Origin of the sequence: Pseudomonas sp. H1h (genome assembly GCF_000633255.1) — a bacterium.
In the GTDB taxonomy this organism is placed as follows: Bacteria; Pseudomonadota; Gammaproteobacteria; order Pseudomonadales; family Pseudomonadaceae; genus Aquipseudomonas.
In genome coordinates this window covers 56990-113558 of the sequence record NZ_AYMJ01000026.1, presented here as the reverse complement: position 1 = coordinate 113558, position 56569 = coordinate 56990, and the positions used below count along the sequence as shown (strand labels likewise).

At 61.2% G+C, this 56569-nt stretch carries 54 protein-coding genes (2 of these 54 cut by a window edge); 30 read left to right on the top strand and 24 right to left on the bottom strand.

What is annotated here, in order from left to right; translation table 11 throughout:
- The 3 genes in view from U862_RS0121665 to U862_RS0121655 are tightly spaced (at most 12 nt apart) and all read left to right on the top strand, a layout consistent with a single transcriptional unit that may run on beyond the window.
- Positions 1-198, top strand: the 3' end of a protein-coding gene (locus tag U862_RS0121665) for a gluconate 2-dehydrogenase subunit 3 family protein (RefSeq protein WP_025112332.1). The gene continues 549 nt to the left of window position 1, outside the view; the window shows 198 of its 747 coding nt (coding positions 550-747); its start codon lies beyond the left edge, outside the window; the stop codon is at positions 196-198.
- Positions 199-200: 2 nt separating this feature from the next.
- Positions 201-1985 carry a GMC family oxidoreductase gene (locus U862_RS0121660; protein ID WP_025112331.1) on the top strand — a complete coding sequence of 595 codons (1785 nt, stop codon included), beginning with the start codon at positions 201-203 and terminating at the stop codon, positions 1983-1985.
- A gap of 12 nt (positions 1986-1997) precedes the next feature.
- Positions 1998-3299, top strand: a complete 1302-nt coding sequence (locus U862_RS0121655) for a cytochrome c (protein ID WP_025112330.1) — start codon at positions 1998-2000, stop codon at positions 3297-3299.
- 77 nt (positions 3300-3376) lie between these two features.
- On the opposite strand, the gene U862_RS0121650 is transcribed toward U862_RS0121655, so the two are convergent.
- Positions 3377-3679: a hypothetical protein gene (locus U862_RS0121650; protein WP_025112329.1), complete on the bottom strand. Its 303-nt coding sequence runs from the start codon at positions 3677-3679 to the stop codon at positions 3377-3379.
- A gap of 224 nt (positions 3680-3903) precedes the next feature.
- Between U862_RS0121650 and U862_RS0121645 the strand changes: the two genes are divergently transcribed.
- The 3 genes from U862_RS0121645 (at position 3904) to U862_RS0121635 (ending at position 7549) form a co-directional block, all read left to right on the top strand.
- On the top strand, positions 3904-4962 hold the full coding sequence (locus U862_RS0121645; protein WP_025112328.1) for a PA0069 family radical SAM protein: 1059 nt from the start codon (positions 3904-3906) through the stop codon (positions 4960-4962).
- Between the two features lie 238 nt (positions 4963-5200).
- Entirely contained in the window at positions 5201-5932 is a 732-nt protein-coding gene (locus tag U862_RS0121640; protein WP_025112327.1) for a carbonic anhydrase, read from the top strand.
- Positions 5933-6022: 90 nt separating this feature from the next.
- Positions 6023-7549: a SulP family inorganic anion transporter gene (locus tag U862_RS0121635; protein WP_025112326.1), complete on the top strand. Its 1527-nt coding sequence runs from the start codon at positions 6023-6025 to the stop codon at positions 7547-7549.
- Between the two features lie 132 nt (positions 7550-7681).
- Here the strand turns inward: U862_RS0121635 and U862_RS0121630 are convergent, their stop codons facing one another.
- A complete protein-coding gene (locus U862_RS0121630; protein ID WP_025112325.1) occupies positions 7682-8314 on the bottom strand; it encodes a hypothetical protein in 633 nt (210 codons plus the stop codon).
- A 369-nt stretch (positions 8315-8683) separates the two neighbouring features.
- Between U862_RS0121630 and coxB the strand changes: the two genes are divergently transcribed.
- The 4 genes from coxB (at position 8684) to U862_RS0121610 (ending at position 13008) form a co-directional block, all read left to right on the top strand.
- Positions 8684-9811, top strand: coding sequence for a cytochrome c oxidase subunit II (gene coxB / locus U862_RS0121625; RefSeq protein ID WP_025112324.1), 1128 nt, complete (start codon positions 8684-8686; stop codon positions 9809-9811).
- Positions 9812-9893: 82 nt separating this feature from the next.
- The gene (ctaD, locus tag U862_RS0121620; protein ID WP_025112323.1) at positions 9894-11480 is read left to right on the top strand and encodes a cytochrome c oxidase subunit I; all 1587 of its coding nucleotides are present in this window, start codon (positions 9894-9896) and stop codon (positions 11478-11480) included.
- 63 nt (positions 11481-11543) lie between these two features.
- Entirely contained in the window at positions 11544-12095 is a 552-nt protein-coding gene (locus U862_RS0121615; RefSeq protein ID WP_025112322.1) for a cytochrome c oxidase assembly protein, read from the top strand.
- Positions 12096-12120: 25 nt separating this feature from the next.
- Positions 12121-13008, top strand: a complete 888-nt coding sequence (locus tag U862_RS0121610; protein ID WP_025112321.1) for a cytochrome c oxidase subunit 3 — start codon at positions 12121-12123, stop codon at positions 13006-13008.
- A 13-nt stretch (positions 13009-13021) separates the two neighbouring features.
- On the opposite strand, the gene U862_RS0121605 is transcribed toward U862_RS0121610, so the two are convergent.
- Positions 13022-13225 (bottom strand): twin transmembrane helix small protein, encoded by a 204-nt coding sequence (locus tag U862_RS0121605; protein WP_025112320.1) that lies wholly within the window; start codon positions 13223-13225, stop codon positions 13022-13024.
- 71 nt (positions 13226-13296) lie between these two features.
- Here U862_RS0121605 and U862_RS0121600 point away from each other — a divergent pair, with 71 nt between their 5' ends.
- Genes U862_RS0121600 through U862_RS0121580 form a run of 5 tightly spaced genes read left to right on the top strand, consistent with a single transcriptional unit; the run spans position 13297 to position 17205 of the window.
- Entirely contained in the window at positions 13297-14037 is a 741-nt protein-coding gene (locus tag U862_RS0121600) for an SURF1 family protein (protein WP_025112319.1), read from the top strand.
- The gene (locus U862_RS0121595; RefSeq protein ID WP_025112318.1) at positions 14003-14596 is read left to right on the top strand and encodes a hypothetical protein; all 594 of its coding nucleotides are present in this window, start codon (positions 14003-14005) and stop codon (positions 14594-14596) included. The genes U862_RS0121600 and U862_RS0121595 overlap by 35 nt, the downstream gene beginning before the upstream one ends.
- Positions 14597-14606: 10 nt before the next feature.
- On the top strand, positions 14607-15686 hold the full coding sequence (locus U862_RS0121590; RefSeq protein ID WP_025112317.1) for a heme A synthase: 1080 nt from the start codon (positions 14607-14609) through the stop codon (positions 15684-15686).
- Positions 15674-16573, top strand: a complete 900-nt coding sequence (gene cyoE / locus U862_RS0121585; protein ID WP_007962774.1) for a heme o synthase — start codon at positions 15674-15676, stop codon at positions 16571-16573. Before U862_RS0121590 ends, cyoE begins: the two co-directional genes overlap by 13 nt.
- A complete protein-coding gene (locus tag U862_RS0121580) occupies positions 16570-17205 on the top strand; it encodes an SCO family protein (RefSeq protein ID WP_025112316.1) in 636 nt (211 codons plus the stop codon). The genes cyoE and U862_RS0121580 overlap by 4 nt, the downstream gene beginning before the upstream one ends.
- Before the next feature lie 83 nt (positions 17206-17288).
- Here the strand turns inward: U862_RS0121580 and U862_RS0121575 are convergent, their stop codons facing one another.
- From U862_RS0121575 to U862_RS0121565, 3 genes are all read right to left on the bottom strand, one after another.
- A complete protein-coding gene (locus U862_RS0121575; protein WP_025112315.1) occupies positions 17289-18059 on the bottom strand; it encodes a MetQ/NlpA family ABC transporter substrate-binding protein in 771 nt (256 codons plus the stop codon).
- A 78-nt stretch (positions 18060-18137) separates the two neighbouring features.
- Positions 18138-18812: a methionine ABC transporter permease gene (locus U862_RS0121570; protein WP_025112314.1), complete on the bottom strand. Its 675-nt coding sequence runs from the start codon at positions 18810-18812 to the stop codon at positions 18138-18140.
- Positions 18812-19819, bottom strand: a complete 1008-nt coding sequence (locus tag U862_RS0121565; protein WP_025112313.1) for a methionine ABC transporter ATP-binding protein — start codon at positions 19817-19819, stop codon at positions 18812-18814. The genes U862_RS0121570 and U862_RS0121565 overlap by 1 nt, the downstream gene beginning before the upstream one ends.
- Positions 19820-20082: 263 nt before the next feature.
- Here U862_RS0121565 and katE point away from each other — a divergent pair, with 263 nt between their 5' ends.
- The gene (gene katE / locus U862_RS0121560) at positions 20083-22224 is read left to right on the top strand and encodes a catalase HPII (protein ID WP_025112312.1); all 2142 of its coding nucleotides are present in this window, start codon (positions 20083-20085) and stop codon (positions 22222-22224) included.
- Between the two features lie 105 nt (positions 22225-22329).
- Here the strand turns inward: katE and U862_RS0121555 are convergent, their stop codons facing one another.
- The 4 genes from U862_RS0121555 to U862_RS0121540 are packed head-to-tail and all read right to left on the bottom strand — an operon-like array spanning position 22330 to position 25129.
- On the bottom strand, positions 22330-23043 hold the full coding sequence (locus tag U862_RS0121555; protein ID WP_025112311.1) for a PA5502 family lipoprotein: 714 nt from the start codon (positions 23041-23043) through the stop codon (positions 22330-22332).
- Between the two features lie 37 nt (positions 23044-23080).
- Positions 23081-23869: a zinc ABC transporter permease subunit ZnuB gene (gene znuB, locus U862_RS0121550; RefSeq protein ID WP_025112310.1), complete on the bottom strand. Its 789-nt coding sequence runs from the start codon at positions 23867-23869 to the stop codon at positions 23081-23083.
- Positions 23862-24647, bottom strand: coding sequence for a zinc ABC transporter ATP-binding protein ZnuC (znuC, locus tag U862_RS0121545; protein ID WP_025112309.1), 786 nt, complete (start codon positions 24645-24647; stop codon positions 23862-23864). The genes znuB and znuC overlap by 8 nt, the downstream gene beginning before the upstream one ends.
- Positions 24647-25129: a Fur family transcriptional regulator gene (locus U862_RS0121540; RefSeq protein WP_025112308.1), complete on the bottom strand. Its 483-nt coding sequence runs from the start codon at positions 25127-25129 to the stop codon at positions 24647-24649. Before U862_RS0121540 ends, znuC begins: the two co-directional genes overlap by 1 nt.
- A 66-nt stretch (positions 25130-25195) precedes the next feature.
- Between U862_RS0121540 and U862_RS0121535 the strand changes: the two genes are divergently transcribed.
- Positions 25196-26116, top strand: coding sequence for a zinc ABC transporter substrate-binding protein ZnuA (locus tag U862_RS0121535; protein ID WP_025112307.1), 921 nt, complete (start codon positions 25196-25198; stop codon positions 26114-26116).
- A gap of 126 nt (positions 26117-26242) precedes the next feature.
- Here U862_RS0121535 and U862_RS0121530 read toward each other — a convergent pair whose 3' ends face one another.
- Both U862_RS0121530 and U862_RS0121525 read right to left on the bottom strand, forming a co-directional pair.
- Positions 26243-27196, bottom strand: coding sequence for a homoserine kinase (locus U862_RS0121530; protein ID WP_025112306.1), 954 nt, complete (start codon positions 27194-27196; stop codon positions 26243-26245).
- A gap of 60 nt (positions 27197-27256) precedes the next feature.
- Positions 27257-27547 carry a DUF2782 domain-containing protein gene (locus tag U862_RS0121525; protein WP_025112305.1) on the bottom strand — a complete coding sequence of 97 codons (291 nt, stop codon included), beginning with the start codon at positions 27545-27547 and terminating at the stop codon, positions 27257-27259.
- A 74-nt stretch (positions 27548-27621) separates the two neighbouring features.
- Between U862_RS0121525 and polA the strand changes: the two genes are divergently transcribed.
- Positions 27622-30426: a DNA polymerase I gene (polA, locus tag U862_RS0121520; RefSeq protein WP_025112304.1), complete on the top strand. Its 2805-nt coding sequence runs from the start codon at positions 27622-27624 to the stop codon at positions 30424-30426.
- A 412-nt stretch (positions 30427-30838) separates the two neighbouring features.
- Here the strand turns inward: polA and yihA are convergent, their stop codons facing one another.
- Positions 30839-31489, bottom strand: coding sequence for a ribosome biogenesis GTP-binding protein YihA/YsxC (gene yihA / locus U862_RS0121515; RefSeq protein ID WP_025112303.1), 651 nt, complete (start codon positions 31487-31489; stop codon positions 30839-30841).
- Positions 31490-31680: 191 nt separating this feature from the next.
- On the opposite strand from yihA, the gene U862_RS0121510 reads away from it, so the two are divergent.
- The 7 genes from U862_RS0121510 to U862_RS0121480 all read left to right on the top strand — a co-directional run bounded on the left by U862_RS0121510 (position 31681) and on the right by U862_RS0121480 (position 39031).
- Positions 31681-31986: a cytochrome c5 family protein gene (locus tag U862_RS0121510; protein WP_025112302.1), complete on the top strand. Its 306-nt coding sequence runs from the start codon at positions 31681-31683 to the stop codon at positions 31984-31986.
- A gap of 32 nt (positions 31987-32018) precedes the next feature.
- Complete coding sequence (locus tag U862_RS0121505) at positions 32019-32630, top strand: cytochrome c (protein WP_025112301.1); 612 nt, start codon at positions 32019-32021, stop codon at positions 32628-32630.
- Between the two features lie 200 nt (positions 32631-32830).
- Positions 32831-33472: a thiol:disulfide interchange protein DsbA gene (dsbA, locus tag U862_RS0121500; RefSeq protein WP_025112300.1), complete on the top strand. Its 642-nt coding sequence runs from the start codon at positions 32831-32833 to the stop codon at positions 33470-33472.
- A 14-nt stretch (positions 33473-33486) separates the two neighbouring features.
- A complete protein-coding gene (locus U862_RS0121495; RefSeq protein ID WP_025112299.1) occupies positions 33487-34365 on the top strand; it encodes an endonuclease/exonuclease/phosphatase family protein in 879 nt (292 codons plus the stop codon).
- Entirely contained in the window at positions 34362-36461 is a 2100-nt protein-coding gene (locus U862_RS0121490) for a GGDEF domain-containing protein (protein WP_025112298.1), read from the top strand. The genes U862_RS0121495 and U862_RS0121490 overlap by 4 nt, the downstream gene beginning before the upstream one ends.
- A gap of 100 nt (positions 36462-36561) precedes the next feature.
- Entirely contained in the window at positions 36562-37341 is a 780-nt protein-coding gene (locus U862_RS0121485; RefSeq protein WP_025112297.1) for an N-acetylmuramoyl-L-alanine amidase, read from the top strand.
- Positions 37342-37417: 76 nt separating this feature from the next.
- Complete coding sequence (locus U862_RS0121480; RefSeq protein ID WP_025112296.1) at positions 37418-39031, top strand: EAL domain-containing protein; 1614 nt, start codon at positions 37418-37420, stop codon at positions 39029-39031.
- Here U862_RS0121480 and U862_RS0121475 read toward each other — a convergent pair.
- Both U862_RS0121475 and algB read right to left on the bottom strand, forming a co-directional pair.
- Entirely contained in the window at positions 39028-40818 is a 1791-nt protein-coding gene (locus U862_RS0121475) for a KinB sensor domain-containing domain (protein WP_025112295.1), read from the bottom strand. The genes U862_RS0121480 and U862_RS0121475 overlap by 4 nt on opposite strands.
- A 10-nt stretch (positions 40819-40828) precedes the next feature.
- Entirely contained in the window at positions 40829-42175 is a 1347-nt protein-coding gene (gene algB / locus U862_RS0121470; RefSeq protein ID WP_025112294.1) for a sigma-54-dependent response regulator transcription factor AlgB, read from the bottom strand.
- A gap of 427 nt (positions 42176-42602) precedes the next feature.
- Between algB and U862_RS0121465 the strand changes: the two genes are divergently transcribed.
- The 5 genes from U862_RS0121465 (at position 42603) to U862_RS0121445 (ending at position 47054) form a co-directional block, all read left to right on the top strand.
- Positions 42603-42884 carry a hypothetical protein gene (locus U862_RS0121465; protein ID WP_025112293.1) on the top strand — a complete coding sequence of 94 codons (282 nt, stop codon included), beginning with the start codon at positions 42603-42605 and terminating at the stop codon, positions 42882-42884.
- A gap of 72 nt (positions 42885-42956) precedes the next feature.
- Positions 42957-43121, top strand: a complete 165-nt coding sequence (locus U862_RS29780; protein WP_003177151.1) for a DUF1328 domain-containing protein — start codon at positions 42957-42959, stop codon at positions 43119-43121.
- Positions 43122-43123: 2 nt separating this feature from the next.
- Positions 43124-43588, top strand: coding sequence for an inhibitor of vertebrate lysozyme family protein (locus U862_RS0121455; protein WP_025112292.1), 465 nt, complete (start codon positions 43124-43126; stop codon positions 43586-43588).
- Between the two features lie 700 nt (positions 43589-44288).
- Entirely contained in the window at positions 44289-45620 is a 1332-nt protein-coding gene (gltP, locus tag U862_RS0121450; protein WP_025112291.1) for a glutamate/aspartate:proton symporter GltP, read from the top strand.
- A 204-nt stretch (positions 45621-45824) separates the two neighbouring features.
- Positions 45825-47054 carry a nucleoside recognition domain-containing protein gene (locus U862_RS0121445; protein WP_025112290.1) on the top strand — a complete coding sequence of 410 codons (1230 nt, stop codon included), beginning with the start codon at positions 45825-45827 and terminating at the stop codon, positions 47052-47054.
- 120 nt (positions 47055-47174) lie between these two features.
- On the opposite strand, the gene U862_RS0121440 is transcribed toward U862_RS0121445, so the two are convergent.
- The 9 genes from U862_RS0121440 to U862_RS0121400 all read right to left on the bottom strand — a co-directional run.
- A complete protein-coding gene (locus U862_RS0121440; protein WP_025112289.1) occupies positions 47175-47804 on the bottom strand; it encodes an ABC-type transport auxiliary lipoprotein family protein in 630 nt (209 codons plus the stop codon).
- The gene (locus U862_RS0121435; RefSeq protein WP_025112288.1) at positions 47801-48739 is read right to left on the bottom strand and encodes an MlaD family protein; all 939 of its coding nucleotides are present in this window, start codon (positions 48737-48739) and stop codon (positions 47801-47803) included. Before U862_RS0121435 ends, U862_RS0121440 begins: the two co-directional genes overlap by 4 nt.
- A gap of 1 nt (position 48740) precedes the next feature.
- Complete coding sequence (locus U862_RS0121430) at positions 48741-49544, bottom strand: ABC transporter ATP-binding protein (RefSeq protein WP_007962720.1); 804 nt, start codon at positions 49542-49544, stop codon at positions 48741-48743.
- Positions 49541-50689: an ABC transporter permease gene (locus U862_RS0121425; protein WP_025112287.1), complete on the bottom strand. Its 1149-nt coding sequence runs from the start codon at positions 50687-50689 to the stop codon at positions 49541-49543. The genes U862_RS0121430 and U862_RS0121425 overlap by 4 nt, the downstream gene beginning before the upstream one ends.
- Before the next feature lie 55 nt (positions 50690-50744).
- Positions 50745-51773 (bottom strand): DUF5924 family protein, encoded by a 1029-nt coding sequence (locus U862_RS0121420; RefSeq protein ID WP_025112286.1) that lies wholly within the window; start codon positions 51771-51773, stop codon positions 50745-50747.
- Positions 51774-51876: 103 nt separating this feature from the next.
- Entirely contained in the window at positions 51877-53265 is a 1389-nt protein-coding gene (locus tag U862_RS0121415; protein ID WP_025112285.1) for a pitrilysin family protein, read from the bottom strand.
- Positions 53266-53428: 163 nt separating this feature from the next.
- Entirely contained in the window at positions 53429-55087 is a 1659-nt protein-coding gene (locus tag U862_RS0121410; protein ID WP_025112284.1) for a Na/Pi cotransporter family protein, read from the bottom strand.
- Between the two features lie 316 nt (positions 55088-55403).
- Entirely contained in the window at positions 55404-56171 is a 768-nt protein-coding gene (locus tag U862_RS0121405) for a TerC family protein (protein WP_025112283.1), read from the bottom strand.
- A gap of 70 nt (positions 56172-56241) precedes the next feature.
- Positions 56242-56569 carry the 3' portion of a CitMHS family transporter gene (locus U862_RS0121400; protein WP_007954069.1) on the bottom strand. It continues 980 nt past the right edge of the window, so only the last 328 of its 1308 coding nucleotides appear in the window; its start codon lies beyond the right edge, outside the window; its stop codon occupies positions 56242-56244.

Here is a 56569-nt window from a genome sequence, read left to right as displayed (position 1 = left end):
GCAAAGATTTTCTTCAGTCTGCTGCTGCAAAACACCAAGGAAGGGTTCTTCTGCGACCCGATCCACGGCGGCAATAAAGGCATGGTCGGCTGGACCATGATCGGCTTCCCCGGCGCTCGCGCCGATTTCATGGATTGGGTGGAGCGCAACGAGCAATACCCCTTCCCGGCAGTGTCGATTCGCGGCGAGAGGGCTTGAGCATGGCAACGGTAATGAAGAAGGTCGACGCCGTGATCGTCGGTTTTGGCTGGACCGGAGCGATCATGGCCAAAGAGCTGACCGAAGCCGGGCTCAACGTGCTGGCGCTGGAGCGCGGGCCGATGCAGGACACCTACCCCGACGGCAACTATCCGCAGGTGATCGACGAACTCACCTACAGCGTGCGCAAAAAACTCTTCCAGGACATCTCGAAAGAAACCGTCACCATCCGCCACAGCGTCAACGACATCGCCCTGCCGAACCGCCAGTTGGGTGCGTTCCTGCCGGGCAATGGCGTCGGCGGTGCGGGACTGCACTGGTCGGGCGTGCACTTTCGTGTCGATCCGATCGAGCTGCGCATGCGCAGCCATTACGAAGAACGCTACGGCAAAAGCTTTATCCCCAAGGACATGACCATCCAGGACTTCGGCGTCAGCTATGAAGAACTGGAGCCGTTCTTCGATTTCGCCGAGAAAGTCTTCGGCACCTCCGGCCAGGCCTGGACCGTGAAAGGCCAACTGGTTGGTCAGGGCAAGGGCGGCAACCCGTACGCGCCGGATCGCTCGAATCCGTTCCCGCTGGAGGCACAGAAGAACACCGTTTCCGCACAACTGTTTGGCAAAGCGGCGACAGAGGTCGGTTACAAACCCTACAACCTGCCCTCCGCGAATACTTCAGGTCCGTACACCAACCCCTACGGCGCACAGATGGGCCCGTGCAACTTCTGCGGATTCTGCAGCGGCTACGTGTGCTACATGTATTCCAAGGCTTCGCCGAACGTGAACATCCTGCCGGCGCTCAAACCGCTGCCGAATTTCGAACTGCGCGCCAACGCCCATGTGCTGCGGATCAACCTCGACAGCACGAAAAGCAAAGCCACCGGCGTCACCTACATTGATGCTCAGGGCCGCGAGATCGAGCAACCGGCGGATCTGGTGATCCTCGGCGCCTTCCAGCTGCACAATGTGCGCCTGATGCTGCTGTCGGGCATCGGCAAACCCTACGACCCAATGACTGGCGAGGGCGTGGTCGGGCGCAACTTCGCCTACCAGAACATGGCGACCATCAAGGCGTTCTTCGACAAGGACACCCACACCAACAACTTCATCGGTGCCGGCGGCAACGGCGTGGCGCTGGACGATTTCAACGCCGACAACTTCGACCACGGCCCGCACGGCTTCGTCGGTGGCTCGCCGATGTGGGTCAACCAGGCTGGCAGCCGGCCGATTGCCGGCACTTCGAACCCACCGGGCACCCCGGCCTGGGGCAGTGCGTGGAAACGCGCGACCGCCGATTACTACACCCACCAGGTGTCGATGGACGCCCACGGCGCGCATCAGTCCTACCGTGGCAACTACCTCGATCTCGATCCGGTGTACCGCGACGCCTACGGCTTGCCGCTGCTGCGGATGACCTTCGACTGGCAGGAAAACGACATCAAGATGAACCGCTTCATGGTCGAGAAAATGGGCAAGGTCGCCCAAGCCATGGGCCCGAAAGCCATCGCGGTGATCGGCAAGCAGGTCGGTGATCACTTCAACACCGCGGCCTATCAGACCACCCACCTCAACGGTGGCGCGATCATGGGCACCGACCCGAAGAAGAGCGCGCTGAACCGCTACCTGCAGAGCTGGGATGTGCATAACGTCTTCGTTCCGGGCGCGTCGGCGTTCCCGCAAGGGCTGGGTTACAACCCGACCGGGTTGGTGGCCGCGTTGACCTATTGGTCGGCCAAGGCGATCCGCGAGCAGTATTTGAAAAACCCCGGCCCGCTGGTTCAGGCATAAGGAGCGATGACCATGAAGACTATTGTTATCGCCACCCTGGCCTTGCTCGGCAGCGCTGCCGTACACGCCGCCGACGTCGATCAAGCATTGATCAAACAAGGCCAATACCTCGCCCGCGCCGGCGACTGCGTGGCCTGCCACACCGCCAAGGGCGGCAAGCCGTTCGCCGGCGGCCTGCCGATGGAAACCCCGATCGGCACGATCTACTCGACCAACATCACCCCGGACAAAACCGGCGTCGGTGATTACAGCTTCGAGGACTTCGACAAGGCAGTGCGCCATGGTGTCGCCAAAAACGGCAGTACGCTGTACCCGGCGATGCCGTATCCGTCCTACGCCCGTGTCAGCGCAAGCGACATGCAGGCGCTGTACGCCTACTTCATGCACGGCGTCGAACCCGTCGCACAGGAAAACAAGGCCAGCGACATTCCATGGCCACTGAGCATGCGCTGGCCGCTGATGGGCTGGCGCTGGATGTTCGCGCCCAAGGTCGAGGACTACAAGGCAACCTCGGACGATCCGGTGATCGATCGCGGCGCCTATCTGGTCGAAGGCCTCGGCCATTGCGGCGCCTGCCATACGCCGCGTGCCCTGACCATGCAGGAAAAATCCCTGAGCGCGGCTGACGGGAAAACCTTCCTCGCCGGCAGTGCGCCGCTCGAAGGCTGGATCGCCAAGAGCCTGCGCGGTGATCACAAGGACGGTCTCGGCGGCTGGAGCGAAGCGCAACTGGTGCAGTTCCTCAAGACCGGACGCAGCGACCGCAGCGCGGTATTCGGGGGCATGAGCGATGTGGTCACCCACAGCATGCAATACATGACCGACGCCGACCTGACCGCGATTGCTCGCTACCTCAAATCGCTGCCGGCAACCGATCCAGACGATCAGCCGCACCAGTACGACGAGAAAGCGGCCAAAGCCCTGTGGAATGGCGACGACAGTCAACGCGGTGCAGCGGTGTACATCGACAACTGCGCGGCCTGTCACCGCACCGACGGCCACGGCTACACCCGAGTGTTCCCGGCGCTGGCGGGCAACCCGGTGCTGCAATCGGAAGACCCGACCTCGCTGATTCACATCGTGCTCAAGGGCGGCACCCTGCCCGCCACACACACAGCGCCATCGACCTTCACCATGCCGGGCTTCGCCTGGCGCCTGTCGGATCAGGAAGTGGCGGACGTGGTGAGCTTCATCCGTGGCAGTTGGGGTAACAAAGGGGCGCCGGTCAAAGCAGATGAGGTCAGTCATTTGCGCACCAGCGACATGACGACCACCTCGGCAGATGATCTGGGTCAGATCACCCACAGCAATTAAATAAAAAAGCCCTGTGCGCATTAATTGGCACAGGGCTTTTTATTTAACGCCACAACCAGTGCAGCCATGTATTCATATTACGGATTCATGATATTTACATAAGCCTTGGCCAGTGCCAGCAACTTGGCCTTGTCATCTGCATCAATATCACCGTCGCCATCGATATCCTTTTCATTGCGCATATCGAAGGTTTTACCACCATCGTAAGAAGCGGCAATGATGATCTGCGAATCCAGCAGGGACTCGGTCGGTACGGCATTCTCTGCATCCCAGCCAGATTGTTTCAGGGCAAACTGCATGGACACCAGCACTTCATCTGGATCAACCGGAGTTGGGCCAAGTTTCTGCAGAAAGATGCCACGATGATTGAAGTTCGACACATTTAATTCCTTTTAAATATTGAATAGCAGAAGTGCAACAGGGCGAATACTAACGACATCGCGAGTTTTACTGCTACTTGAAAGATGTGTCCCCGGGTTGCAATAAAAAACTGCAATCAATAACCGGAATGACGTGTATCCGACACCCCGATTCGCCGAACGGCACTGGCTGTTTACTCGCGCCAGCGATACTGTATGCACATACAGCCATCAGGACACCTGCGATGCACACGCCCTTGCCACCACGCGGTCGCGGCACCGCCACCAACCCGCACAACCGCTTCGCGCCAAACCGTTCGGTGGCCGAGGATGACGGCTGGTATCAGGAAGTGCCCGAGACGCAGAACACCGAGGTGATGATCGAAACCGCGAAAACCATCATCACCCGCAACACCTCGCCGGACCTGCCCTTCGATCGCTCGATCAATCCCTATCGCGGCTGCGAGCACGGTTGCATCTATTGCTATGCACGGCCCAGCCACGCCTATTGGGACATGTCGCCGAGACTGGATTTCGAAACCAGGCTGATCGCCAAGACCAACGCCGCGCAGGTGCTGGAAGAACAGCTTGGGAAAAAAGGCTACCAGTGCGCGCCGATCAACCTCGGCTCCAACACCGACCCGTATCAGCCGATCGAACGCGAACATAAAATCACCCGTCAAATCCTGGAAGTGCTGCTGCGCTATCGGCACCCGGTGACCATCGTCACCAAAGGCTCACTGATTTTGCGCGACCTCGACCTGCTCACTGAACTGGCGCAGCAACGGCTGGTGGCGGTGATGATCAGCCTGACAACGCTGGATGACGAGCTCAAACGCATCCTCGAACCCCGCGCAGCAGCGCCCAAGGCCCGGTTACGGGCGATCCGGGTGATGCGCGAAGCGGGGATTACGGTGGGGGTGCTGTGTTCGCCGATGATCCCGATGATCAACGACAGCGAGATCGAAAGCCTGCTGACCGAGGCGCATGCCGCCGGTGCGCAAAGCGCCGCCTACATGATGCTGCGCCTGCCGCTGGAGGTGGCGCCGCTGTTCGAGGAATGGCTGCAGGCACACTACCCGCAGCGCGCGGCCCATGTGTTGAGCCTGGTGCGCCAGAGCCGTGGCGGCGAGCTCTACGACAGCCGTTTCGGCGCCCGCATGCGCGGTGAAGGACCGTTCGCCGACCTGCTGGCGCAACGTTTCGCCAAAGCCATTAAACGCCTCGGCTTGAACCACCGTGAGGGCTATGAACTCGATTGCACTGCCTTCTGTCCGCCGGGTCGCCAGATGTCGTTGATTTAGCGACAATTAGCCTATGGTTGAGGGGTTGGAATCCTTCCGTCGAAATGTCCCAGTCACGTTTTTTGTGACCTGGAACACACGTTCTAGAGCGCTTGATTCAGTTTGAGTTAAGTTTCGGCGGCTACCTTGTTCATCGAGTGACTGATGGGTCTGGATGACCCGGATGTTTTAAACAGCCACTGGCTTCACACCGGAATACACGGGAATGACTCCCCGAATCCGCCAAAGAGGATGAATCATGAGTGACAAGGATAAACAGCCGTTGGCTGCGTCGGCGCAAGCCGTCCCTGGGGCGGAATCCGCCGATGCAGCGCTGCGACAGATCGTTGACGGCTTTTTGCATTTCCATCATGAGGTCTTCCCGCAGCAGGAAGAACTCTTCAAGAAACTCGCCACAGCCCAGGCACCAAAGGCGATGTTCATCACCTGTGCCGACTCGCGCATCGTGCCGGAACTGATCACCCAGAGTTCGCCGGGCGATCTGTTCGTGACCCGTAACGTCGGCAACGTCGTTCCGCCCTACGGGCAGATGAACGGTGGCGTTTCCACCGCCATCGAATACGCGGTACTGGCGCTTGGCGTGCAGCACATTATCATTTGCGGCCACTCCGATTGCGGCGCCATGCGCGCGGTACTCAATCCGGACAGCCTGGAAAAGATGCCGACGGTCAAAGCCTGGCTACGCCATGCCGAAGTCGCGAAAACCATGGTGCATGACAACTGTCACTGCGCCGACGAAAAAGAAAGCATGCCGATCCTCACCGAGGAAAACGTCATCGCCCAACTGCAGCACTTGCGTACCCATCCTTCGGTAGCCTCGCGCATGGCGAACGGTCATCTGTTCATCCATGGCTGGGTCTACAACATCGAAACCAGCGAAATCAAAGCTTACGACGCGGATCAGGGACGCTTCCTGCCGCTCGACGGCAGCCATCCAATTCCGGTGGCGACGCCCAAAGCGCGCTTCTAAATCCTCCTAAAAATCCGTGTGGTCTGACGCCGGTCGCTGTTTCAGCGACCTGGCTTCGCCACGCCTGAAGAAAACTTCGGGAGAGTCATCATGCGTGCGGCTCAATTGAAAACGGTGTTGCCACGGGAGCTGCTCGCTTCGGTGGTGGTGTTTCTGGTCGCCCTGCCACTGTGCATGGGCATTGCGATTGCTTCAGGGTTGCCACCGGCCAAAGGCCTGATCACCGGGATCATCGGCGGTCTGGTGGTGGGCTGGCTGGCGGGTTCGCCGTTGCAGGTCAGCGGGCCCGCAGCGGGGTTGGCGGTGCTGGTGTTCGAACTGGTGCGCCAGCACGGCATCGAGATGCTCGGGCCGATCCTGCTGCTGGCGGGTTTTCTGCAACTGGTGGCCGGCCGTCTGAAGCTCGGTTGCTGGTTTCGGGTCACGGCGCCAGCGGTGGTCTACGGGATGCTCGCCGGGATCGGCGTGCTGATCGTGCTCTCGCAAGTGCATGTGATGCTGGATGCGGCGCCGAAACCCTCCGGTCTGGACAACCTGACGGCGTTCCCCGGCGCGGTGGCGCAGGCCTTGCCGTCTTTTGGCTGGCAGGCCGGGCTGCTCGGGCTGTCGACCATCGCTGTGATGTGGCTATGGGAAAAGTTTCGCCCGCATTCACTGCGCTTCATTCCCGGCGCACTGCTCGGTGTCGGGTTGGCGACAGGCGCCAGTCTGTTGTTGGCGCTGCAAGTGAAGCGGGTTGAAGTGCCGGCAAATCTGGCCGAAGCCATCGACTGGCTGAAACCGGCGGACCTGCTGAGCCTGGCCGACCCGACACTGCTGATCGCCGCGTTCGCCGTGGCGTTCATCGCCAGCGCCGAAACCCTGCTCTCCGCCGCTGCGGTGGATCGCATGCACAGCGGCCCGCGTTCGGACTTCGACCGCGAACTGTCGGCGCAAGGCGTCGGCAACATGCTCTGCGGGCTGGTCGGCGCGCTGCCGATGACCGGGGTGATTGTGCGCAGCTCGGCCAACGTCCAGGCCGGCGCCACCACGCGTTACTCGACGATTTTCCATGGCTTGTGGCTGCTGGGCTTCGTGTTGTTGCTGTCGAGTGTGCTGCAAAGCATTCCGGTGGCGAGTCTGGCCGGGGTGCTGGTCTACACCGGTTTCAAACTGGTGGATCTGAAAGCCTTTCGCGGGCTGGGGCGGTATGGCCGGATGCCGATGTTCACCTACGCCGCCACGGCGCTGGCGATCATCTTCACCGACCTGCTGACCGGTGTGCTGATCGGTTTCGGCCTGACCCTGGTGAAACTGGCGTTCAAGGCCTCGCGGCTGAAGATCAGCCTGATCGATCTGCCGCAGGAGGGGGAAATGGAGTTGCGTCTGGTGGGTGCGGCGACTTTCCTCAAGGTGCCGGCGCTGACTCAGGTGCTGGGCAGCATTCCGCCGGGCACGACGGTGCATGTGCCGCTCAACAACCTGAGCTACATCGACCATTCGTGTCTGGAGTTGCTGGAAGAGTGGGGACGGGCCAATGCGGCCAAGGGTTCGAAGCTGTTGATCGAGTCGCGCGGGTTGAAGCGCAGACTTGAGGGGCGCATCCGCACGAATGTCGGGATAGGTGCGGCGGGGTGAATCATCCACGCTCTAAATAAACCCTGTGGGAGCTGGCTTGCCAGCGATGGCGATGTGTCAGTCAACGACAATGCAGGCTGGTCCACCGCAATCGCTGGCAAGCCAGCTCCCACAGGTATTGATGTTTCCGCGTTACGCGGCGGGCTGATCCAAGTCCAGGCCCACGCCCAGACGGCGACTCATGCACGGCCAGCGTTTCCAGGCCGCACCGGTGTCCGGGCTGCTGAGTTTCTCGCGGTAGGCTTCCACCGACTCCAGCGCAAAGCTGTCGTCGTCGAGCATGCTGTCCACCGCGTGGTGCACCACTTCATCAAGTTGATTGGCAAATTCCTCACCGAGCAACTGGTGAGCAATCAGATTGGCGACCGTCATGTCCAAGGGGATCAGTGGCTGGCCGAAATGCTTGATGTACAGGTCGTTGACCTCTTCGACAAAGCGGTGCGCCAGATAGGCTTCGTCCAGCAGACTGTCCAGGCCGACCGGCGGCTGGAGAAAGTACTGTTCGGCGATTTTCAGCACCGGTTTGATCTGTGACTCGATTCCCGCTTCCCTGGCGACTTCATTGGCTGCATCCAGCAGGTCTGGCACTTCATCGATGTAGGCGGCGACAAAACGCGTCAGCACGCCGTTGGCGTCGGTTTCCGGCAACTGGATCGCCGGGTGCAGGTGCTGCAGTTGGCTTTCGAGCTGACGGGTTAGCTTTCCGGTTTCAATCTCGTGTTGTCGGGCTATGTGGATCTGCTCGCGCAATGCGGCGGTGTTCATGAAAACTCCAGGGTACAAGGCAATGAAATAGGGAAGACATAACTTAGCTGGCTTACGAAAAATGCTAAGACGCATTTGTCATAATTATTTCATCCTTGATGCACCGGCGTTATATCGGTTTGCCACCACTCGTCTGCATCCTTCTCCATTCGTGGTCCGGAACGCAAGTGCCAGCTGTTTCAGATGATTTACGCGATCGCGTTGCAATTCCCGGTGGCTGTCTATACTCGCCATTGAATGGAGTTAGCTGATGACGCCCGACTGCACCCGCAGCAAGGCCCGGCGATTCAAGTTCGTAGTCTGATGCAGCCGCTCCCTTGCCGCAGGCGAAAGCCGGCGGGATAACAAGAACGATAAGGGGAACCCGCAATGATGCGACATCCACACGTCTGGATGGGCCTCCTGTTGTGGTCGATTTTCAGCCAGGCCAACGCTGCCTGGACTGTGAATATGGCGCCTGGAGCGACTGAAATCAGTCACGCAGTATTCGACCTGCACATGACCATTTTCTGGATCTGTGTGGTGATCGGGATCATCGTCTTCGGCGCCATGTTCTGGTCGATGATCGTGCATCGCCGCTCCACCGGGCAGGTCGCCGCAAAATTCCACGAAAGTACCACCGTCGAAATTCTCTGGACCGTCGTGCCGCTGCTGATTCTGGTGGCGATGGCCGTTCCGGCGACCGCCACCCTGATCCGCATGTACGACACCAGTGAGCCGGATATCGATATCCAGATCACCGGTTACCAGTGGAAGTGGCACTACAAATACCTGGGCCAGGACGTCGAGTTCTTCAGCAACCTGGCCACCCCTGCCGAACAGATTCACAACAAGGAAGCCAAGGGCGAGCACTACCTGCTCGAAGTCGACAAGCCGCTGGTGCTGCCAGTCGGCGCCAAGGTGCGCTTTCTCGTGACCTCCGCCGACGTCATTCACTCGTGGTGGGTGCCGGCGTTCGCGGTCAAGCGCGATGCGATCCCGGGGTTCGTCAACGAGGCCTGGACGCGGATCGACAAGCCCGGCATCTACCGTGGCCAGTGCGCCGAGCTGTGCGGCAAGGATCACGGTTTCATGCCGATCGTGGTCGACGTCAAGGAGAAGCCCGACTACGAAAAATGGCTGGCCGACCGCAAGGCTGAAGCGGCGCAGCTCAAGGAGCTGACCAGCAAGGAATGGACACTGGACGAGCTCAAGGAGCGCGGCGACAAGATCTACCACACCACCTGCGTGGCCTGTCACCAGGCCGAAGGCCAGGGCCTGCCGCCGATGTTCCCGGCGCTCAAAGGCTCGCCGATTGCCACCGGCCCCAAAGCCGACCACCTGCACCGCGTGTACTTCGGCAAGCCCGGCACCGCCATGGCGGCGTTCGGCAAGCAACTCTCGGAAGTCGATATCGCAGCGGTCGTGACCTACGAACGTAACGCCTGGGGCAACAACAAGGGCGACATGGTCACGCCAAAAGAAGTGCTGGAGCTCAAACAGGCGGAAAGCAAATGAGCCGGTCCATCGCGTACTTCTTGAACCGGCCGGGGCAGCGCGCCCCGGCCAGCCCAGCCCACTCACGTAAAGGAGACCGGCCATGAGCGCTGTAATCGATGACCACGGTCATGCCGACCACGCCCACGGCCCCGCCAAAGGCCTGATGCGCTGGGTGCTGACCACCAACCACAAGGACATCGGCACGCTGTACCTGTGGTTTGCGTTCTGCATGTTCCTGCTCGGCGGCTCGTTCGCCATGGTGATCCGCGCGGAGCTGTTCCAACCCGGCCTGCAGATCGTCGAACCGGCGTTCTTCAACCAGATGACCACCATGCACGGCCTGGTGATGGTCTTCGGGGCGGTGATGCCGGCGTTCGTCGGTCTCGCCAACTGGATGATCCCGTTGATGATCGGCGCGCCGGACATGGCCCTGCCGCGGATGAACAACTTCAGCTTCTGGCTGCTGCCGGCGGCGTTCCTGCTGCTGGTCTCGACCCTGTTCACCGCCGGTGGCGGGCCGAACTTCGGCTGGACGTTCTACGCCCCGTTGTCCACCACCTACGCGCCGGAAAGCGTCACCTACTTCATCTTCGCCATCCACCTGATGGGGATCAGTTCGATCATGGGCGCGATCAACGTGATCGCCACCATCCTCAACCTGCGCGCCCCCGGCATGACCCTGATGAAAATGCCGCTGTTCGTCTGGACCTGGCTGATCACCGCGTTCCTGCTGATCGCGGTGATGCCGGTGCTGGCCGGATGCGTGACGATGATGTTGATGGACATCCACTTCGGCACCAGTTTCTTCAGTGCCGCCGGTGGCGGTGACCCGGTGCTGTTCCAGCATGTGTTCTGGTTCTTCGGCCACCCCGAGGTGTACATCATGATCCTGCCGGCCTTCGGCGCCGTCAGCCAGATCATCCCGACCTTCTCGCGCAAGCCGCTGTTCGGCTACACCTCGATGGTCTACGCCACGGCGAGCATCGCGTTCCTGTCGTTCATCGTCTGGGCGCACCACATGTTCGTAGTGGGCATTCCGCTGGTGGGCGAACTGTTCTTCATGTACGCGACGATGCTGATCGCGGTGCCGACCGGGGTGAAGGTGTTCAACTGGGCGAGCACCATGTGGCAAGGCTCGCTGACCTTCGAGACGCCGATGCTGTTTGCCGTGGCGTTCGTGATCCTGTTCTCGATCGGTGGTTTCTCCGGACTGATGCTGGCCATTGCCCCGGCGGACTTCCAGTACCAGGACACCTACTTTGTGGTGGCGCACTTCCACTACGTGCTGGTGCCGGGGGCGATCTTCGGGATCTTCGCCTCGGCCTATTACTGGCTGCCGAAGTGGACCGGGCACATGTACGACGAAACCCTCGGCAAGCTGCACTTCTGGCTGTCGTTCGTCGGCATGAACATGACCTTCTTCCCGATGCACTTCGTGGGACTGGCGGGGATGCCACGGCGGATTCCGGACTACAACCTGCAGTTCGCCGACTTCAACATGGTCTCCTCGATTGGCGCGTTCATGTTCGGCGCCACGCAGATCTTCTTCCTGTTCATCGTGATCAAGACCATTCGTGGCGGCCCGGCGGCCCCGGCCAAACCCTGGGATGGCGCCGAAGGCCTGGAGTGGAGCGTGCCGTCACCGGCGCCGTATCACACCTTTACTACGCCACCGGAAGTGAAATGAAACGCCTGGCCTTTGTGGGAGGGGGCTTGCTCCCACAGGGGATCTCGGCTGAGGCTGAAAATCATGGCTGACTCGATCTCGCTGAAAAAACTGGTCACCCGGCTGCTAGGCGTCGTCGTCGCAATGTTTGTCTTCGGCTTCGCCCTGGTGCCGATCTACGACGTGATGTGCAAGGCGTTCGGCATCAACGGCAAGACCGCCGGGCAGTACGAGGGCGAGCAGGTGGTGGATAACACGCGCCAGGTGCGCGTGCAGTTCCTGTCGATGAACAACGCCGACATGCCGTGGGAGTTCTACCCCAAGGGTGAGGAGTTGGTGACCCACCCCGGCGGCGTCAACGAGATGATCTTCGTCGCGCGCAACCCCACCGACAAACCGATGAGCGCCCAGGCCGTGCCGAGTATCGCGCCCAGCGAAGCAGCGGCGTACTTCCACAAGACCGAATGCTTTTGCTTTACCCAGCAGGTGCTGCAGCCGGGTCAGCAGATCGAAATGCCGGTGCGTTTCATCGTTGACCGCGACATGCCCAAGGACGTGAAGCACCTGACGCTGTCCTACACGCTGTTCGATATCACCGCCCGACATCCTCCGGTGGCTGCAAACACTGGCGGTTAAGCGTGCCCGATAAGGAGAACAATAAATGGCAAGTCATGAGCACTATTACGTCCCGGCCCAGAGCAAATGGCCGATCATCGCCACGTTCGGCATGGTCATCACCGTGTATGGGCTGGCCACCTGGTTCAACGATCTGAAGGCTGCGCGCCCGGAATCCCACGGCCCGTACATCTTTTTCGTCGGTGGGCTGTTGCTGGCGTACATGCTGTTCGGCTGGTTCGGTGCGGTGATCAAGGAAAGCCGCGCCGGGCTGTATAGCCCGCAGCTCGATCGCTCGTTCCGCTGGGGCATGAGTTGGTTCATCTTCTCCGAGGTGATGTTCTTCATCGCCTTCTTCGGCGCGCTGTTCTACGTGCGGCACATTTCCGGCCCGGCGCTGGGTGGCGAAGGCCCGAAAGGCATCGCGCACATGCTCTGGCCGAACTTCCAGTTCACCTGGCCGCTGCTGCACACGCCTGCCCCGAAACTGTTCCCGCCGCCCAAGGAAGTCATCAGCCCGTGGGGCCTGCCACTGATCAACACGATCCTGCTGGTCAGCTCCAGCGTGACCATCACCATCGCCCACCATGCCTTGAAGAAGGGCCATCGCGGTGCGCTGAAAATCTGGCTGGCGATCACCGTGTTGCTGGGCTGCGGCTTCCTCGCCCTGCAGGCCGAGGAATACATGCACGCCTACCACGAACTGGGGCTGACCCTGGGTTCAGGCATCTACGGCGCGACGTTTTTCATGCTCACCGGTTTCCACGGCGCCCACGTGACCATCGGCACGATCATTCTGTTCGTGATGCTGATGCGCATCATGAAGGGCCATTTCGATGCCGAGCATCAGTTCGGTTTCGAGGCGGCGAGCTGGTACTGGCACTTCGTCGATGTGGTGTGGATCGGCTTGTTCATCTTCGTTTATGTGCTCTGAGGATCGGACAGAGCTACCAGGGCGCGTGCGACACCAATTGGCCGCTGTAGAAACCCCAGGCAATCAAGCCGACGGTGCAAGCGGCCAATGCCACCCGAACACTCAAGGCGACGACCAGGCGATTTGAACTGCTGTCGTCCTTGACCAGGAAAAACAGGCCGCTGAACAGGCTGATCACCGTGGCAATCAGCATCAGGACGATCGCTGCTTTGAGCATGGGAAGACTCCGGGGGTACAGGCGATGCAATCAAGTATAGCGGTCGCATTCACTGCTTTTCTGGCGCGGCCATGAAGCGCTTCCGGCCGGGCGTCGTGCCGACGCTGGTGGTGGCGTTGTTGCTGCCGCTGCTGGTGTCGCTGGGCTTCTGGCAACTGGGCCGGGGCGCGGAGAAAACCGCCCTGCTCGCCAGTTACGCCGAACGCCGCGCCGCCGAACCGATGGCCAGCAGCGAATTGCTGCACAGCGCCGACCCGGCCTATCGCCGGGTGCATCTTTACGGCCAGTTCGATGGCGCCCACAGCCTGTTGCTCGATAACCGCCAGCGCAACGGCAAGGTCGGCATCGAACTGCTGCAACCGTTTCAGGACCGCGCCAGCGGCCTGTGGTTGCTGGTCAATCGTGGCTGGCTACCGTGGCCAGACCGCCGCGTAACCCCGCAATTCACCACCCCGACTGCCGCGCTGAGTCTCGACGCCTGGGTCTACGTCGCCCCCGGCGCCACCTTCCAGTTGCACGCCGACCCGGCCAGCAGCACCTGGCCGCAAACCATCACCGCCGTCGAACCCGCCAAACTGTGGAAAACCCTTGAGCGCGACGGCTTCGCCTATGAATTACGCGCAGAGCCCGGCCCGGCCAGCTATCAGGCCGACTGGCCGGTGGTTGCCATGGGCCCGGAAAAACACCTCGGTTACGCCGTGCAGTGGTTCGCCATGGCCACCGCCCTGCTCGGCCTCTACCTCTACCTTGGATTGCACAACGCAAAGGAGAAAACCCATGGGAACGGCCATGAATCCACCCAGCATGTCTGAGGCGAAACCTGCCGCCACCCGCCGCCGTGGACGGATCCAGCTGCTGCTGATTCTGCTTGGCGTGGTCGGCCCGATGATGCTCGCCACCGGCATGTACAAACTGCAGTTCTGGGTGCCGGACGGCCGCAGCTACCACGGCGAACTGATCGGCAATGGCCAGTCCCGCGCCGACCTCGGGGTGCAGGCCGATGAACAGCGCTGGCAGATGCTGGTCACCGCGCCCAAGGACTGCGCGGTTGATTGCCAGCAGCTGGTGTACCTCGCCCGGCAGATCCAGATCGGCCTCGGTCGCGATGCCGGGCGCGCCAGCCACGCCCTCGCCGCCGCCCAACCGCTGAACGCCGACTACGAAGCCAAGTTGAGCCGCGAGTACCCGCAGTTGCAACGCTATCCGCTGGACGCCGCAGCCTTCAGCAAGACCACCGGCGACAAGGCCACACCACAACTGTGGATCATCGACCCGCACGGCAATCTCGTGCTGCGCTACGACCCGAGCGTGAAAGGCAAGGATCTGCTCAACGACCTGCGCCACCTGCTGAAACTGTCGAACATCGGATAAGGGCATCGTCATGGCCAAACCTGGATTTCGCCTCGCGCTGTTTGCCACCCTGCTGGCACTGATCGTCGTGCTACTCGGCGCCTACACCCGCCTGACACACGCCGGCCTTGGGTGTCCGGACTGGCCAGGTTGCTATGGCTTTATCAGCGTGCCGAAAAGCGAAGCCCAACTGGCCCATGCCGAACTGCATTACCCCGATTCCCCGGTGGTGGCGCACAAGGGCTGGAACGAGATGATCCACCGCTACTTCGCCGGCACCCTCGGCCTGCTGATTTCGATTTTGGCCGGGCGCGCCTGGGTCAATCGCCGGCATCCGGGGCAACCGCTGAAACTGCCGCTGTTTCTGCTGGCGGTGGTGTTCGCCCAGGCGGCGTTCGGCATGTGGACGGTGACGCTCAAGCTCTGGCCGCAAGTGGTGACCGGGCATTTGCTCGGTGGCTTCGCGACCTTGAGCCTGCTGTTTCTGCTGACGTTGAGACTGTCCGGCGTGCTGCCGGCGCTGACCGTGCCCAAGCGTCTGCAATATTGGGCGACTGCCGGGCTGTTGCTGGTGATCGGCCAGATCGCCCTCGGTGGCTGGGTCAGCTCCAACTACGCGGCGGTGGCCTGCATCGACTTCCCGACCTGTCACGGCCAATGGCTGCCGTCCGCTGATTTTGCCAACGGCTTTCACCTGACCCAACACATCGGCCCGAATTACCTCGGCGGCCAGCTCGACAGCGATGCGCGCACGGCCATTCACCTGACCCACCGCATCGGCGCCCTGTTGGTCACGCTGGTGCTGCTCGGTCTGGCCTGGCAACTCAGGGGCGTCGGCATGACCCGGCTCGCCGGGCTGGTGCTGGTCGCCCTCGGCGCGCAAATCACCCTTGGCATCAGCAACGTGCTGTTCCATTTGCCGCTGCCGGTGGCCGTGGCGCACAACGCCGGCGGCGCGGCGCTGCTGTTGACCATGGTGCTGGTCAATTACCACGCGCGAACCAGTCTGGTCCGGGTCAAACAGCCGGTGCTCGCGCGCTGGCGCCTCAGCCCGCGCAAACACGTGGCCGCGCCCATAACGATTAAAGGAGAAACACCATGGCGCTTCTGATCGGCGAACGTCCCGCGCAAGCGCTGTGGCGTGACTATCTGGAGCTGACCAAGCCGAAAGTGGTGGTGCTGATGCTCATCACCTCGCTGGTCGGCATGTTCCTCGCGACCCGCGCCGGGGTGCCGTGGACGGTGCTGGTGTTCGGCAATCTGGGTATTGCACTGTGTGCCGGCGGGGCGGCGGCGGTCAATCATGTGGTCGACCGGCGCATCGACGCGGTGATGGCGCGCACGCACAAACGGCCGCTGGCCGAAGGCCGTGTTTCGCCAGCGGCGGCACTGACCTTTGCACTGGTATTGGCGCTGCTCGGGCAGGCCTTGCTGCTGACCTTCACCAATCCGCTGACCGCCTGGCTGACCCTCGCCTCCCTGCTCGGCTACGCGGTGATCTACACCGGCTTCCTCAAACGTGCGACGCCACAGAACATCGTCATCGGCGGCCTTGCCGGCGCAGCACCACCGCTGCTCGGCTGGACCGCCGCCACCGGCCACGTCAGCGCCGAACCGTTGCTGCTGGTGTTGATCATCTTCGCCTGGACTCCGCCGCACTTCTGGGCGCTGGCGATTCATCGCAAGGAGGAATACGCCAAGGCCGACATCCCGATGCTGCCGGTCACCCACGGCGAGCACTACACCAAAGTGCACATTCTGCTGTACACCTTTGCCCTGCTGGCGGTCAGCCTGCTGCCGTACGTGATCCACATGAGCGGCGTGCTCTACCTGATTTGCGCCCTCGCCCTCGGCGCAAGGTTTCTGCAATGGGCCGTGGTGCTGTACCGTGGCACTCGGCCGCACGCGGCGATCAACACCTTCAAGTACTCTATTTATTACTTGTTCCTGCTGTTCATCGCCCTGCTCGTAGACCACTACTTACTGTTGAACCTATGACTCGAACCCAGAAAACCGTCTTCATCCTCGTCGCCGTGATCGCGCTGATCCTGGGACTTACCGTCAACAAAGTGCTGAGTGGCAAAGGCCAGGGCGACCCCACCGCGCTGATCGACGCCGGCATCATCCTGCTGCCGCAGAGCCGTACCCTGCCGGGCGTGACGATGACCAATCAGGATGGCCAACCGGTCGCCATCGACGAGTTGAAAGGCAAGTGGAGCCTGCTGTTCTTCGGCTACACCTTCTGCCCGGACATCTGCCCGACTACCCTCGCGCAACTGCGGCAGATCAAGAGCGAGTTGCCAAAAGACGCTGTGGATAAATTGCAGATCGTGCTGGTCAGCGTCGACCCGAACCGCGATAGCCCGCAGCAGTTGAAGCAGTACCTGGGCTACTTCGACCCGCAGTTCATCGGCCTGACGCCGAAGTCGATCGAAGAACTGCAGAAGGTGGCGAACGCGGTGAGTATTCCGTTTATTCCGGCCGATACCAGCAAGCCGAATTACACGGTTGATCACAGCGGCAACCTTGCGGTGATCGGGCCGGACGGGACGCAGCGCGGGTTTATTCGGGCGCCGTTGAACAACGCCAAACTGGTGGCGCAACTCCCGGTAATGCTCAACCGCAAGTAAGAGCAGGCTGTCCCACAGGGGATTTGTGTCAGGCCAAAAAAAGGGAGCCACGAGGGCTCCCTTTTTGTGCACAACCAACCGAATCAGAACGCCGGCAATACCGCGCCTTTGTACTTCTCGGTGATGAACTTCTTCACTTCCGGGCTGTGCAGGGCGGCAGCCAGTTTCTGCATCGCGTCGCTGTCCTTGTTGTCCTCGCGGGACACCAGGATGTTCACGTACGGCGAGTCGTTGCCTTCGATCACCAGCGCATCCTTGGACGGATCGAGCTTGGCTTCCAGCGCGTAGTTGGTGTTGATCAGCGCCAGATCGACCTGGGTCAGCACGCGCGGGATGGTCGCGGCTTCCAGTTCACGGATTTTCAGGTCTTTCGGGTTCTCGGCGATGTCTTTGACAGTCGACAGGATGTTCTTCGAGTCCTTGAGCTTGATCACGCCAGCCTTGTCCAGCAGCAACAGCGCACGGCCGCCGTTGGTGGCGTCGTTCGGGATCACCACGTTCGCGCCACTTGGCAGGTCCTTCAGATCCTTGATCTTGTTCGAGTACGCACCCAGTGGTTCCAGGTGCACACCGGTCACCGCCACCAGATGGGTGCCCTTGGCCTTGTTGAACTCATCAAGGTACGGCTGGTGCTGGAAGAAGTTGGCGTCCAGACGCTTTTCAGCGACCTGTACGTTCGGCTGAATGTAGTCGGTGAACACCTTGACCTTCAGATCCACGCCTTCTTTGGCCAGAGCCGGCTTCACGAATTCGAGGATTTCTGCGTGCGGCACCGGAGTGGCAGCAACGGTCAGGGTTTCAGCGTGGGCCGAAAAAGCAGCTACGGCAGCGAAAGCAGCGATCAGTTTTTTCATTCAGCTAACTCCTTTTCAAAGCGCCCGTATGGCGCCTGCCAGCGAATGGCCGGCTCATCTCTTGATTACAAAAACCGGTTATTTGCGCGAGAAATGCACGACCAGGCGGTCGCCCACCATCTGCAGCACTTGCACCAGAATCAGCAGCAACACCACGGTGACGATCATCACGTCGGTCTGGAAACGCTGATAGCCGAAACGGATCGCCAGGTCACCCAGACCACCGGCGCCGACCACACCGGCCATTGCCGTGTAGGACACCAGTGTAATCGCCGTCACCGTAATCGCTGCGAAGATGCCGGGACGGGCCTCTGGCAGCAAAGCGTTCATGATGATCTGCCGGGTGGTCGCGCCCATCGACTGGGTCGCTTCGATGATGCCGCGATCGACTTCACGCAGCGCGGTTTCCACCAGACGCGCGAAGAACGGGGTCGCCCCCACCACCAACGGCGGGATCGCACCGGCCACGCCCAGCGAGGTGCCAGTGATCAGCACGGTGAACGGGATCATCACGATCAACAGAATAATGAACGGCAGCGAACGCAGAATGTTCACTGCCAGCGACATGAAAGCGTAGAGGCCACGGTTTTCCAGGAGCTGACGCGGGCTGCAGAGAAACAGCAACACACCCAGCGGCAGACCGAGCAGCACGGTGAACAGCAGCGAACCGCCGAGCATCAGCATCGTGTCGCCGGTGGCCAGCCAGATTTCGTACCAGTCGATATTGGTGAAGAAACTCATCAGGTCTGCCATTAGCGCAACACCTCCATGTGAACGTCAGCGGCGGTGAAGCGGGCGAAGGCCGCTTCCATGTCGCCACCGGTGACGGCGAGGGTCAGTTGCCCGTAAGGAATGTCTTTGATCCGGTCGATGCGACCGGCGAGGATGCTGTAGTCGACGCCGGTTTCCCGGGCGACAGTACCGAGCAGCGGCGCGTAGGTCGCTTCGCCCTGAAAGGTCAGACGCACGATGCGACCCGGCACGTGAGCGAAGTCATCGCGCTGTTCGCTTTCGTCGATCTGCTCGCTTTCCTGCACAAAACGCTTGGTGGTCGGGTGCTTCGGATGCAGGAACACATCGGCCACCGAACCTTGCTCGACGATCACGCCGGCATCCATCACGGCCACCTGATCGCAGACGCGACGGATCACGTCCATCTCGTGGGTGATCAGGACGATGGTCAGTTTCAGTTCGCGGTTGATCTCGGCCAGCAGTTGCAGGACCGACGCGGTGGTCTGCGGGTCGAGGGCGCTGGTGGCCTCGTCGCACAGCAGAATCTTCGGCTTGGTCGCCAGGGCGCGGGCGATGCCGACGCGCTGTTTCTGGCCGCCGGACAATTGTGCCGGGTACTTTTTGGCGTGATCAGACAGACCGACCCGTGCCAGCAACTCGGCGACGCGCTGGTTGATCTCGCTGGTGGACAGTTCACCGGCCAGGGTCAGCGGCAGCGCGACGTTGTCGGCCACGGTCTTGGAGGCGAGCAGGTTGAAGTGCTGGAAGATCATCCCGACTTGCTGGCGGAAACGGCGCAGGCCGTTGGCGTCCAGCGCGGTGACTTCTTCGCCGTCGACGATGATCTTGCCGCCGCTGGAGTCTTCCAGGCGATTGATCAGACGCAGCAGGGTACTTTTTCCCGCACCGGAATGGCCGATCAGGCCGAAGACCTGACCGTTTTCAATCGAAAGACTGGTCGGGTGCAGGGCGGGAATGTCCTTACCGGCGACGCGGTAAGTTTTGTGGACGTTTTGAAACTCGATCACGTAGCGAACCTTGTGGGGCGCGTTAGAAAAGGATCAGCGGTTAGCCGGGCGCGCATTTTAGCCTGTCCGTATAGAGGTTCTTAGCATTTATTTCGCAATTAACCTTCGATTTGGCAATAACAAGATCAAAGGTCATAAAAAAGGAACGCCCCGAGACCCTCATCAGTCACTAAGTAAGCGACTTGAAAACCCTGGGTACCGTGCCCGGGAACCACTCAAGAGTCCCCGACACGTATCGGGGTCAAACGAGGAGTTTACGTCTGATGAGCAGCAAGAAACCTACGACCGACAAAAGCCAGATGGCCGGAACCGATACCCAGGATCGCGCCAACACCAACGCCAAACTCGACAGCCTGGAGAAATTTCGCTCCGACGCCACTGGCCAGGCCCTGCGCACCAATCAGGGAGTCAAGGTCGCCGATAACCAGAACACCCTCAAGGCCGGCCCGCGCGGGCCGTCGCTGCTGGAAGACTTCATCATGCGTGAGAAAATCACGCACTTTGACCATGAACGCATTCCGGAGCGCATCGTTCATGCGCGCGGCACCGGCGCCCATGGCTTCTTTCAGGCGTACGAGAACCATTCGGCGCTGACCAAGGCCGGTTTCCTGCAGGATCCGGGGAAAAAGACTCCGGTGTTCGTGCGTTTTTCCACAGTGCAGGGGCCGCGCGGCTCTGGTGATACCGTGCGCGACGTGCGCGGTTTCGCCGTGAAGTTTTTCACCGATGAAGGCAACTTCGACCTGGTCGGTAACAACATGCCGGTGTTTTTCATCCAGGATGCGATCAAGTTTCCCGATTTCGTCCACGCGGTTAAACCCGAGCCGCACAACGAAATACCCACCGGCGGCTCGGCCCACGACACGTTCTGGGACTTCGTCTCGCTGGTGCCGGAATCGGCACACATGGTGATCTGGGCGATGTCCGACCGGGCGATCCCGAAAAGCCTGCGCAGCATGCAGGGCTTTGGCGTGCACACCTTCCGCCTGGTCAACGCCGAGGGCAAATCGCGTTTCGTCAAATTCCACTGGCGTCCGACCGCCGGCACCTGCTCGCTGGTGTGGGACGAAGCGCAGAAGCTCGCGGGTAAAGACACCGACTACCATCGCCGCGATCTCTGGGAAGCCATCGAAATGGGCGACTATCCGGAGTGGGAACTGGGGGTGCAGATCATCGAGGAGGAAAACGAGCATGACTTCGATTTCGACATCCTCGACCCGACAAAACTGATCCCCGAAGAAATCGTGCCGATCACCCCACTGGGCAAGATGACCCTCAACCGTAACCCGGACAACTTCTTCGCCGAGACCGAGCAGGTCGCATTCTGTCCCGGTCATATCGTGCCGGGCATCGACTTCTCCAATGACCCGCTGCTGCAAGGTCGGCTGTTTTCCTACACCGATACGCAAATCAGCCGACTCGGCGGACCGAATTTTCATGAGTTGCCAATCAACCGCCCGGTGGCGCCGTTCCACAACGGTCAGCGTGATGCGCAGCACCGCACCGTAATCGATAAGGGCCGCGCCTCTTATGAGCCGAACTCGATTGATGGCGGCTGGCCGAAAGAAACCCCTCCGGCGGCCAAAGACGGCGGCTTCGAGAGCTACCCTGAACGCATTGATGCGAACAAGATCCGCCAGCGCAGCGAGTCGTTCAGCGACCACTTCTCTCAGGCACGGCTGTTCTTCAACAGCATGAGTGAGCACGAGAAGGAGCACATCATCGCCGCCTACAGCTTCGAGCTGGGCAAGGTCGAACGTGAGTTCATCCGCGCGCGGGAGGTGAACGAGATCCTGGCCAACATCGACCTGGAGCTGGCCAAGCGTGTCGCGGTCAATCTGGGGTTGCCGGCGCCAGCCAAAGGCACGGTCGAGGTGCGTCGAACCTCGTTCGATCATTCGCCGGCGCTGAGTCAGGCCAATCTGCTGCCGGAAAACATCAAAACCCGCAAAGTGGCGATTCTTGCAGCCAACGGCGTCGATGGTGCTGCGATTGAGGCGATGAAGAAGGCGTTGGCGGCTGAAGGTGCGCACGCCAAGCTGCTGGGGCCAACCTCAGCGCCGGTGAAGACTGCCGACGGCAAAACCCTGGCGGTGGATGCATCCATGGAGGGCATGCCTTCGGTGATCTTCGATGCGGTGTTCGTGCCGGGTGGCGCGGCGTCGATCAAGGCGTTGAGCGGCGACGGCGTGGCGTTGCACTACCTGCTGGAGGCCTATAAGCATCTGAAGGCGATTGCGCTGCACGGCGAGGCCAAGCAGCTGCAGGACCTGTTGAAGCTGGAGGCGGATGCAGGGTTGCTGCAGGGCAAGGATGTGCCGGGGCTGACCAAGCCGTTCTTTGCCGCGATCGGGCAGCATCGGGTGTGGGCGCGGGAGCCTAAGGCCAAGGCCATTCCGGCCTAAAGGTCTTCGCTGACGGGCAGGATGCCTTCGCGAGCAAGCCCGCTCCCACATTGGATTGGTGTACGACACAGATCCAGTATGGGAGCGGGCTTGCTCGCGAAGCTTTCAGGGCTTGGCAGGTATCAGAACCATCTGCGCCGGGACTGTGCGCACGATCTGCTTCTCGATCTGCAGATCGAAATCCGGATTCAGTTTCTTCACACGCTTGGTCAGCAACGTCGCCAACCAAGGGTAATCATTAGTCCGTGGCGCCTGAATGGTCACGGCACATTCGTAATTCACCACATCGGCGGCGATCGCATCCAGTTGGCGGCGAAGTTTGCGGCTATCGGTGATGTTCAGCGCCACCGTGGTGCTCTCGGCGGTCGGATCGATCACCTTGGCTTTCGGTTTGGCTTCAGCTGCCAGCAACGCCGCTTCGGCTTTTTCCAGCTCGGCTTTACGGGCTTCGGTGATGGCGCCGTTGACCCCGCCGGTCAGCGCCGGGGCTTTGGGCATCAGGGCGCGGGCACGGCTCAGCGCGGTGGCTGCGGCGTTCACATCACCCTTTTGCAACACGATCTGGCTGCGACGCAGGTAGGCTTCGGCCAACTGGCGCTGGTATTGCTCCAGGGACTGATCGTTGGGAGTTTCAGCCTGCAAGGCCGCCAGCTGGTCTTCGGCCGTGGCCAGTTCGCTGCTGGCCAGGCTTTGCTCCAGCTGTGCGATGGCCGTGGCCCGCGTGTCGGGGGCTTCGGCCACCGGCGGCGTGCTTTGGCAGGCGCCCAGCAGCACGGAAAATGCGACAAGGAGCAGATAACGGGAGGCGAACGGCTTCATTCCTGCGACTCTCTAATTGCGCAAAAAGCGAGCAAGTCTACACCCCTCGACGGGGCAGAACAAAACTCAGCAGAAACAGTGCGGCCGCCGTCACAACGATTGACGGCCCCGCCGGGGTGTCCTTGAACCATGACAGCGCCAGCCCGCCACACACCGCGAGCATGCCCAGCAGGCTCGCGCCCAGGGCCATCTGCTCCGGCGAGCGGGCGTGACGTTGTGCCGCAGCCGCCGGGATGATCAACAGCGAGGTAATCAGCAACACGCCGACGATTTTCATCGCCACCGCGATCACCACCGCGATCAACAGCATCAGCGCCATGCGCAGGCCCGCCACCGGCAGGCCTTCGACCTTGGCCAATTCCTCATGCACAGTGATCGCCAGCAGCGGCCGCCACAATGTCACCAGCAACACCAGCACCGCCGCGCTGCCGCCGAGGATCCACATCAGATCGGTCGGGCTGATCGCCAGCAAGTCGCCGAACAGATAGGCCATCAGGTCGATCCGCACTTCATGCATGAAGCTTAGTACCACCAGCCCGAGAGAGAGCGTGCTCGGTGCAAGAATTCCCAACAGCGTGTCGGAGGCCAGCGGCTGACGCTGTTGCAGGGTCACCAGCAGCACCGCCAGCAGCAGGCAGCCAACCGTGACCGCAACGGTCGGGCTGACATCCAGCAGAAAGCCCAGCGCCACGCCAAGCAGTGCAGCGTGGGACAGGGTGTCGCCGAAATAGGCCATCCTTCGCCAGACCACAAACGAGCCCAACGGCCCGGCGACCACCGCCAGTGCCAGACCTGCAAGCAGGGCATACAACAGAAAATCAGCCATGCTTGCAGTTGTCTCCATGAACGTGGGTGTGGCCCGCGCCGGGCGCCTTGACCACCGAACCGTGCAGGTCGTGGGCGTGGTCGTGATGGTGGTGATAGATCGCCAGACTCGGCGCATTCTTGCCGAACAGCTCGACGAACGCCGGATCGCCGCTGACCTGCTCCGGATGCCCGGAGCAGCAGACGTGACGGTTCAGGCACACCACCTGATCGGTGGTGCTCATCACCAGGTGCAAATCGTGGGAAACCATCAACACGCCGCAGCCGTGACGGTCACGCAGGCGGGTAATCAGGCTGTACAGCTCGGCTTGCCCGGCGACATCGACGCCTTGCACCGGCTCATCCAGCACCAATAGTTCCGGCTCGCGCAGCAGCGCTCGCGCCAGCAGCACCCGCTGCATCTCACCACCGGAAACGCTTTGCACCGGGCTGTCGATCACGTGCTCGGCGCCGACTTCCTTGAGCGCCGCCAATGCACGCGGGCGATCTACACCGGGCACCAGACGCAGGAAGCGCAGCACCGACAGCGGCAAGGTCGGATCGACGTGGAGTTTTTGCGGCATGTAGCCGACGCGCAGTTTCGGCTTGCGCCAGACACTGCCGCTGTCCGGCTTCAACAGCCCGAGCACGGCGCGTACCAGAGTAGTCTTGCCGGCGCCGTTGGGGCCGATCAGCGTGACGATCTGCCCCGGCTCGACGCTCAGCTCGATGTTGTCCAGCACGGTCTGCCCGGCAAAGGTGACGGCGACGTGCTGAAGACGGATCAACGGGTTGCTCATCAAGCCCCCTGGCAACCGGAGCACAGGCCGACCACTTCAACGGTCTGCGCTTCGACGATGAAACCGACGTCTTTGGCGCTGTTGATGATCGCGTCGCTGATGGCTTTCTGTTCCAGCTCGATGGCGGCGTGGCAGTCGCGGCAGATCAGGAACTGGCCCTGGTGCGCATGCTCGGGGTGCACGCAACCGACGAAGGCGTTGAGCGATGAGATGCGGTGCACCAGGCCGTTTTCCAGGAGGAAATCCAGCGCGCGGTAGACGGTTGGCGGCGCGGCGCGGCGGCCGTCCTGCTCGCTCAGCACCGCGAGAATGTCATAGGCGCCCAACGGCTTGTGGCTCTGCCACACCAGTTCCAGCACCCGCCGGCGCAACGCAGTCAGGCGCAGGCCTTTCTGGGCGCACAAGGCATCGGCCTCGGTCAGTGCGCTGTGTACGCAATGAGAGTGGTCGTGGGGACGGCTGGCAATCGGTGTAATAGGCATGGGCGGCGACGAGTTTTGATAGAGACGTTATTATGTTACCCGTTCTCGCCTCCTTGAGTGGTCATCGTGTCCCGACTTTTTTCTGTTTTTGTGGCTTTTGTCGCCAGTTTTCTGCTGATCGGTTCGGCCCAGGCCGAGGTCAAGGTCCTCACCAGCATCAAACCGTTGCAGTTGATTGCAGCGGCGGTGCAGGACGGCGTGGCGATTCCCGAAGTGTTGCTGCCGCCGGGCGCTTCGCCGCACAACTACGCGCTGCGCCCCTCGGATGTGCGCAAGGTGCAATCGGTGGACTTGCTGTACTGGATCGGTCCGGACATGGAAGGTTTCCTGCCGCGCGTGCTCAACGGTCGGACCCTGCCGAGCGTGGCCGTGCAAGATCTGCCGGGCATGAAACTGCGCCGCTTTGCCGAAGACAGCCACTCCCACGCCGAAGACGCCGACGAGCATGACCACGACCACCGCCCGGGCACCCTGGACGCGCATCTGTGGTTATCGCCGGTGAATGCGCGGGTGATTGCCGACAAAATGGCTGCCGACCTGAGCGCCGCCGATCCGGCCAACGCCGAGCGCTATCAGAGCAACGCCAAGGCCTTCGATGAGCGCCTGGATGCGCTGGATGCACGTTTGAAGAAGCGTCTGGCCGGTATTGAAGGCAAACCGTACTTCGTGTTTCACGAAGCCTTCGATTACTTCGAGGACGCTTACGGCCTGAAGCACACCGGCGTGTTCAGCGTGGCGGCGGAAGTGCAGCCGGGCGCGCAGCATGTGGCGGCGATGCGCAAACGCCTGCAGGAAGTGGGCAAGACCTGTGTGTTCAGCGAGCCACCGCTGCGTCCACGCCTGGCGGAGACGCTGGTAGCGGGTCTGCCGGTGAAGCTGGCGGAGCTGGATGCGCTGGGCGGGTATACGCCGGCGACGGCTCAGGGTTATGAGCAGGTGCTGGAGAAACTGGGTAATGATTTGGCCGGGTGCCTGGAATCGCTGTAACCCCCGACTCCTGTGGGAGCGAGCCTGCTCGCGAAAGCGGTGTCTCATTCAAGATAGATGCTGAATGTGCCGCCCCATTCGCGAGCTAGCCCGCCCCCACAGGTTCGTGGCGCCTCCAGAATTAACTCAGAGGGCAAACGGCAGCGGTGTGTGGACCTGCTGCCGCTGCGCCAACCGCAGCTCAAACTCCCGCGGATCGTGAATCAGCACGTCCTGCCCGGCAAACTGCTCGGCGGCGATCAATCGCGACAGCCAGAACCGCACACACGCCACACGCAACATGGTCGGCCACAACTCGGCCTCCGCTGCCGTGAACGGCCGCAACGCGGCATAGGCGCCGAGAAATGCGCGGGCACGCGGCCCATCGATCAAACCGTCCTCGTCCGAACACCAGTCGTTCAAGGCAATCGCTACGTCGTAGAGCATCGGCCCCGAGCAGGCGTTGTAGAAGTCGATCAGCCCGGTCAGGTGCGTGCCTTCGAACATTGCGTTGTCGCGGAACAGGTCGGCGTGGATGTTGGCCCGTGGCAGCGCAAGAATCCTGTCTTTCTGCGCAGTGATTTCCTCCAGCGCCTTGTGCAACAGCGCACGCGGCTCGTCGCTCAGGTGCGAGAGAAACTCCGTGCCCTCCTCCAGCATCCAGTCCAGGCCCCGATCGGTCTTGCGCTTGATCATGCGCTCGCCCTGGGTCGCCAGGTGCAGATGCGCCTGCAACTCACCGACCTGCGCGCAATGCTGGGCGTTGGCGACCTTGATGTGTTTACCGGACAGGCGCGGTTGCAGCAGCGCCGGCTTGCCTTTGAGCTCACGCAGCGCCACACCGTCAGTGGTGCGCAGTGCGTAAGGTACCGGCAGATCGGCCTCGTGCAGCACATCGAGCAGGTTGATGAAGAACGGCATCTCCTGCACCGGACCGCGCTCGACCAGGGTCAGGACGAACTCGCCCTGCTCCAGGCTGACAAAGAAATTGGTGTTTTCGCTGCCGGCGGCGATCCCCTGGAAATCAAGCAGACGGCCGAGCCCGTAAGGGGCGAGAAAGGTTTCCAGCTCGGGCCGAGCCAGGGGGGTGAACACAGACATGGTTAAAAACTGCTCAGTTCGGGCGCCGCCAGCACAGCAGCGCCGATTAAAATTAAGAGACTACTTCCATTCGAAAATCTTCCACGACGGGATCAGCATATCCGGCTGATCCGAGCGGATGAAGTTTGCATCGGTACCGTCCGCACGCACCAGAAAATAGGGAGGAAATCCCTTCTGGGTAACCTTGATCGCATACAGGAAACCGTTTTGGCGGTATTCCTGAATGGTCTTGTCGCCTTCCGTGCGGATGGTAACTTCCGGATCGGCCGACGGCGCATCATCCGCGGCCATCGCCGCCAACGGTGAGATTGCAATCAAACTGACCAGCAGCAAGCGATTTAACGTACGCATGATAACCTTGTCCCTTTGTCGTCAACGGTCCCGCTATTCTAGCGCCGGGCCCGCCGAAAAGGTTGATTCTGCTCATGAGCCAAGCCCCCCTCGTCCTGGTGGACGGTTCGTCTTACCTGTACCGCGCTTTCCACGCACTGCCACCGCTGACCACCTCCAAAGGCCTGCCGACCGGCGCGGTCAAAGGTGTGCTGAACATGCTCAAGAGTCTGCGCAAGCAGTACCCGGACAGCCCGTTCGCCGTGGTCTTCGACGCCAAGGGCGGGACGTTTCGCGATGAGATGTACGCCGAATACAAGGCCAACCGGCCGAGCATGCCCGACGACATGCGCGTGCAGATCGAGCCGCTGCACCAGAGCGTGATCGCCCTCGGTTTTCCGCTGCTGTGCGTGGAAGGCGTCGAGGCTGACGACGTGATCGGCACTCTGGCGCGCAGCAGCGCGGCGGCGGATCGCCCGGTGATCATCTCCACCGGCGACAAGGACATGGCGCAACTGGTCGACGGCCACATTACCTTGGTCAACACCATGTCCGGTAGTTCGATGGACGTCGAGGGCGTGAAGGAGAAATTCGGCGTCGCTCCGGAGCAGATCATCGATTATCTGGCGCTGATGGGCGACTCTTCCGACAACATCCCCGGCGTTCCCGGTATCGGCCCGAAGACCGCATCCGGCCTGCTGGTGGGCGTCAACGGCGGCCTGACCGAGCTCTATGCGCAGCTCGATATCGTCCCGACCCTGCCGATTCGCGGGGCCAAGACCCTGCCGGCCAAGCTCGAAGAGCACAAGGAGATGGCGTTCCTCTCCTATCAACTGGCGACCATCAAGGTCGACGTGCCGCTGGACGTTGAACTCGACGATCTGCAAATGGGCGTGGAAGATCCCGCCAAACTCTACGAGCTCTACACCCTGCTGGAATTCAAGAGCTGGCTGAATGACCTCGACCGTGACGCCAAGCGCCAGGAACTGAGCGCGGCCATCGAGCCTGCGCCTGCTGGCGATCTGTTCAGCGCGCCTGCGGCCCAAACGCCAGCCGCCCCCGCTGAAGCCGCTTATGAAACCATCCTTGATCAGGCGCGTTTCGACGTCTGGCTGGAAAAACTGCAGAACGCCAAGCTGTTCGCCTTCGACACCGAAACCACCGGCATCGACGCGCAACAGGCGCAACTGGTCGGCCTGTCGTTCGCCGTGCAGGCCAACGAAGCGACGTATATCCCGCTGACCCACTCCTACATCGGCGTGCCCGAGCAACTGGATCGCGACACCGTGCTGCGCGCGCTGAAGCCGATTCTCGAAGATCCGAACAAACTCAAGGTTGGCCAGCACGCCAAGTTCGACATGAACATTCTGGCCAACTGCGCCATCGGCGGCGATCAGAGCCAAGGTATCAATGTGCGCGGCATCGCCTTCGACACCATGCTTGAGTCCTACGTGCTCAACTCCACCGCCACCCGCCACGACATGGACAGCCTCGCGCAGAAGTACCTGGACCACACCACCGTGAGCTTCCAGGACATTGCCGGTAAAGGCGCCAAGCAACTGACCTTCGACCAGATCGCCCTGGAACAGGCCGGGCCGTACGCCGCCGAAGACGCCGACATCACCTTGCGTCTGCACCAGACCCTGTTCGAAAAGCTCAGCGCGATCCCGAGCCTGGCCAATGTGCTGACCGACATCGAAATCCCGCTGGTGCCGGTACTTGCGCGCATCGAGCGCCAGGGCGCATTCGTCGACGCCGCACTGCTGGGCGTGCAAAGCATCGAACTGGGCGAAAAGATGGTTGCGCTGGAGCGTGAAGCGTTCGAGATTGCCGGGGAAGAGTTCAATCTCGGCTCGCCGAAACAACTGGGCGTGATCCTCTACGAAAAACTCGGCCTGCCGGTGCTGAAGAAAACCGCCAAGGGCCAGCCATCGACCGCCGAGGAAGTGCTGGCGAAACTCGCCGAGGACGATCACCGCTTGCCGAAAGTGCTGATGGAGCACCGCTCCATGAGCAAGCTGAAAAGCACTTACACCGATCGTCTGCCGGAGCAGATCAACCCGCGCACCGGGCGCATCCACACCTCGTACCATCAGGCTGTGGCGTCCACCGGTCGCCTGTCTTCCAGCGATCCGAACCTGCAGAACATTCCGGTGCGTACCGCTGAGGGCCGACGCATCCGCCAGGCCTTCGTCGCACCAAAAGGCTACAAACTGCTGGCGGCGGACTACTCGCAGATCGAACTGCGGATCATGGCCCACCTGTCCAGGGACGAAGGCCTGATGAACGCCTTCCGCAACAACCTGGACGTGCACACCGCGACCGCTGCCGAAGTGTTCAAGGTCGAACTCGACGAAGTGACCTCCGACCAGCGCCGTGGCGCCAAGGCGATCAACTTCGGCCTGATCTACGGCATGGGTGCGCAGAAGCTCGGCAAGGACATCGGCGTCGATACCAAGACCGCCAAGGCCTACATCGACACCTACTTCGCCCGCTACCCCGGCGTGCGCGAATACATGGAGCGCACCCGCAAGCAGGCTGCCGATCAGGGCTACGTCGAAACGCTCTTCGGTCGCCGCCTGTACCTGCCGGAGATCAACTCCAACAAGCCGCAAGAGCGCGCCGCCGCTGAACGCACAGCGATCAACGCGCCGATGCAGGGCACTGCAGCAGACATCATCAAGAAAGCCATGGTGGCGGTGGATAATTGGCTGGAATTGTCCGCACTGGACGCCAAAGTCATCCTTCAGGTGCACGACGAACTGGTGCTGGAGGTTCGCGAGGATCTGGTCGATCAGGTGAGCCAGGAAATCCGCCTGCACATGAGCGAAGCGGCGAAGCTGGACGTGCCGTTGCTGGTGGAAGTCGGCGTCGGCAACAACTGGGATGAGGCGCACTAAGGCGTCTGGGCCGGTCGTTTGCCGCGACACACTGTCGCGGCAAACGCCTGAAGAGAGCTTATTTCGAAACGCGCTTGGTCTTATTCCAAAGCTTTTTGAAAAAAATCTGAACTAATCTGACAGCTCACTACTCAGAGTTACTGAATGGCTGGTGAAGCCCTTCGATGCTCCTATGTTGTGTTAAGTGTTGGCAGATATCTGAACCCCGCCCTAGCGGTTCGGAACTTGAACCCCGGAACTTCTCCCTCCCCAAACGAAGTCCGGGGCTTTTTTTTGCCTCAAAACTCGCTGTGGCGACGTCAGACTGCGTTAAAAGCGCAGTTGAAAATGCTCATTCAGGTCCCCCTGAACTCTGCTTTTTAACCGCACTTTTGCCTTGCCTGACAGCATCACAGACAGTTTTGAAATCCCCTTACTCTGCCTCTGGCGGCACTTCCGTGCCTTTGTCTGCCAGTTCCATCCAGCCTGCCAGCACAGTGTAGGCCTCTTCCAGGCCCATGCGTTTTGGCGCCGAGAACAGCTGGATCGTCACCAGATCACCCCAGCCCTTGCGGATTTCCGACTGCACCTTAAGCAGCGTGTTCTTGGCTGCGCCATAGGTCAGCTTGTCGGCCTTGGTCAGCAGGATGTGCATCGGCATGCCGGCGGCAACGGCCCAGTCGAGCATCAGCAGGTCGAAGTCGGTCATTGGATGACGGATGTCCATCATCAGAATCAAACCCTTCAAACTCTCGCGGCCACCGAGGTAAGCCTCGAGGTGACGCTGCCAGTGTTGCTTGAGCGGGATCGGTACTTTTGCATAACCGTAGCCCGGAAGGTCGACCAGACGCCGTTCATCGTCTAGCTTGAAGAAGTTCAACAGCTGTGTGCGACCCGGGGTTTTCGAGGTGCGCGCCAGGCTGGCGTGAGTCAGGGTGTTCAGCGCGCTGGATTTACCGGCGTTGGAGCGCCCGGCAAACGCCACTTCGAAGCCTTCGTCGTCAGGGCATTGATCGACTTTGGCGGCACTGAGCATGAACGTGGACTGTTGGCACAGACCGAGGATGGGATTCTTGAGTTGCATGGGATTTCCGATGTGGGCGGCGCCGGGATTGGGCGCGGAACGCGGTGTCGCTTCCGTTTCAGTGACGCCAGTATATAATGCCGCAGATTTTGTGTGTGCTTTGTCCCAGCGAAGGATGAAGTTCACGAGAGCCAAAGACCTTGATTGCGCATCAGAACGCAGAACGCTCTCAACCCTGAAAAGGTCGTTTTATGACGAAATGGCTGCTGGCTGCCGGAGTCCTGATACCGCTTTACAGCGCACAGGCTACACAGGAACCGGAAGCCGTGTACAACCGTGTTTGTGGTGCCTGTCATTCCGGCCAACTACCCATGGCGCCCGAAAGAGGCGATCAGGAAGCTTGGACGCCGAGGTTGGCGAAAGGTATGGAGACGCTGGTGCAACACGTGACCCAGGGTTTCAAGGCGATGCCGCCGCGTGGTTTGTGCATGGACTGCAGTGCCGAGGATTACCAGGCCATCATCCTTTGGATGAGCGAGAGTAAACCCGGTCCATAACTCTTAACCCTTAGCCGTAGTTGGATTAGCTGATGAACAAATTGATCGTGAGTCTGCTGTTGACCGTGGGAATCTCCGGCATGGCCCATGCTGCAGGTGATGCAGCAGCCGGCCAGGCAAAAGCCGCCGTATGTGGAGCCTGCCATGGCCCGGACGGGAACAGCATGGCACCCAATTTTCCGAAACTGGCAGGCCAGGGTGAACGCTACCTGACCAAGCAACTGCACGACATCAAGTCGGGCAAGCGCACCGTTCTGGAAATGACGGGCCTGCTGACCAACCTGAGCGATCAGGACCTGGCCGACATCGCCGCCTACTTCGCCAGCCAGAAAGGCAGCGTCGGCGCAGCTGATCCGAAAATAGTCGCCCGTGGTGAAGCGCTGTTCCGGGGCGGTAATCTGGCCAAGGGCCTGCCAGCCTGCACCGGCTGCCACTCGCCCAATGGCGCCGGCAACGCTGCCGCCGGCTTCCCGCACCTGGGTGGCCAACACGCTCAATACATCGCCAAACAACTGACCGATTTCCGCAAGGAAGAAGGCGGCCGCAATAACGACGGCGACACCATGACCATGCAAACGATCGCCAAGCGTCTGAGCGACGAAGACATCGCCGCGGTCTCCAGCTACATCCAGGGCCTGCACTAAGCAGCCTGAATCGAGCGTTGCCGGTGATGGACATCTCCTGCAACGTTAACGCTCGATTAATCCGTCGCAGCAAGTATAAAAAGGGTGGCTTTGGCCGCCCTTTTTTGTGGCCGCTGCCGTTACACTACAGAACTCAAGCCCGCCAGGATCTGTCTGAAAACAGGTCGCGCGAGGCGACCAAAATTGTCCAGGAGTAAAGCATGCGTAATCTGATCATCAGCGCCGCTCTCGTCGCTGCAAGCCTGTTCGGCGTGACCGCCCAGGCCGCTGAAGCACCGGCCGCCCCTTACGTCGAGCTGGCCAACCCGGTGCCGGTGGCAGAGCCTGGCAAGATCGAAGTGGTCGAGCTGTTCTGGTACGGCTGCCCGCACTGCTACGCATTCGAGCCGGTGATCAATCCATGGGTTGAGAAATTGCCATCCGACGTCAACTTCGTGCGTATTCCTGCGATGTTCGGCGGCCCGTGGGACGCTCACGGCCAGATGTTCCTGACCCTCGAAGCGATGGGTGTCGAGCACAAGGTTCACGCCGCCGTGTTTGAAGCCATCCAGAAGCAGCACAAGCGCCTGACCGACAAGAACGAGATGGCTGACTTCCTCGCCACTCAGGGCGTGGACAAGGACAAGTTCCTCGCCACCTTCGACTCGTTCGCCATCAAGGGTCAGATCGTCAAGGCGCGTGAGCTGGCCAAGAAGTATGAAATCACTGGCGTGCCAACCATGATCGTCAACGGCAAGTACCGCTTCGACATCGGCTCTGCCGGTGGTGCCGAAGAAGCCTTGAAACTGGCTGACCAACTGGTCGCCAAAGAGCGAGCGGCCAACAAGGCAGCTGCCAACTAAGCGCGGTAATCGCCATGCGCCGCTGGGGAACCGAACGTATCGTTGGCCTGCATGATCCGCAGGTCAACGAGCATCACCTGGAGTCCACGGGCCTGCCCGCAGACCATCGTCTGCGCCTGCTCAGCTTCAACATCCAGGTCGGCATCAGCACCGAGCGCTATCGGCATTACCTGACCCGAAGCTGGCAGCACCTGCTGCCGCACACCGGGCGCTCAGGCAACCTGCAGAAGATCGGCGACCTGCTTGGCGACTTCGATCTGGTCGCCCTGCAGGAAGCCGATGGCGGCAGCCTGCGTTCAGGCTACGTCAATCAGGTCGAACATCTGGCCCACCTCGGCGCCTTTCCCTACTGGTATCAACAACTCAATCGCAACCTCGGTCGACTGGCCCAGCACAGCAATGGCGTGCTCAGTCGCCTGAAGCCGTGGGCGATCGAAGATCATCCGCTGCCCGGCCCGAAAGGTCGCGGCGCCATCCTGCTGCGCTTCGGCGAAGGCCCGGAAGCGCTGGTGGTGGTGATGATGCATCTGGCCCTCGGCGCCCGGGTGCGCAGCCTGCAACTGGCCTACATTCGCGACCTGATCAGTGGCTACAAGCACCAGGTATTGATGGGCGACATGAACACCCATGCCAGCGATCTGCTACAACAGTCACCGTTACGCGATCTCGGCCTGTTGGCCCCGCAGCTGGAAGCGACCTTTCCCAGCTGGCGCCCGCAGCGTTGCCTTGATCATATTCTGCTCAGCCCGACCCTGACCCTGGAAAAGGTCGAAGTGCTGGCGCAGCCGATTTCCGATCACCTGCCGGTCGCGGTAGAGATTCGTCTGCCGGGTTCGCTCACGGCCGATGCATTGCCCGCGTTGAGTCCTGCCCCTCGCGGAACCCCTGAATGAGCGACGAAGCCCAGCGCTGGAAAGAGAAGTACCTCAAAAGCATCGAACAGCAGGACAAGCTCGAACGGCGCTGGGCCGCAAGGCTCGACTTGCTGCGTCGCGGCCTGGTGCGCAGCACCCTCGCAGCCGAAGGCACCGACAAGGTCGTCGATCAGTGCATGAAAGAGATGCGCGATGTGGTGCGCACGGACGACATGGACGCCGGCCTCGCCGCCCTGTTGCCGCGCCTGGAAAAGGCTGTGCTCGACTCCGAACAGCGGCGCGAGACCCGCATCGATCAGGTCAGCACCGCGCTGACCGCGCTGGTCAGCCAACTGCAAGCCCTGCCATTGCCTCGGGAAGTGGCGCAGCCGCTGAAAAAATTTGCCAAGCAACTCGACAGCCGGGTCGGCCAGGCGCGGGAGATGCCACTGCTGCTGAGCGAGCTCAGTGGTTTGCAGGGCAAGGCGTTGCACCAGCTGGAAACGCCCGCCGAACCAGATCGCCCGGGATTTCTGCAGCGTTTGTTCGGCAGTCGCGACAATGAAGAGACTCCCGCAACGCAAGAAACGCCGCCGGTAGCGGATCAGCCTCAAGCACCTGTGCCAACTCCAACCGGCGCTGAACACATGGCGCCCGAAACTGTGCAGACAGCCCCCCTCGAGCCGACTCCGCCCGCACCGAACCTGGCAGCCCCCGTCGCGCAAACGCCGGAGGCTAACCCTCGGCAGGCGCCCGCCGAGCAAGCTCACACCGAACCGCCCATCGTTTCTTTCATGCCGCCGGTCATTGCTGTCGAGACGGTCACCCAACCCGTTGTCGCCCCCACGCTCTCGGCACCCGAGCCGGAAGCCGAGGCCGTAGCACCAGCCGCCCCGATTGCAGCGCCAATCCCTGCGACTGCGATCAATCCCGACGAGTTGATCCACCCCGCAGACCATCCGATCCCGACACCGCTTTTGCTCGACAGCCTGCCTCTGCCCGAACCTATCGCCCAGGCTCTGGCCGCCATCGATCCGGAGCAGTCCGAGCAGGACATCCTCTACGCCCTGCCCGACTCGCCCGAACCGTCGTACAGCTCGGTGGCCAAGCACATCGAAGACACACTGATCGGGTTACTCGACGACCTGACCCTGCCCGAGCGCCATCGCCCGCAGGCAGAGGCAATGCGCGATCGATTGAAAAATGGTCTGAACTGGTACGAACTGCTGCCGATTCTCGACGATCTTGCGACGTTGATGCTGGCAATCACCGACAGCGGCCAGCATGAATTCGAAGTCTATCTGCAACAGCTCAACGAGCGCCTCGAAGCATTCCAGAGCAATCTGCAGGCCGCCAGTGAAGGCCACGCCGACAACAGCTCGGCGGCACGGGCGATGGACACGCAGATCCGCGAACAGGTCGACGGCCTGCAGACCAGCGTGCAGGAAGCCGCCGATCTGGATGACCTCAAGCAAGTGCTGGAGAACCATCTCGAAGGCCTGCTCGGCACCATGGACCAGCACCAGAAACAACGCGATGCTCGCGAGCAGGAAGTGGCTGCACGCCTCAAGGGCCTGGCCGAGCGCGTGGCGCACATGGAGCAGGAAGCCTTGGGTTTCCGTGAGCACCTGGAAGAACAACGCCAGAAAGCCTTGATCGACCCGCTCACCGGTTTGCCCAACCGCGCCGCGTGGAGCGAACGGCTCGAACACGAGATCAAGCAGTGGCAGCAACACGGCAACACCTTGAGCCTGGCGATGCTCGACCTCGATCACTTCAAGCGGATCAACGACAACTACGGCCATCTGGCCGGAGACAAGGTGCTGAAGATCATCGCCACGGTGTTGCGCAAACGCCTGCGCGGCTCAGACTTCATTGCCCGCTTTGGCGGTGAGGAGTTTGTCTTGCTGTTGCCGGCCACCCCCCCTGCCGTAGGTGCCAAACTGCTGGAAACCCTGCGCGCAGCAATCGAAGCCTGCCCGTTTCACTTCAAGGGTGAACGGGTGACGATCACCATTTCCATGGGGCTGGCGTCATTCCGGCCGGGAGAACACAGCGATCTGGTGCTCAAAAGAGCCGATCAGGCGCTGTATCGGGCGAAAAATGCCGGGCGCAACCGGATCGAGCTGGGCTGAGCAATTGTTCCATTTTGTTTAAATCAGCCCGTTGGCCGTCGATAGGCAAGGCAGTACGTTACACTGTTGCATTATTGTCTTGCGTGTACTGCCTTCCGCCATGAAATTTTTTGCCCTCCTCGCGTCGCTGCTCGTCCTGGCCGGTTGTGCCAGCGGCCCCCGTTACGACACCAGCCATCCTTCGGCCAATCACGACAGCCGCGTCCAGTTCGTGATCGTGCACTACACCTCCGCCTCTCTCGCCCGCTCGCTGCAACTGCTGACCCACGGCGAAGTCAGCAGCCACTACCTGATCGGCGACGACAAGAGCGGCACCATCTACCAACTGATGGATGAAAACCTGCGCGCGTGGCACGCCGGAGAAAGCGAATGGCAGGGCCGGACCTGGCTTAACTCCAGCTCGATCGGCATCGAAATCGTCAACCCGGGCTTCAAGGACACGCCGACCGGGCGCCTGTGGTTCCCGTACAGCGAAGCGCAGATTCAATCGCTGATCGTCCTGCTCAAGGACATCAGCAAGCGTCAGGCCATCAGCCCGCGCCACATCATCGGCCACAGTGACATCGCGCCGCTGCGCAAACTCGACCCGGGCCCATTGTTCCCATGGAAACGCCTGGCGGCCGAAGGCCTGGGTGTGTGGCCCAATGAACAAGCGGTGGCGCGTCAGCAGGCGCAGTTCAACGCCGAGCTGCCGAGCATCAGCTGGTTCCAGGCGCAACTGGCGCGCGTCGGTTACGACACCCCGCAAACCGGCGAGCTGGACGTCGCGACCCGCCACGTACTGGCGGCCTTCCAGATGCACTACCGCCCTTCGCGCTTCGACGGCACGCCGGACGCGCAAACGGCCGCGTTGTTGCTGGTACTCAACCAGACAAAATAATGACGCCCGCCCGACGGTCAGGGCGAAAACGCAATCAGCAGCTATAACTCATTGGTAATTCTTCGGATATTCCATGATGGTTGCTACCCGAGAGACGCTGCGTAGCTGGTTCTATCGCCCCTGGTTTTTGGCGATGATCGCGGCTGTCCTCAGTGCTGCGCTGTTGATCGCCGGCGGAACGTTCTTCGCCATGCGCCAGATAGAACAAAACGAAAGCCAGGAGATGAACGCTCAGGGCGAGCGTTTTCTGGCCCGCCTCGAACAATTGTTCGGGCAATTGCGCGAAAGCCTCGATGACCTTGAAGCGCAGCCGTTGCGCAGTTGCGATGACGAAATGATCGCCACCCTGCAACAGGTCACCTTCAATTATCGCTTCGTCTATGAAGCGGCCTACATGGACGGCACACGAATCTGCTCCAACCGCCCCCGGCAAGAGGGGCTGTCGGTCGTCCGTGCGCCGGACATCAAAGGGCCGACCTACAGCTACTGGCTCAACACCACCACCGAACCCGATGAAAACCGTGCCGCCCTGATGCTCGGCCGCGGCAATTTCCGTGTGGCGACCTCCCGCGGGCATTTGACTGACATGGTCGACCTGCCACCGGACAGCAGCCTGCTGGTCGTACTGGATCACGGCAAGCGGGCGATTCCGGTACTCGGCATTGCTCAGGCGTGGCCACCCACCGAGGTCTGGCCACCGAAGAGCCGCGAGGCCCTGCAGGTCACTCAATCACGACTGATCTACCGCATGCCCACCAACAACCCGGAATACCAGTTGGTGCTGATCACCCCGCGCAGTGGCATGCACATTCCGACGGTGTGGTGGTGGATGGTCCCCGGCTGCCTGCTGTTGGGAGCATTTTCCGGGTTCTTCGTGTTTTTGCTGGTGCGTCAGCGCCAGTCGCTGGACGCCGAGCTCCAGGGCGCGATCCGTCGTGGCGAGCTGCAGGTGCTGTATCAACCGATTTTCGATCTCGACAGCCGCAATTGCGTGGGCGCCGAAGCCCTGCTGCGCTGGCGCCGTCCGGACGGCACGCTGACCAGCCCCGATCTGTTCATTCCCATGGCGGAAAACACCGGACAGATCCGCCAGATGACCGACTTCGTCCTGCAGCGGCTGCTGGAGCAACTGGGGCCGGTGCTGCGTGCCAACCCGCAGTTGTACATCTCGGTCAACCTCGCCGCATGCGACGTGATGGTGCCGCGCATCGGCCAGGTCATGGCCAAACTGTTGACCCTGCACCGGGTCGCGGCACGGCAGATTGCCTTCGAAGTCACCGAGCGCGGGTTGATCGACGTGGTGGTGGCACGGGAGAACCTGCAAGCCTTGCGCGACGTCGGCCATCAGGTGCTGATCGACGACTTCGGCACCGGCTATTGCAGCCTCGCCTACCTGCAGACGCTACCGGTGGATTGCCTGAAGATCGACAAGGCCTTTATCGACGCACTCGGCCATGACGCGGCCAGCAGCGGCGTGGCGCCGCACATCATCCACATGGCGCAGGCACTGGATCTGAAAGTGATTGCCGAGGGTATCGAGCACGAAGCGCAAGCCGTGTTTCTCAGCAGTGAAGGCGTGAAGTTCGGTCAGGGCTGGCTGTTCGCCCAGGCCCTGAGTGCGGTGCAGTTCATCGAGCTGATCACCCGTGGACGGCGCCTTGCCGGCCGTCGACTGGACGACGAAGCCTAGACCGCCAGCGCCATGTAGAACTGCGTGCCCTGCCCCGGCCGCGAATAAACACCCATCCGCCCGCCGTGCAACTGGACGATTTCCTTGCACAGCGCCAACCCGAGCCCGGCGCCGCCCTTCTTGCGCCCGACCTGCACGAACGGCTCGAAGATCCGTCCTTGCTGACCGTAGGCAATGCCTTCACCGTTGTCCTCGACGCTGATGATCACCCGTTCGCCATGCCGACGCGCCTGCAGGCGAATCTGCCCGTCGCGGGCAGTATGGCGCAGTGCGTTGTCGATCAAATTGTCGAGCACCCGGTCGAGTTGCGTCTGATCGGCCTGCAAGCGCGGCAACGGTCCCTGCACTTCGACGTTCAGGGCAATGCCTTTGCCCGCGGCCGAATCGGCAAAACGCAATTGCGCCTGCGCCAGCAAGTCTTCAATGGAACATGGCGCCAGCGTGAGTTTCTGCAAACCGTTCTGATAGCGCGAGAAGTTGAGCAGGTCGTTGATCAACTGCATCAGGCGCTGCATCTCTTCGTTGACCGTGTCGAGCAGATCCGCCTCGCGTGAATCCGCGGGAAACTTCGCACGTTCGCGAAACAGGCCGAAGGCCATGTGCATGCCGGTGACCGGTGTGCGCAACTCATGAGAGGCCCGCAGCACGAACTCACTGCGCACTCGCTCGAAAGCACGTTGTTCGGTGACGTCGTGCAGCACCATCACCGCGCCGAGGATATGCCCCTGGGTGTGGCTGACCGGGGTCAGGCTGTAAGTCAGCAGGCGCGATTCGCCGTCGACTTCGATACTCAAATCTTCCGGGGCACGCTCCAGCGTGCCGCCGCGCAGCACCAGTTGCAGCTGCGCGTCGAGTTCCGGTCGCTCAAGCGCTGTGCCCAGGCCCTGCCCCAAGCGATCACTGTCCCAGCCCAGTTGGCGCTGGGCAACCGGATTGAGGTGCTCCAGACGCCCATCGCGATCGATCATCAGCAAGCCATCGTCGATGCTGTCGAGCACCGCCTGCAAACGCTGCTGGCCAGCCAGCAGTTCGTCGACGTTGGTCGCCTGATGCTCACGCAGCGCCTCGGCCATCAAGCCGAAGCGCTTGGTCAGCTGGTTCATTTCCATCGCCGAAGAAATCGGCAGGGTCACGTCGAAATTACCCTGGCCGATGTTGTCCGCGGCCTTGGCCAGCGCCTCGATCGGCGCACCAAAGCGCCGGGCAATGGCATGCGCCGTGACAAAACCGATGATCAACACGGCCAACCCGACCAGTCCAAGCAGGCCGGCAACCAACAGCGCACGGTCACGGGCGGCGTGCTGCACCGAGTTGATGTTGTCGAGCGCATGCTTGTGTTCGGCAATCAGACCGTTGCGCAGCGTGTTGAAGCGCTCACGCAAATCGCCGGTGCCACTCAACGCAGTGGCCGGGTCACGTACCTGATCGAACGCCTGAAGGAAACGTTGGTAATCGGCCTTGGCCTGACTGAAGCTGTATTGGCGACCATCACCGACTTCCTCCTGGGCAATGCCTTGATCGAGAAGCTGTAAATAATGCTGCTTCGAGGCTTCGAACGCAGCGTTATCGGGCTTTTCGGCAAGCATCATGATCAGTTGATCGCCGAGGGTCTGGCGCAGCTTGAGTCCCAGATCGAGGGTGACGAAGTTGTTGCGGATCAACGCTTCCTGAGTCCCGGCCATCTGCATCACACTGACCAGCCCGAGCAATAGCCCGAGCAACGCCACCGTGATCAACGCGGAGATGCTCAGGAACAAGCGCGTGCGCAACTTCATCGCCAGTTTCATCGCCGCGCGCTCACAGGTTGTACTGCTTGCGCTTGCGGTAGAGGGTCGAGGCGTCGATGCCGAGGGTCTTGGCCGCTTGATCGAGGGTGCCAGCCGTCGCCAGTACCGCGCCGATGTGGGCTTTTTCCAGTTCATCGAGGCTCAGCGCCGCGCCGACCCGTGGTGCGTTGTTCGCCGGTTGTTCGGCCATGCCCAGGTGACTGATTTCCACGCGTTCCTGCGGGCAGATGATGCTTGCCCGCTCCACCACGTTGCGCAGCTCACGGATGTTGCCCGGCCAGCGATAGCCCAGCAACGCTTCACGTGCCTCGTCGCTGAAGCCCCGGGCCGGACGCGCATATTCTTTGACGAAACGGGCGAGGAAGCGATCGGCCAGGGTCAGGATGTCTTCGGCGCGCTCGCGCAGCGGCGGCAGATGCAGGGTGATCACGTTCAGGCGGTACAACAGGTCCTCGCGGAAACGCCCGTCGCGCACCATGTCTTCAAGGTTGAGGTTGGTCGCTGCAAGAATGCGCACATCGGCGCGGCGAGTCACCGGATCCCCTACCCGTTCGTATTCCTTGTCTTGAATGAAACGCAGCAACTTTGGCTGTAATGTCAGGGGAAAATCGCCGATTTCGTCGAGAAACAGCGTGCCACCGTCGGCCTGATTGACGCGACCCAAGGTGCTTTCGCTGGCCCCGGTAAATGCGCCGCGGCTGTGGCCAAACAGCTCGCTTTCCATCAGCTCGGCGGTCAACGACGGGCAGTTGATGGTCACGCAGGATTTTTTCTCGCGCTTGCTCCAGCCGTGAATGGCCCGGGCCAACTCGCCCTTACCCGTGCCGGACTCGCCCAGAATAAGAATGTTGGCGTCGGTGCTGGCAACCTGGCGTGCGGTTTCCAGCACGACTTTCATCGCCGGACTGTGAGAGTCCAGACCGTCCTTGGGTTTGCGGATCTCGCCTTCGAGGGCTTCGAGACGCGCCGAGAGTTGACGCACTTCCAGTTGCTTGGCGGTGGCCAGACGCAACTGGTCAGGGCTGCACGGCTTGACCAGATAGTCGGCGGCGCCAGCCTGGATCGCGTCCACGGCGGTGTCGACGGCCGAGTGCGCGGTGACGATCACCACGCGCATCCACGGCGCCTGGATACGCATCTGTGCCAGCACGTCGAGACCGTTGTCTTCGCCCAGCCGCAAGTCGAGGAAGCACAGGTCGAAGACCTGGCGTTGCAGCAAAGCGTCGGCCTGCGCCGCGCTGTTGGCAGTGGCCACCGTATAGCCTTCGTCTTCGAGGCAGTAACGGAAGGTACGCAGGATGGCGGACTCATCGTCCACCAGCAGAATGCGGCCTTGATGCTCAGTGGCAGATTCCATTTTTCCTACGCTCCTTATGTGATTGGTCTTGGATTAGTCCCGGAAAAATCGGGCAAGTTGCATGGTCGATTCTGAACGATGTCAGCCATAGCAGGGTAGCTCTCTCCTGCCCTGACAGCCAATCCATTGATTTTGTTGAGTTTCTAAACAATTACCGACCTGCCGATGGTTGCCCGCGTACTTTTCTGACCTCCGAGACGTGCTCTCAATTCAATAAGAATGAAATCTGCTACGAAATAATCGTGCATTACGCACGACCGTAGATGACTCATCGTGCAGGATGCGTCCAAGCAGATTTTTCATTCAGCCATAACACATTGATTTTATTGAATATTTTTCAAATAAAAAACTGGCATGCAGGCTGCAATAACTCATTCAGCCCGGGCAGATCCGACTGCCCCAACCGAATAAGAGTGAGGAACCCAGGATGACTCGCCAACGTGCCGCCCAAGTGCGTATCTCGCCACTGCATATTCAGCAAGGTCTGTTTGGCGTACTTGCTCTGTTGATCACCCTGATCGCCTGCCAGCAATACCTGAGCTGGGAGAACAGCCAGAAGCCTGAGCCGCTGATCTCGATTCAACACAGCACGCAGACGCACTTCAGCGCCGTCAGCAGCCAGGCCGAAAGCGCCTCGATGCGCATGATGGAAGTCGACCAGGCGCAGCCGCTGGATCAGCTGCCACGTGAAGAGCGCTGGGTTTTCTGACGAACCGACGAATTCGGGCGCATCGCGCCGGGACACGCAACACCCCTAAATAGAGAAGTAAGGAGAATCACCATGTTGAGCTGGGCAATTACATTCTTGATCATTGCCATCATCGCCGCCGTACTGGGCTTCGGTGGTATCGCGGGCACCGCCACGGGTATCGCCAAGATTCTCTTTGTCGTGTTCCTGGTGATGTTCATCGCTTCCTTCTTCTTTGGCCGTCGCGGCCGAGGTTAACGATGACTGGTTTAAAGACACTGGCAGCCGCCCTGCTTCTGGGCGGTAGTGCCATGGCGATGGCGGCCAATGATGGCCAGGCGCGGGTCAACGAGCTGCTCAGCTCCGACCCGCAATACCGGGAAACCTGGCAAGGCGTGGTAAAGCATGAAGAGCGCCTGCCGGAATGGGTGATGAACCTGTCCGGGACACCAGACCAACAGATGAATGCCGTGACGGAAGATGGCGACAAGTATCTGGTCGGGCCGCTCTGTGAATCCGCAGACAAGTGCCTGAACCACCGATTGATCGTAGCGTTCAGCTTCGACAAGAAAGATGCCTACGCCATGCTCGTTGATGTGCCCGAAGGATTGCCGGCCGACAAGTCGCCTACGCGACATGCCACCTACCGCTTCCTCGGAAAACCTAATCAGGGCATGCAGAACCTGTTGATGGAAACGCTGAAGAAAGATCCGAACTGGTACTGATTCGAACATGAGGGCAGCGCCCCGCTGCCCTTTATTGCGCCCGCCCGAGGAAGGTCGGCGCATGACCAGGGGGCCGGGACGTTCTGACTGTTACAGGGTCGGAGTGACCTACGGGTACAGGGAGTGCCTGCGCAAGGGCCGGGTCAGGGTAAAAGCTGCGACGCAGGTTCGCCGGCCCCCAGTGGCTCGACGGACTTGCGCTGAGCTTTTCGCGATACAAAACATTGATCCAGAGCGTCCTGCTCGCCTTTTTATGGTTCAGACTGCGCGCGAAAACATTTCGCCGTGTTTCCTGGCGACCGTATATCGAGAAAGAGTCCTTTCAAACAGTGGGACTTCTAGTCTGCAAATGCAGGCTTTTTCTTGAATTTTTTGCCGAATTCACTCGTTCAAAAAATAACCAACCTAAGCTGTAATGGCCGGTTCACGGCACTTATGCCGGCTGAAATGTCGTAATCGAACCGGTTGGGACGCCAGTTTCATTTAAAAAAGCTCATGCCGATTCGGCATAGGGTAGGCGTTTACGGCATTAGACGGCGCAACCTTGCATCGGAATAGTTGCGCCTTTTTTCGCCTGCCGAAGAGCCGTAAACACGCGCTTCGGGGCACCTTATACGGAGGCAGATGCACAGACTTTTCCGCTAAAGAGCGTTCCAGTTCCTGCATGTGCCTGAGTCAAACGCAAGTAAGGGTAAAGATAATGAAGAAGGCAAAACTCAGCCTCGCCTGGCAGATCCTCATCGGTCTGGTTTTAGGGATTGCAATTGGTGCGTTGCTCAACCATTTCAGTGCCGAGAAAGCCTGGTGGATCAGTAACGTCCTGCAACCGGCAGGCGATATCTTTATCCGTCTGATCAAGATGATCGTGATCCCGATCGTCATCTCCTCCTTGATCGTCGGCATTGCCGGCGTGGGCGACGCCAAGAAACTCGGGCGTATCGGCCTGAAGACGATTATCTACTTCGAAGTCGTCACCACCATCGCTATCCTCGTCGGTCTGGTGTTGGCGAACGTGTTCCACCCGGGCGCCGGCATCGACATGAGCACCCTGGGCACGGTGGATATCTCCAAGTACCAGGCGACCGCTGCCGAAGTACAGCATGAACACGCGTTCATCGAGACCATCCTCAACCTGATCCCGTCGAACATCTTCGCGGCCATGGCCCGCGGCGAAATGCTGCCGATCATCTTCTTCTCCGTGCTGTTCGGTCTCGGCCTGTCGAGCCTGCAGTCGGACCTGCGCGAGCCGCTGGTGAAGATGTTCCAGGGCGTTTCGGAAAGCATGTTCAAGGTCACCCACATGATCATGAACTACGCCCCGATCGGCGTGTTCGCACTGATCGCGGTGACCGTCGCCAACTTCGGCTTCGCCTCGCTGCTGCCGCTGGCCAAGCTGGTGATCCTGGTTTACGTCGCCATCGCCTTCTTCGCCTTCGTGGTGCTGGGCCTGATCGCCAGGCTGTTCGGCTTCTCGGTGATCAAGCTGATGCGCATCTTCAAGGATGAGCTGGTCCTGGCCTACTCCACCGCCTCCTCGGAAACCGTGCTGCCACGCGTGATCGAGAAGATGGAAGCCTACGGCGCACCGAAAGCCATCTGCAGCTTCGTGGTACCGACCGGTTACTCGTTCAACCTCGACGGTTCGACCCTGTACCAGTCCATCGCAGCGATCTTCATTGCCCAGTTGTACGGCATCGATCTGTCGATCAGCCAGCAACTGCTGCTGGTGCTGACCCTGATGGTCACCTCCAAAGGCATCGCCGGCGTACCGGGCGTGTCCTTCGTGGTGCTGCTGGCGACGCTGGGCAGCGTCGGTATCCCACTGGAAGGTCTGGCGTTCATCGCCGGTGTCGACCGCATCATGGACATGGCGCGTACCGCACTGAACGTGATCGGCAACGCTCTGGCAGTACTGGTTATCGCGCGTTGGGAAGGCATGTACGACGACGCCAAGGGCCAGCGCTACTGGAACTCCCTGCCGCACTGGCGCAGCAAGGAAAAACTGCCGGCTGGCGAAATCTCGAAGCAGTAATGCAACCCCCTTGTGGGAGCGGGCTTGCTCGCGAAGAGGTCGGCACATTCAACATTCCTGTTGATTGACCCACCGCTTTCGCGAGCAAGCCCGCTGCCACTTTGGATCGGCGCATGCCGAATAGACAAACCCCGGAGAAATCCGGGGTTTGTCGTTTCTGGCGACACCGCTATCATTCGCCGCATCTTCCGGGGGATTTGACTGATGCTTAATGGCCTGTGGCTTGGCTTCTTTGTCGTGGCAGCAATATCTGCGCTGGTGCAGTGGCTGGTCGGCGGCAACGCCGGGATTTTCGCGGCGATGGTGGAAAGCATTTTTGCCATGGCCAAGCTGTCGGTCGAGGTGATGGTACTGCTGTTCGGCACCCTGACCCTGTGGCTGGGCTTTCTGCGCATTGCCGAGAAAGCCGGGATCGTCGAGTGGCTGGCCAAGGTCCTCGGGCCGCTGTTCCTGCGGCTGATGCCGGAAGTCCCGGCCGGGCACCCGGCGCTGGGCCTGATCACCCTCAACTTCGCCGCCAATGGCCTCGGGCTGGACAACGCCGCCACACCGATCGGCCTCAAGGCGATGAAGGCGCTGCAGGAACTCAACCCCAGCGCGACCATCGCCAGCAACGCGCAGATCCTGTTCCTGGTGCTCAACGCCTCGTCGCTGACCCTGCTGCCGGTGACGATCTTCATGTACCGCGCCCAGCAAGGTGCGCCGGACCCGACCCTGGTGTTCCTGCCGATTCTGCTGGCGACCAGTTGCTCGACCATCGTCGGCTTCCTCTCGGTGGCGTTCATGCAGCGCCTGCGCATCTGGGACCCAGTGGTGCTGGCCTACCTGATCCCGGGGGCGCTGATCCTTGGCGGCTTCATGGCGCTGCTGGCGACGATGTCGGCCACGGCGCTGGCCGGGCTGTCGTCGATCCTCGGTAACCTCACGCTGTTCGGCCTGATCATGCTGTTCCTGGTGATTGGCGCGTTACGCAAGGTCAAGGTCTACGAGGCCTTTGTCGAGGGCGCCAAAGAGGGCTTCGACGTCGCCAAAAACCTGCTGCCGTATCTGGTGGCGATGCTCTGCGCCATCGGCGTGCTGCGCGCCTCCGGGGCGCTGGACTTTGGTCTGGATGGTATCCGCCATCTGGTGCAATGGGCCGGGTGGGACACACGCTTCGTCGATGCGTTGCCAACGGCGATGGTCAAACCGTTTTCCGGCAGCGCCGCGCGGGCAATGCTGATCGAGACCATGAAGACCTCGGGCGTCGACAGTTTCCCGTCGCTGGTGGCGGCGACGATTCAGGGCAGTACCGAGACCACGTTCTATGTGCTGGCGGTGTATTTCGGCGCAGTGGGGATTCAGCGGGCGCGGCATGCGGTGGGGTGTGCGTTGCTGGCGGAGCTGGCCGGCGTGCTCGGCGCGATTGGCGTCTGCTACTGGTTCTTCGGTTAACCACAAATCAAAATGTGGGAGCGGGCTTGCTCGCGAAGAGGGCGTGTCAGTCGATCAATACATTGACTGACACACCGCCTTCGCGAGCAAGCCCGCTCCCACAGGGGTTATGCATAAGGTTTAAGGTCTGGGTTGTGGGGCGAGTTTCTGGCCTTGCTGAACGGCCCACGCCACGACTTTCGCAGTAAGGCGATCACTGGCCTGTCCAAACCCCGCAACCACCGCCGGCACCTGCACATCGCTCAGTGGCTGGCGCTCTTCGAAGCGCTGGCTGGCGAGAATCTTCTGGTCATAGCCGCGCACCAACAACGCATCGACCCGCACCACGACGCTGGCCTGATTGCCCTGGTACTCGGTCTGAAACGCCTGCAAGCTGCCGCCCAGCTCCAGATCCGCCGCAAAATTGCTGTCATCGGTACTGAGCAACGTCACCCGGCCATCACGCGCAAAGCCATCGAGCAGCCGATTGCGTACCAGCACCGGCGCCGGATCGCTCCAGCGCGACGCCTTGTAGCTGCTGATCACGTCACCCTGTGCAATCACCGCGATGTTCGGCCGGTTCAGCGCTTCGCTGGCCTGCAATTTGTTCAACCGCAGCGACCAGTGCTGAATCGCGGCCGAACCGGCCGAGGCGGGCGCCTGAGTCGATGGCAGGCGGTACACATCCGACGGCTCGGCCTTGGGCAGAATCGAGCACGAGCAGAGCAGCGTCAGGCTGGCGGCGAAGAGGGCGAGGCGAGTCAGCTTCATGGCGTGAACTCCTTGTTCTTGTCACTGCCCAGCAGGTAACCGCTGGGGTTGGCCTCCAGGCGTTGAGAAATGGCGCGCAGCGAGGTCAGGGTTTCGCGCAGTTCGCGGATGGCCGGGGCCAGGCCGTTGAGGCCCTGCATGCCGTTGTCGAGGGAGTTCTGGTTCTTGCTCAGCAGGCCGTTGATGGTGGCGCTGCTCTGCTCCAGCGACTTCATCGCCTGCTCGGCACTGCCCAGCGCCTGTTTGCCTTGATCGTTGAGCAGGCCGTTGGCGTTGCGCATCAGCAGCGATGTCTGTTCGAGCATGCTGCCGGCCTGTTTGCCGACGCTCGCCAGTTGCTGCATGGCCTGGCGCAGGTCGCCGCGCTGATCGTTGATCGAGCCGGTGGTCTGCTCAAGATGCGCCAGGGTGTTGCTGACGCGTTCGACGTTCTCCGGGGAGAACATCTGGTTGGCATTGCTCAGCAGCGCGGTGATGCCGCTCATCAAGTCGTTGCTGTCGTTGAGCAGGCGCGAGATAGGCGAGGGCGCCGCGACGATGGTCGGCAGTTCGCCGTCATGCCCGCGCAATTTCGGACTCTGCGGGGTGCCGCCGCTGAGCTGGATGATCGAGGTCCCGGTGATCCCGGCCAAGGCCAGCTTGGCCTGGGTATCTTCCTTGACCGGGGTGTCGCCGCCCAGGCGAATCCGCGCCAATACCCGCCGAGGGTCTTTCGGATCGAGGCGCAGGCTGACCACGTCGCCGACCTTGATCCCGCTGTACTGCACCGGGCTGCCCTTGGACAGGCCGCTGACCGCCTCGTTGAAGACGATTTCGTAATCCTTGAACTCGGTGTCGACGCTGGACTTGGCCAGCCACAGGCCGAAGAGCAGGGCGCCCGCCACGACAATCACTGAGAACAGGCCGATCAACACATGATGGGCTCGGGTTTCCATGTCAGACCTCGTTAAGCAATTTGGCGGCGTCCAGCGCCGAGCGGCCGCGCGGGCCGTGGAAGTATTCGTGAATCCACGCGTCATCGGTTTCCGAGACCACGTCGATCGGACCGGCGACCAGCACCTTCTTCTGCGCCAGCACCGCCACACGGTCGGTGATGGTGTAGAGCGTATCGAGGTCGTGGGTCACCAGAAACACGCTCAGGCCCAGCGCGTCGCGCAGGGTCAGGATCAGTTGATCGAACGCCGCCGCGCCAATCGGATCGAGGCCGGCGGTGGGTTCGTCGAGAAACAGGATGTCCGGATCCAGCGCCAGCGCCCGGGCCAGTGCAGCGCGCTTGATCATCCCGCCGGACAGCGAGGCCGGGTATTTGTCGGCCGCCGACAGCGGCAGCCCGGCCAGCGCCAGTTTCACCGCCGCCAGATGCTCGGCGTCGTTGCGGCTCAGGCCGGCGTGTTCGATCAGCGGCAGGGCGACGTTCTCGGTCACCGTCAGCGAGGAGAACAGCGCGCCTTTCTGGAACAGCACGCCGAAGCGTCGCTCGACCAGCGAGCGCTCGTGTTCGGACAGGCTCGGCAGATTCTGGCCGAACACCTTCACATTACCTTCGCTGGGCCGACGCAAACCGACAATGCTGCGCAGCAGCACCGATTTGCCGCTGCCGGAGCCGCCGACCACGGCGAGGATTTCGCCTTTGTACAAGTCCAGATCGAGGTTCTCGTGCACGCTCTGGCTGCCAAAGCGATTGCACAGGCCACGGACTTCGATCACCGCCTCCGAGGGCGCGCGGGGTAGACGACTCACCAGCCCATCTCCATGAAGAACAGCGCAGCCACCGCATCGAGCACGATCACCACGAAAATCGACTGCACCACGGCGGACGTGGTGTGCGCGCCGACCGACTCGGCGCTGCCACTGACCTTGAAGCCCTCCAGGCAACCAATCGTCGCGATCAGGAAAGCAAAGATCGGCGCCTTCACCAGGCCGACCAGAAAGTGCTGGATACCGATGTCGCTTTGCAGCAGCGAGAGGAACATCGCCGGCGAAATCCCCAACGACACCGCACACACCACGCCACCGCCGATGATCCCGCAGAGCATCGCCAGAAACGTCAGCATCGGCAGCGCCACCAGCATCGCCAGCACGCGCGGCACCACCAGCAGCTCCATCGGGTCGAGGCCCAGGGTGCGGATCGCGTCGATCTCCTCGTTGGCCTTCATCGAGCCGATCTGCGCAGTGAATGCGCTGGCAGTGCGGCCAGCCATCAGGATCGCCGTGAGCAACACGCCAAACTCGCGCAGAAACGAGAAGCCCACCAGGTCCACGGTAAAGATCGTCGCGCCGAAGCTGGCCAGCACCGTCGCACCGAGAAACGCCACCACCGCGCCGACCAGAAAGGTCAGCAGCGCCACGATCGGCGCAGCGTCGAGGCCGGTCTGTTCGATGTGCGCAACGACTGGCGTGACCCGCCAGCGCTTGGGCCGGAACAGGTTGCGGGCGATGGTTTCGAGGATCAGGCCGATGAAACCCAACACCTGCAGAGTGTCCTGCCAGACCGTTTCCACCGCGCGTCCGATGCGGGTCAGCAGTTGCACACTGACGCTGACTTCCGGCTCCTTGATCGGCACGCAGAAGTCAGTCAGCGAGCGATACACGGTTTGCAGCAACGCGCGGTCAGCCTGGGAGATCGAGCAGTCGGGATGTTCGGCGGATTTGCCCAGACGCTCGGCACCCAGCAGCTCCACCAGCAGGGAAGCGCCCGCGGTGTCGAGGGCACCAAGGCTATTGAGGTCAACGACGGTATTGGCGTCGTACTGGCCGTGGAGTTGTTCGGTCAGGTGCTTGAGTTCGGCGTAATGGGCAAGCGTCCAGTCCCCGGACACCCGCAGGCGGGCAGGGCTGAGCGACGTGTCCAGTCGGGCATTACCGGTCATCGAGCTGCTGGTCATAAGCTCCGTGCTTGTTCGGCTAAATACGCAGGCATACGTAATAGCACGAACCGGATTACTTTTCTTTGATCGCTGTGCTGTCCGTCACTTCGAATCGCAGCACGCCAATCACCTGGCCGTCCTCGGTCAGGACTCGCACCTGCCACTTGCCCACCGGATTGGCGGGGAAGTTCTGCTTGTGCGTCCAGGCCCGGTAGCCTTCCTTGCGCCCGCCATGGATATCGAGGGCGATGCGGTCGACTTCCTGACCGTTGAACTGCCACACGTGATAAATGCGCTCATCCAGCCCGCGCGGCGCGTTGATTGCGGTGTAAGCGTACAGCCCGCCGTTGCGGATCTGCTCGGCGCTGACCTCGTCGAGACTGGCGCCGGGGGTGCGGTCCTGCAACTGGGTACTGATCGCCACGTCGGTCATCCATAGCGTGGCCGGCGGCACCCACGAGCGCAGGGTCCAGCCGACCGCGCCGATACCGACGGTGATGCACAGGATCGCCAGCGCGTTGCGCACAGTGCGGATCGGGAAGATCGACGCCAGGCTCGGGAACGACAACACCACCGCCGTGCCCAGCGCCCATTTGAAACTCTGCGCGGTGGTCAGGTGCATGATCACCGGCAACGCGGTGAGCAGGGCGGCGAACAGGGTCAGGGTGTGCAGTGCGAGAAACGCCCAGCGCCGTGGCGCCAGCCATTTGTAGTAGAGCGGGTCGACAATCGAGATCAGCGCGGCGATGCACAGCAGGCCGGTGAAGATCAGTTGCCCGCTGTTCCAGGTGGTGGTGATGAAGAAGAACGGCAGAACGAAAAACAGGCTTTCCTGGTGGATCATCTGCGTCGCGTAGCGCAGCAGCGGCTGCGGAATTTCCCGCTTGAAGATACGCGTGAACAACCCGGTCAGGGTGTTTTCCAGCATCAGCCAGAGCCAGCTGAGCAGCATGATGATGGTGATCCAGCTCGCCAGGCCTTGCTGGCGATCGACCAGAATGAAACTGCCGACCCCGGAGATGAAACCGCCAAGCGCAATGACCCCGGGGTAGCGCTTCATCAGTTCGAGAATGCGCTGGATCAGGAGGGGTATTTTCGGCATGTGGACGGTTCACGACTGGAGAGGAAAAAACCCCGACAGAGTACCGTCCGCCGGGCGACGTGGCGAGGCTCCCGGTCAGTAAGTCAGCACAGATTCCACAGGTTCAGTGTTTGGCTGGCTTGCGGCGGTGCAGGCGCCAACCCACCAGGATGAGCAGCACGACGCCCAATCCGCCCGCCACCAGCCACAACACCTCATCATCACTGAGCAACGGCTTCTCGACCCGCAGATACCCCGGCTGCAACAGCAACTCGCGCATGGCCTTGTTCGCCGTGTCCAGCGTCACGCCTTGCAGCTCCCGGGCAGGGTTGGCAAAGCGGCCATCTTCGTAATCGCCCAGCGCGCTCCAGTAGTAATCGGCCATCGCGCTGTTGCCTTGCACCGCCCAGGCCTGATGGGCGATGGCGGCCTGTTTGATCCGGGCGAAGGTGTCGGGGTCGAGGCCGTTTTTTAGCAGGTCGGCCTTGAGGTCTTCCAGCACCTGCTTGGCTTCGGCAAGGTCATCGCGATCCACGTCGGCATTGAGGCTCATGAAGCCGACCCCGCCAAACACTTCGCGCTCGGCCCATGGCCCGTAGGACAAGCCGTGGTTCAGGCGAATCTGTCGGTACAGCGCCCAGTCGAGATAGTCCTTGAGAATGTCGAAAGTCTCGTCGTACTGATCGTCGAGCATCGGCTCCGGCACCAGCCAGTGCAGCTTGGCGCTGTCGCCGATGAAGCCACGGGTGAGGGTGCGTTCATGGGCCGCGCTGGTGCGGATGTCCGGCAGCTCACGGTGCTCGGCCGGGTCGACTGCTTCGAGTGCACCCCAGGTGCGTTCCAGATAGGCCGGCAGCAGTTTGTCGAGCTCGCCGACGACGATCAGGGTCATGTTGTTCGGCGCGTACCAGGTCTTGCGTACCTTCTCCAGTTGCTGCTGGGTCAAGTGACCGACCTCGGCCCGTTGCGGGCATTTCAGGCCCAGCTCCACCGCCAGTTGGTTGCTCGCGGTGTGACCCAGATCCTGACGGTCGAGAAAGCGCTGCAGGCGCGTGTAATGGCCGCCGTCCTCACGCTCGACCACGCGTTTGGCAGCGCTTATCGCATTGTCGTCGATGCGGGTCTGGGTCAGCAGGCCGAGCAGCAGGTCGAGGACCTTGCGCTGGTTCTTCGCCGGGGCTTCGATGACGAACGTGGTGTCGGCGTTGCTGGTGAACGCGTTCCACTCGCCGCCCAACGCCTGCATGCGCTCCTCAAGGCCGCCTTCGCCGGTGGCATCGATACCGCTGAACAGCAGGTGCTCGAGCAGGTGCGGCAGCTCTTTTTCATCGCAGTCGAAATCGTCGAGGCCGACGCCCACCACCAGGCGGATCGCCACATGCCCGCGTTCGGTGCCGGGCTTGAGCAATAGCTGCAAACCGTTGGGCAGCGCATAGCCTTCGACCTGAAATCGATCAACGGCGAAGGCGGGCAGGGAACCGAGCAACAGACAGGCGAACAACAGGCAACGCATAACAGGCTTCCGTACGGCTGATTTGGAGATCCGTGTCGCTATTCAGACCGCTTTCGCGAGCAGGCTCGCTCCCACCTCGAAATTCAGTCCCTGTGGGAGCGAGCCTGCTCGCGAATATCTTGCGGCTGAATCAATGGTACTGACTGACCTCAGCCACAGACGTTCAAGGCGAATGCGTAATGTCGGCAATATCATCCGCTTCCAGCGCCCCGGTATCCGCCGTTTCCAGCACCACATAAGCACTGCTGCAAAACAGCGAATTCAAGCGCTTCATATCCGCAATCAGCTCAAGGTGCAGCGAACTGGTTTCCAGACTCTGCACGATCTTACGTTGCAAACGGCTGACATGGGCATGGGCCAAACGGCGTTCCTGTGCGCGGAAGCGACGTTTTTCGCGCAGCAACTGACGGGCGCTTTCCTTGTCGCCGCTGAGAAACACCGACAGCCCCAGCCGCAGGTTGGCGATCAGTTGCTGATGCAGCCCGGCCAGTTCCTCCAGGCCGTCCTCGGAGAACGAGCGCCGTTGCGAGGTTTTCTGCTGCTGCACCTTGCGCAGCATGCGTTCGATCAGGTCGCTGGCCAGTTTCAGGTTGATCGCCAGCTCAATGGTCTCTGCCCAGCGCCGACTGTCCTGCTCGCCGAGATCCTCGCGCGGCATTTGCGCCAGATACAGCTTGATCGCGCTGTACAGTGCTTCGACATCATCGGTCATGCGGCGCATTTCGAGGGTGACCGATGTCTGCTTGCCGCGCAGCACATCGAGCGTGGCATCGAGCATGTTGTCGATCAGGTCGCCCATGCGCAGGGTCTCGCGAGCGGCGTTTGCCAGTGCCAGACTCGGTGTGACCAGCGCTGTCGGGTCCAGATGCCGGGGTTTGGCGGTGCCATTGACCTCCGGACGCTCCGGCAGCAGCCAGGCACACAGCCGCGCCATCGGCCCGACACTCGGCAACAGGATCAGGCAACGCGCGGTGTTGTAGAGCAGGTGGAAGCCGATGACCATTTCCTGCGGGCTGAAATCGAGGCTGTCGATCCAGTGCACCGGCGGATCGAGTACCGGAATGATCAACAGCAGGCCGATCAGTTTGTACAGCAGGCTGCCCAACGCCACTTGCCGCCCGGCCGCGTTCTGCATGCTGGTGCTCATGAACGCCAGCACGCCGCTGCCGATGTTGGCGCCAATCACCAGACCGATCGCCACCGGCAGGCTGATCACACTGGCGCCGGCCAGCGTGGCGGTCAGCAGCACGGCGGCGAGGCTGGAGTACGAGATCATTGCGAACAGCGCGCCCACCAGGGCATCGAGCAGGATGTCACCGGTCAGCGAGGCGAAGATGACTTTCACCCCTTGGGCGTGGGTGATCGGTGCGGCGGCTTCGACGATCAGTTGCAGCGCGAGAATGATCAGCCCCAGACCGATCGCCACCCGGCCCATCTGGCCGAGCCGCGTCTGTTTGCGCGACAGGAAGAAAATCACCCCGAGAAAAATCAGCAGCGGCGACAGCCACGACAGGTCGAACGTCAGCACCCGCGCCATCAGCGCAGTACCGACGTCGGCGCCGAGCATGGTCGCCAGCGCCGGGGTCAGCGCCATCAAGCCCTGGCCGACGAAGGAGGTGACGAGCATGGCGGTGGCGTTGCTGCTCTGGACCATCGCGGTCACGACGATACCGGCCACGAACGCGAGCCAGCGTTTGGACATATTCTGGCCAATCACATGGCGCAGGTTAGTGCCGTACACCCGCAGGATGCCGGTTCGGACGATGTGCGTGCCCCAGATCAGCAGGGCCACGGCAGAAAGCAGATTGAGCAGGGTGAGCATGCAGACCCCCTGTAGTTGCAGCGCCCCAGAGGAGCAAGTTGACGGTACCGCGCGGTTTCTACGTTTTTGATACTTAAGCTGTAGTTGGCTAACGGTCTGGGCGCCAGCATTGCACAGCTAAACAGTGGATTGAAACAAAAGCGTCATGAAAAACACTTCAGCCGAACACCCGGAATGAACCCGATCCGGCAACACCACAAAACAATGTGGGAGCGGGCTTGCTCGCGAAAGCGGTGGGTCAGTCAACCTCATCGTCGACTGATCCCGCGTCTTCGCGAGCAAGCCCGCTCCCACAAGGGTGTTGCGGATTACCGGATTACTGCCCCGGGATGTCCTTGCGCAGCTTCACCGGGTCTTGCTGTTTTTTCTTCTTGGCGATCGCGGTGCGCATCTTGATGTTGATCGCTTCCACCGCCAGTGAGAACGCCATGGCGAAGTAGACGTAACCCTTCGGTACATGCACGTCGAACGACTCGGCAATCAGCACGGTACCGACCACCAGCAGGAACGACAGCGCCAGCATCTTCAGCGACGGGTGCTTGTCGATGAATTCGCTGATCTTGCCCGAGGCCAGCATCATCACCAGCACCGCGACGACGATCGCCGCCACCATTACCGGCACGTGGGACACCATGCCGACAGCGGTGATCACCGAGTCCAGCGAGAACACGATGTCGATGATCGCGATCTGGATGATGGTGTAGAGGAAGTTGCCGCCCTTGCCCGAAGGCTCGTCGCCACTTTCGTCTTCGCCTTCCAGCGCGTGGTACATCTCCTGCGAGCTCTTCCACAACAGGAACAGGCCACCGAAGAACAGGATCAGGTCGCGACCGGAAATGCCCTGGCCGAACACCACGAACAGGTCGGCCGTCAGGCGCATGACCCAGGTGATCGACAGCAGCAACAGGATTCGCGTGATCATCGCCAGACCAAGCCCGAAGATCCGCGTGCGCTGCTGCATATGCTTGGGCATGCGGCTGACCAGGATCGAAATCATGATGATGTTATCGATGCCCAGAACGATTTCCAGGGCGGTCAGGGTAAAGAAGGCAACCCAGATTTCGGGGTTGGTCAGCCAATCCATGTGTATTCCTTTGAGCGAGTGTTAAACCCTGACGCCAGCAAGCAGCTGGCGTCAGGGTGAGTTAATGCCGTTACAACGTGCTGAACAGCGGGAAAGTCCCCAGCAGCAAGGCGGCCACCAGTATGCACAGGCAGACCAGCACTGCCCACTTCAGGGTGAAACGCTGGTGATCACCGAATTCGATACCGGCCAACGCCACCAGCAGGTAAGTCGACGGAACCAGTGGACTCAGCAGGTGGACGGGCTGACCGACGATCGAGGCACGGGCCATTTCCACCGCGGTGATGCCGTAATGGCTGGCCGCTTCGGAGAGCACCGGCAACACGCCGTAGTAGAACGCGTCGTTCGACATGAAGAAGGTGAACGGCATGCTCACCAGCGCCGTGATGACCGCCAGG

Bases quoted from the DNA above. Each gene is read 5' to 3' on its own strand.
- U862_RS0121660 (WP_025112331.1), top strand. From the start codon at position 201: ATGGCAACGGTAATGAAGAAGGTCGACGCCGTGATCGTCGGTTTTGGC.
- U862_RS0121655 (WP_025112330.1), top strand. From the start codon at position 1,998: ATGAAGACTATTGTTATCGCCACCCTGGCCTTGCTCGGCAGCGCTGCC.
- U862_RS0121645 (WP_025112328.1), top strand. From the start codon at position 3,904: ATGCACACGCCCTTGCCACCACGCGGTCGCGGCACCGCCACCAACCCG.
- U862_RS0121640 (WP_025112327.1), top strand. From the start codon at position 5,201: ATGAGTGACAAGGATAAACAGCCGTTGGCTGCGTCGGCGCAAGCCGTC.
- U862_RS0121635 (WP_025112326.1), top strand. From the start codon at position 6,023: ATGCGTGCGGCTCAATTGAAAACGGTGTTGCCACGGGAGCTGCTCGCT.
- U862_RS0121630 (WP_025112325.1), bottom strand. From the start codon at position 8,314: ATGAACACCGCCGCATTGCGCGAGCAGATCCACATAGCCCGACAACAC.
- coxB (WP_025112324.1), top strand. From the start codon at position 8,684: ATGATGCGACATCCACACGTCTGGATGGGCCTCCTGTTGTGGTCGATT.
- ctaD (WP_025112323.1), top strand. From the start codon at position 9,894: ATGAGCGCTGTAATCGATGACCACGGTCATGCCGACCACGCCCACGGC.
- U862_RS0121615 (WP_025112322.1), top strand. From the start codon at position 11,544: ATGGCTGACTCGATCTCGCTGAAAAAACTGGTCACCCGGCTGCTAGGC.
- U862_RS0121610 (WP_025112321.1), top strand. From the start codon at position 12,121: ATGGCAAGTCATGAGCACTATTACGTCCCGGCCCAGAGCAAATGGCCG.
- U862_RS0121605 (WP_025112320.1), bottom strand. From the start codon at position 13,225: ATGCTCAAAGCAGCGATCGTCCTGATGCTGATTGCCACGGTGATCAGC.
- U862_RS0121600 (WP_025112319.1), top strand. From the start codon at position 13,297: ATGAAGCGCTTCCGGCCGGGCGTCGTGCCGACGCTGGTGGTGGCGTTG.
- U862_RS0121595 (WP_025112318.1), top strand. From the start codon at position 14,003: ATGGGAACGGCCATGAATCCACCCAGCATGTCTGAGGCGAAACCTGCC.
- U862_RS0121590 (WP_025112317.1), top strand. From the start codon at position 14,607: ATGGCCAAACCTGGATTTCGCCTCGCGCTGTTTGCCACCCTGCTGGCA.
- cyoE (WP_007962774.1), top strand. From the start codon at position 15,674: ATGGCGCTTCTGATCGGCGAACGTCCCGCGCAAGCGCTGTGGCGTGAC.
- U862_RS0121580 (WP_025112316.1), top strand. From the start codon at position 16,570: ATGACTCGAACCCAGAAAACCGTCTTCATCCTCGTCGCCGTGATCGCG.
- U862_RS0121575 (WP_025112315.1), bottom strand. From the start codon at position 18,059: ATGAAAAAACTGATCGCTGCTTTCGCTGCCGTAGCTGCTTTTTCGGCC.
- U862_RS0121570 (WP_025112314.1), bottom strand. From the start codon at position 18,812: ATGGCAGACCTGATGAGTTTCTTCACCAATATCGACTGGTACGAAATC.
- katE (WP_025112312.1), top strand. From the start codon at position 20,083: ATGAGCAGCAAGAAACCTACGACCGACAAAAGCCAGATGGCCGGAACC.
- U862_RS0121555 (WP_025112311.1), bottom strand. From the start codon at position 23,043: ATGAAGCCGTTCGCCTCCCGTTATCTGCTCCTTGTCGCATTTTCCGTG.
- znuB (WP_025112310.1), bottom strand. From the start codon at position 23,869: ATGGCTGATTTTCTGTTGTATGCCCTGCTTGCAGGTCTGGCACTGGCG.
- znuC (WP_025112309.1), bottom strand. From the start codon at position 24,647: ATGAGCAACCCGTTGATCCGTCTTCAGCACGTCGCCGTCACCTTTGCC.
- U862_RS0121540 (WP_025112308.1), bottom strand. From the start codon at position 25,129: ATGCCTATTACACCGATTGCCAGCCGTCCCCACGACCACTCTCATTGC.
- U862_RS0121530 (WP_025112306.1), bottom strand. From the start codon at position 27,196: ATGTCTGTGTTCACCCCCCTGGCTCGGCCCGAGCTGGAAACCTTTCTC.
- U862_RS0121525 (WP_025112305.1), bottom strand. From the start codon at position 27,547: ATGCGTACGTTAAATCGCTTGCTGCTGGTCAGTTTGATTGCAATCTCA.
- polA (WP_025112304.1), top strand. From the start codon at position 27,622: ATGAGCCAAGCCCCCCTCGTCCTGGTGGACGGTTCGTCTTACCTGTAC.
- yihA (WP_025112303.1), bottom strand. From the start codon at position 31,489: ATGCAACTCAAGAATCCCATCCTCGGTCTGTGCCAACAGTCCACGTTC.
- U862_RS0121510 (WP_025112302.1), top strand. From the start codon at position 31,681: ATGACGAAATGGCTGCTGGCTGCCGGAGTCCTGATACCGCTTTACAGC.
- U862_RS0121505 (WP_025112301.1), top strand. From the start codon at position 32,019: ATGAACAAATTGATCGTGAGTCTGCTGTTGACCGTGGGAATCTCCGGC.
- dsbA (WP_025112300.1), top strand. From the start codon at position 32,831: ATGCGTAATCTGATCATCAGCGCCGCTCTCGTCGCTGCAAGCCTGTTC.
- U862_RS0121495 (WP_025112299.1), top strand. From the start codon at position 33,487: ATGCGCCGCTGGGGAACCGAACGTATCGTTGGCCTGCATGATCCGCAG.
- U862_RS0121490 (WP_025112298.1), top strand. From the start codon at position 34,362: ATGAGCGACGAAGCCCAGCGCTGGAAAGAGAAGTACCTCAAAAGCATC.
- U862_RS0121485 (WP_025112297.1), top strand. From the start codon at position 36,562: ATGAAATTTTTTGCCCTCCTCGCGTCGCTGCTCGTCCTGGCCGGTTGT.
- U862_RS0121480 (WP_025112296.1), top strand. From the start codon at position 37,418: ATGGTTGCTACCCGAGAGACGCTGCGTAGCTGGTTCTATCGCCCCTGG.
- U862_RS0121475 (WP_025112295.1), bottom strand. From the start codon at position 40,818: ATGAAACTGGCGATGAAGTTGCGCACGCGCTTGTTCCTGAGCATCTCC.
- algB (WP_025112294.1), bottom strand. From the start codon at position 42,175: ATGGAATCTGCCACTGAGCATCAAGGCCGCATTCTGCTGGTGGACGAT.
- U862_RS0121465 (WP_025112293.1), top strand. From the start codon at position 42,603: ATGACTCGCCAACGTGCCGCCCAAGTGCGTATCTCGCCACTGCATATT.
- U862_RS29780 (WP_003177151.1), top strand. From the start codon at position 42,957: ATGTTGAGCTGGGCAATTACATTCTTGATCATTGCCATCATCGCCGCC.
- U862_RS0121455 (WP_025112292.1), top strand. From the start codon at position 43,124: ATGACTGGTTTAAAGACACTGGCAGCCGCCCTGCTTCTGGGCGGTAGT.
- gltP (WP_025112291.1), top strand. From the start codon at position 44,289: ATGAAGAAGGCAAAACTCAGCCTCGCCTGGCAGATCCTCATCGGTCTG.
- U862_RS0121445 (WP_025112290.1), top strand. From the start codon at position 45,825: ATGCTTAATGGCCTGTGGCTTGGCTTCTTTGTCGTGGCAGCAATATCT.
- U862_RS0121440 (WP_025112289.1), bottom strand. From the start codon at position 47,804: ATGAAGCTGACTCGCCTCGCCCTCTTCGCCGCCAGCCTGACGCTGCTC.
- U862_RS0121435 (WP_025112288.1), bottom strand. From the start codon at position 48,739: ATGGAAACCCGAGCCCATCATGTGTTGATCGGCCTGTTCTCAGTGATT.
- U862_RS0121425 (WP_025112287.1), bottom strand. From the start codon at position 50,689: ATGACCAGCAGCTCGATGACCGGTAATGCCCGACTGGACACGTCGCTC.
- U862_RS0121420 (WP_025112286.1), bottom strand. From the start codon at position 51,773: ATGCCGAAAATACCCCTCCTGATCCAGCGCATTCTCGAACTGATGAAG.
- U862_RS0121415 (WP_025112285.1), bottom strand. From the start codon at position 53,265: ATGCGTTGCCTGTTGTTCGCCTGTCTGTTGCTCGGTTCCCTGCCCGCC.
- U862_RS0121410 (WP_025112284.1), bottom strand. From the start codon at position 55,087: ATGCTCACCCTGCTCAATCTGCTTTCTGCCGTGGCCCTGCTGATCTGG.
- U862_RS0121405 (WP_025112283.1), bottom strand. From the start codon at position 56,171: ATGGATTGGCTGACCAACCCCGAAATCTGGGTTGCCTTCTTTACCCTG.